Annotated in this window: 47 protein-coding genes and 1 pseudogene (1 of these 48 running past the window's edge); 16 read left to right on the plus strand and 32 right to left on the minus strand. The window is 57.8% G+C overall.

Annotated elements, in window-relative coordinates:
- The 3 genes from ssuD to JWR17_RS19705 all read left to right on the plus strand — a co-directional run.
- Positions 1-1,134, plus strand: a 1,134-nt coding sequence (gene ssuD, locus JWR17_RS19695) for an FMNH2-dependent alkanesulfonate monooxygenase (protein WP_299833960.1), incomplete at its 5' end; no start/stop codon positions are given.
- A 211-nt stretch (positions 1,135-1,345) separates the two neighbouring features.
- A complete protein-coding gene (locus JWR17_RS19700) occupies positions 1,346-2,533 on the plus strand; it encodes an acyl-CoA dehydrogenase family protein (RefSeq protein WP_299833961.1) in 1,188 nt (395 codons plus the stop codon).
- 8 nt (positions 2,534-2,541) lie between these two features.
- Entirely contained in the window at positions 2,542-3,642 is a 1,101-nt protein-coding gene (locus tag JWR17_RS19705; RefSeq protein ID WP_299833962.1) for a sigma-54 dependent transcriptional regulator, read from the plus strand.
- An 84-nt stretch (positions 3,643-3,726) separates the two neighbouring features.
- Here the strand turns inward: JWR17_RS19705 and JWR17_RS19710 are convergent, their stop codons facing one another.
- The 12 genes from JWR17_RS19710 to JWR17_RS19765 form a co-directional block, all read right to left on the minus strand.
- Complete coding sequence (locus JWR17_RS19710) at positions 3,727-5,553, minus strand: ABC transporter ATP-binding protein (protein ID WP_299833963.1); 1,827 nt, start codon at positions 5,551-5,553, stop codon at positions 3,727-3,729.
- Between the two features lie 173 nt (positions 5,554-5,726).
- Positions 5,727-7,118 (minus strand): MFS transporter, encoded by a 1,392-nt coding sequence (locus tag JWR17_RS19715; protein WP_299833964.1) that lies wholly within the window; start codon positions 7,116-7,118, stop codon positions 5,727-5,729.
- A gap of 305 nt (positions 7,119-7,423) precedes the next feature.
- Positions 7,424-9,079 (minus strand): ABC transporter ATP-binding protein, encoded by a 1,656-nt coding sequence (locus JWR17_RS19720; RefSeq protein WP_299833965.1) that lies wholly within the window; start codon positions 9,077-9,079, stop codon positions 7,424-7,426.
- Positions 9,076-9,948, minus strand: coding sequence for an ABC transporter permease (locus JWR17_RS19725; protein ID WP_299833966.1), 873 nt, complete (start codon positions 9,946-9,948; stop codon positions 9,076-9,078). Before JWR17_RS19725 ends, JWR17_RS19720 begins: the two co-directional genes overlap by 4 nt.
- A gap of 32 nt (positions 9,949-9,980) precedes the next feature.
- Positions 9,981-11,030 (minus strand): NADP(H)-dependent aldo-keto reductase, encoded by a 1,050-nt coding sequence (locus JWR17_RS19730; protein ID WP_299833967.1) that lies wholly within the window; start codon positions 11,028-11,030, stop codon positions 9,981-9,983.
- Between the two features lie 45 nt (positions 11,031-11,075).
- Positions 11,076-12,425, minus strand: coding sequence for an LLM class flavin-dependent oxidoreductase (locus tag JWR17_RS19735; protein WP_299833968.1), 1,350 nt, complete (start codon positions 12,423-12,425; stop codon positions 11,076-11,078).
- On the minus strand, positions 12,422-13,750 hold the full coding sequence (locus JWR17_RS19740) for an acyl-CoA dehydrogenase family protein (RefSeq protein ID WP_299833969.1): 1,329 nt from the start codon (positions 13,748-13,750) through the stop codon (positions 12,422-12,424). The genes JWR17_RS19735 and JWR17_RS19740 overlap by 4 nt, the downstream gene beginning before the upstream one ends.
- A gap of 25 nt (positions 13,751-13,775) precedes the next feature.
- The gene (locus tag JWR17_RS19745) at positions 13,776-14,708 is read right to left on the minus strand and encodes an ABC transporter permease (protein ID WP_299833971.1); all 933 of its coding nucleotides are present in this window, start codon (positions 14,706-14,708) and stop codon (positions 13,776-13,778) included.
- Positions 14,705-16,390 carry an ABC transporter substrate-binding protein gene (locus JWR17_RS19750; RefSeq protein WP_299833972.1) on the minus strand — a complete coding sequence of 562 codons (1,686 nt, stop codon included), beginning with the start codon at positions 16,388-16,390 and terminating at the stop codon, positions 14,705-14,707. The genes JWR17_RS19745 and JWR17_RS19750 overlap by 4 nt, the downstream gene beginning before the upstream one ends.
- On the minus strand, positions 16,387-18,075 hold the full coding sequence (locus tag JWR17_RS19755) for an ABC transporter substrate-binding protein (RefSeq protein WP_299833974.1): 1,689 nt from the start codon (positions 18,073-18,075) through the stop codon (positions 16,387-16,389). The genes JWR17_RS19750 and JWR17_RS19755 overlap by 4 nt, the downstream gene beginning before the upstream one ends.
- Before the next feature lie 76 nt (positions 18,076-18,151).
- Positions 18,152-20,368 (minus strand): TonB-dependent receptor, encoded by a 2,217-nt coding sequence (locus tag JWR17_RS19760; RefSeq protein WP_299833975.1) that lies wholly within the window; start codon positions 20,366-20,368, stop codon positions 18,152-18,154.
- Positions 20,369-20,587: 219 nt separating this feature from the next.
- On the minus strand, positions 20,588-21,517 hold the full coding sequence (locus JWR17_RS19765; protein ID WP_299833976.1) for an AEC family transporter: 930 nt from the start codon (positions 21,515-21,517) through the stop codon (positions 20,588-20,590).
- Positions 21,518-21,618: 101 nt separating this feature from the next.
- On the opposite strand from JWR17_RS19765, the gene JWR17_RS19770 reads away from it, so the two are divergent.
- A complete protein-coding gene (locus JWR17_RS19770; RefSeq protein WP_299833977.1) occupies positions 21,619-22,494 on the plus strand; it encodes a LysR family transcriptional regulator in 876 nt (291 codons plus the stop codon).
- A 162-nt stretch (positions 22,495-22,656) separates the two neighbouring features.
- The gene (locus JWR17_RS19775; protein ID WP_299833979.1) at positions 22,657-24,141 is read left to right on the plus strand and encodes a helicase HerA-like domain-containing protein; all 1,485 of its coding nucleotides are present in this window, start codon (positions 22,657-22,659) and stop codon (positions 24,139-24,141) included.
- A 399-nt stretch (positions 24,142-24,540) separates the two neighbouring features.
- Here JWR17_RS19775 and JWR17_RS19780 read toward each other — a convergent pair whose 3' ends face one another.
- The 5 genes from JWR17_RS19780 to JWR17_RS19800 all read right to left on the minus strand — a co-directional run bounded on the left by JWR17_RS19780 (position 24,541) and on the right by JWR17_RS19800 (position 31,763).
- Positions 24,541-25,173, minus strand: coding sequence for a VacJ family lipoprotein (locus JWR17_RS19780; RefSeq protein ID WP_299834070.1), 633 nt, complete (start codon positions 25,171-25,173; stop codon positions 24,541-24,543).
- A gap of 89 nt (positions 25,174-25,262) precedes the next feature.
- Positions 25,263-27,890 (minus strand): MMPL family transporter, encoded by a 2,628-nt coding sequence (locus tag JWR17_RS19785; protein ID WP_299833981.1) that lies wholly within the window; start codon positions 27,888-27,890, stop codon positions 25,263-25,265.
- Positions 27,884-28,630, minus strand: coding sequence for a purine and other phosphorylase-like protein, family 1 (locus JWR17_RS19790; protein ID WP_299833984.1), 747 nt, complete (start codon positions 28,628-28,630; stop codon positions 27,884-27,886). The genes JWR17_RS19785 and JWR17_RS19790 overlap by 7 nt, the downstream gene beginning before the upstream one ends.
- Before the next feature lie 2 nt (positions 28,631-28,632).
- Positions 28,633-30,597 (minus strand): squalene--hopene cyclase, encoded by a 1,965-nt coding sequence (gene shc, locus JWR17_RS19795; RefSeq protein WP_299833986.1) that lies wholly within the window; start codon positions 30,595-30,597, stop codon positions 28,633-28,635.
- Positions 30,594-31,763, minus strand: a complete 1,170-nt coding sequence (locus JWR17_RS19800) for a phytoene/squalene synthase family protein (protein WP_299833988.1) — start codon at positions 31,761-31,763, stop codon at positions 30,594-30,596. The genes shc and JWR17_RS19800 overlap by 4 nt, the downstream gene beginning before the upstream one ends.
- A gap of 342 nt (positions 31,764-32,105) precedes the next feature.
- Here JWR17_RS19800 and hpnA point away from each other — a divergent pair, with 342 nt between their 5' ends.
- Positions 32,106-33,080: a hopanoid-associated sugar epimerase gene (gene hpnA, locus JWR17_RS19805; RefSeq protein ID WP_299833990.1), complete on the plus strand. Its 975-nt coding sequence runs from the start codon at positions 32,106-32,108 to the stop codon at positions 33,078-33,080.
- A gap of 68 nt (positions 33,081-33,148) precedes the next feature.
- Here the strand turns inward: hpnA and JWR17_RS19810 are convergent, their stop codons facing one another.
- From JWR17_RS19810 to hpnI, 4 genes are all read right to left on the minus strand, one after another.
- On the minus strand, positions 33,149-34,135 hold the full coding sequence (locus JWR17_RS19810; RefSeq protein ID WP_299833992.1) for a flippase-like domain-containing protein: 987 nt from the start codon (positions 34,133-34,135) through the stop codon (positions 33,149-33,151).
- The gene (gene hpnK, locus JWR17_RS19815) at positions 34,132-34,959 is read right to left on the minus strand and encodes a hopanoid biosynthesis-associated protein HpnK (protein WP_299833994.1); all 828 of its coding nucleotides are present in this window, start codon (positions 34,957-34,959) and stop codon (positions 34,132-34,134) included. The genes JWR17_RS19810 and hpnK overlap by 4 nt, the downstream gene beginning before the upstream one ends.
- Before the next feature lie 4 nt (positions 34,960-34,963).
- Complete coding sequence (gene hpnJ, locus JWR17_RS19820; RefSeq protein WP_299833996.1) at positions 34,964-36,391, minus strand: hopanoid biosynthesis associated radical SAM protein HpnJ; 1,428 nt, start codon at positions 36,389-36,391, stop codon at positions 34,964-34,966.
- 68 nt (positions 36,392-36,459) lie between these two features.
- Positions 36,460-37,641, minus strand: a complete 1,182-nt coding sequence (gene hpnI / locus JWR17_RS19825; protein WP_299833998.1) for a bacteriohopanetetrol glucosamine biosynthesis glycosyltransferase HpnI — start codon at positions 37,639-37,641, stop codon at positions 36,460-36,462.
- 153 nt (positions 37,642-37,794) lie between these two features.
- On the opposite strand from hpnI, the gene idi reads away from it, so the two are divergent.
- From idi to dxs, 4 genes are all read left to right on the plus strand, one after another.
- Positions 37,795-38,388 (plus strand): isopentenyl-diphosphate Delta-isomerase, encoded by a 594-nt coding sequence (gene idi, locus JWR17_RS19830; protein WP_299834000.1) that lies wholly within the window; start codon positions 37,795-37,797, stop codon positions 38,386-38,388.
- Between the two features lie 147 nt (positions 38,389-38,535).
- On the plus strand, positions 38,536-39,663 hold the full coding sequence (hpnH, locus tag JWR17_RS19835; protein WP_299834003.1) for an adenosyl-hopene transferase HpnH: 1,128 nt from the start codon (positions 38,536-38,538) through the stop codon (positions 39,661-39,663).
- Positions 39,660-40,547 carry a farnesyl diphosphate synthase gene (locus tag JWR17_RS19840; RefSeq protein ID WP_299834005.1) on the plus strand — a complete coding sequence of 296 codons (888 nt, stop codon included), beginning with the start codon at positions 39,660-39,662 and terminating at the stop codon, positions 40,545-40,547. The genes hpnH and JWR17_RS19840 overlap by 4 nt, the downstream gene beginning before the upstream one ends.
- A 48-nt stretch (positions 40,548-40,595) precedes the next feature.
- Entirely contained in the window at positions 40,596-42,488 is a 1,893-nt protein-coding gene (gene dxs, locus JWR17_RS19845; RefSeq protein ID WP_299834006.1) for a 1-deoxy-D-xylulose-5-phosphate synthase, read from the plus strand.
- Positions 42,489-42,521: 33 nt separating this feature from the next.
- Here dxs and JWR17_RS19850 read toward each other — a convergent pair whose 3' ends face one another.
- The 5 genes and pseudogenes from JWR17_RS19850 to JWR17_RS19870 form a co-directional block, all read right to left on the minus strand.
- Positions 42,522-42,818, minus strand: a complete 297-nt coding sequence (locus JWR17_RS19850; RefSeq protein WP_299834009.1) for a LysR family transcriptional regulator — start codon at positions 42,816-42,818, stop codon at positions 42,522-42,524.
- A gap of 186 nt (positions 42,819-43,004) precedes the next feature.
- Positions 43,005-43,085, minus strand: a pseudogene (locus tag JWR17_RS19855) (hypothetical protein); the annotation flags it as partial.
- A 143-nt stretch (positions 43,086-43,228) separates the two neighbouring features.
- On the minus strand, positions 43,229-44,455 hold the full coding sequence (locus JWR17_RS19860; protein ID WP_299834010.1) for an MFS transporter: 1,227 nt from the start codon (positions 44,453-44,455) through the stop codon (positions 43,229-43,231).
- A gap of 183 nt (positions 44,456-44,638) precedes the next feature.
- Positions 44,639-45,565, minus strand: coding sequence for a Gfo/Idh/MocA family oxidoreductase (locus JWR17_RS19865; RefSeq protein WP_299834013.1), 927 nt, complete (start codon positions 45,563-45,565; stop codon positions 44,639-44,641).
- Between the two features lie 180 nt (positions 45,566-45,745).
- Positions 45,746-46,738 (minus strand): NAD(P)-dependent alcohol dehydrogenase, encoded by a 993-nt coding sequence (locus JWR17_RS19870; RefSeq protein WP_299834072.1) that lies wholly within the window; start codon positions 46,736-46,738, stop codon positions 45,746-45,748.
- Between the two features lie 177 nt (positions 46,739-46,915).
- Between JWR17_RS19870 and JWR17_RS19875 the strand changes: the two genes are divergently transcribed.
- A complete protein-coding gene (locus JWR17_RS19875) occupies positions 46,916-47,464 on the plus strand; it encodes a TetR/AcrR family transcriptional regulator (RefSeq protein WP_299834015.1) in 549 nt (182 codons plus the stop codon).
- A gap of 297 nt (positions 47,465-47,761) precedes the next feature.
- Here the strand turns inward: JWR17_RS19875 and JWR17_RS19880 are convergent, their stop codons facing one another.
- The 5 genes from JWR17_RS19880 to JWR17_RS19900 are packed head-to-tail and all read right to left on the minus strand — an operon-like array spanning position 47,762 to position 52,220.
- Positions 47,762-48,502 carry an amino acid ABC transporter ATP-binding protein gene (locus JWR17_RS19880; protein WP_299834017.1) on the minus strand — a complete coding sequence of 247 codons (741 nt, stop codon included), beginning with the start codon at positions 48,500-48,502 and terminating at the stop codon, positions 47,762-47,764.
- The gene (argH, locus tag JWR17_RS19885) at positions 48,499-50,001 is read right to left on the minus strand and encodes an argininosuccinate lyase (RefSeq protein ID WP_299834019.1); all 1,503 of its coding nucleotides are present in this window, start codon (positions 49,999-50,001) and stop codon (positions 48,499-48,501) included. Before argH ends, JWR17_RS19880 begins: the two co-directional genes overlap by 4 nt.
- 11 nt (positions 50,002-50,012) lie before the next feature.
- Positions 50,013-50,690 (minus strand): amino acid ABC transporter permease, encoded by a 678-nt coding sequence (locus JWR17_RS19890; protein ID WP_299834021.1) that lies wholly within the window; start codon positions 50,688-50,690, stop codon positions 50,013-50,015.
- 7 nt (positions 50,691-50,697) lie between these two features.
- Positions 50,698-51,360: an amino acid ABC transporter permease gene (locus tag JWR17_RS19895; RefSeq protein ID WP_299834023.1), complete on the minus strand. Its 663-nt coding sequence runs from the start codon at positions 51,358-51,360 to the stop codon at positions 50,698-50,700.
- A gap of 14 nt (positions 51,361-51,374) precedes the next feature.
- The gene (locus JWR17_RS19900) at positions 51,375-52,220 is read right to left on the minus strand and encodes a transporter substrate-binding domain-containing protein (protein ID WP_299834024.1); all 846 of its coding nucleotides are present in this window, start codon (positions 52,218-52,220) and stop codon (positions 51,375-51,377) included.
- Positions 52,221-52,436: 216 nt separating this feature from the next.
- Here JWR17_RS19900 and JWR17_RS19905 point away from each other — a divergent pair, with 216 nt between their 5' ends.
- Positions 52,437-53,339 (plus strand): LysR substrate-binding domain-containing protein, encoded by a 903-nt coding sequence (locus tag JWR17_RS19905; protein WP_299834026.1) that lies wholly within the window; start codon positions 52,437-52,439, stop codon positions 53,337-53,339.
- Between the two features lie 191 nt (positions 53,340-53,530).
- Here JWR17_RS19905 and JWR17_RS19910 read toward each other — a convergent pair whose 3' ends face one another.
- Positions 53,531-54,436 carry a LysR substrate-binding domain-containing protein gene (locus JWR17_RS19910; protein ID WP_299834028.1) on the minus strand — a complete coding sequence of 302 codons (906 nt, stop codon included), beginning with the start codon at positions 54,434-54,436 and terminating at the stop codon, positions 53,531-53,533.
- Positions 54,437-54,618: 182 nt separating this feature from the next.
- On the opposite strand from JWR17_RS19910, the gene JWR17_RS19915 reads away from it, so the two are divergent.
- The 4 genes in view from JWR17_RS19915 to JWR17_RS19930 are tightly spaced (at most 53 nt apart) and all read left to right on the plus strand, a layout consistent with a single transcriptional unit that may run on beyond the window.
- On the plus strand, positions 54,619-55,329 hold the full coding sequence (locus JWR17_RS19915; protein WP_299834029.1) for an ABC transporter permease subunit: 711 nt from the start codon (positions 54,619-54,621) through the stop codon (positions 55,327-55,329).
- Positions 55,329-56,018 (plus strand): ABC transporter permease, encoded by a 690-nt coding sequence (locus JWR17_RS19920; RefSeq protein ID WP_299834032.1) that lies wholly within the window; start codon positions 55,329-55,331, stop codon positions 56,016-56,018. Before JWR17_RS19915 ends, JWR17_RS19920 begins: the two co-directional genes overlap by 1 nt.
- A 38-nt stretch (positions 56,019-56,056) precedes the next feature.
- Complete coding sequence (locus tag JWR17_RS19925; protein ID WP_299834035.1) at positions 56,057-56,902, plus strand: transporter substrate-binding domain-containing protein; 846 nt, start codon at positions 56,057-56,059, stop codon at positions 56,900-56,902.
- Positions 56,903-56,955: 53 nt separating this feature from the next.
- Positions 56,956-57,671, plus strand: the 5' portion of a protein-coding gene (locus JWR17_RS19930; RefSeq protein WP_299834037.1) for an FAD-dependent oxidoreductase. The gene runs 418 nt beyond the window's last position; 716 of the gene's 1,134 nt are visible here — the first part of the coding sequence; the start codon lies at positions 56,956-56,958; its stop codon lies beyond the right edge, outside the window.

Raw genomic sequence — 57,671 nt, forward strand, 5'->3', positions numbered from 1 at the left:
TGGTTCCTCCCCACTCACGGCGATGGCCATTACCTGGGCACCACCAAGGGCGCCCGCCCGGTTACCCTGAACTATTTGAAACAAGTAGCCCAAGCGGCGGACAGCCTCGGCTATCACGGGGTGCTGATTCCTACCGGTCGTTCGTGCGAAGACTCGTGGGTCATCGCCTCGGCGCTGGTGCCGTTGACTGAACGCCTGCGTTATCTGGTGGCGATTCGTCCGGGAATCATCTCGCCAACCGTGTCCGCACGAATGGCTGCGACCCTGGACCGACTGTCCGGCGGCCGACTGTTGATTAACGTGGTCACCGGCGGTGACCCTGATGAAAACCGTGGCGACGGCAGTTTCCTTGATCACAGCGAACGCTACGAAGTCACCGACGAGTTCCTGCAGATCTGGCGCCGGGTGCTGCAAGGCGAATCCGTGGATTTCGAAGGCAAGCACTTACGGGTACAGAACGCCAAGGCGCTGTACCCACCCCTTCAGAAGCCCTACCCGCCGCTGTATTTCGGCGGGTCTTCGGAAGCGGCCCATGAGCTGGCCGCCGATCAGGTCGATGTCTACCTGACCTGGGGCGAGCCTCCAGCGGCCGTGGCGGAAAAAATTGCTGACGTCCGTGAACGGGCCGCACGCAAAGGGCGCACCGTGCGTTTCGGCATTCGTCTGCATGTGATCGTGCGCGACACCAGCGAAGAAGCCTGGAAAGCCGCCGATACGTTGATCGAACACATCAGCGACGAAACCATTGCCTCGGCACAGAAATCCTTTTCACGCTTTGATTCCGAAGGCCAACGGCGTATGGCCGCCTTGCACGATGGCCGTCGCGACAACCTGGAAATCGCCCCGAACCTATGGGCCGGTGTCGGCCTGGTACGCGGCGGTGCCGGGACGGCGTTGGTCGGCAATCCGCAAGAAGTCGCGGCGCGAATCAAGGAATACGCGGACCTGGGCATCGAAAGTTTTATCTTCTCCGGCTATCCGCACCTTGAAGAGGCGTATCGCTTTGCTGAGTTGGTGTTCCCGCTGCTGCCGGAGCCCTACGCCAGCCTGGCCGGGCACGGCATCACCAACCTGACCGGACCGTTTGGCGAGATGATCGCCAATGACTTGTTGCCCACCAAGGCTAAAGCCTGAGGTTGCTGGTCATGCTCCCCCTCTGTAGAAGCCACCTTGTTGGCGGAGCGCCCGCGTTTGAACCTGATACGACGCCGACCTGTAGGAGCCAGCGTGTTGGCGAGCGGTTTGACGCTGTGTACCAGGCACGATGCCTCGCCAACAACTTGGCTCCTACAGCAAACGCGGCCACCTGCCGGACCGCGCCGTTTAAAAATGGAGGTAAAGACGAGTGACTGCCAAGTTGCAAAACGCCCAAGCGGTGCCAATGGATATCGCCCGCGAACTGGCGAACGAGTTTTCCTGCACTGCCGTGGAACGGGATGACCGTGGCGGTACCCCCAAGGCCGAGCGAGACGCCTTGCGTGCAAGCGGCCTGCTCGCATTGAGTATCCCCAGTCAGTTCGGCGGGCTGAACGCCACATGGAGCGAAACGTTTGAAGTGGTCCGAGAGTTTGCTCGGGTCGACAGCTCCATCGCTCACGTGTTTGGTTTCCATCACCTGATGCTCGCTACCATAAGGCTGTTCGCCACGCCCGCTCAGTGGCAGCCGTGGTTTGAACTGACCGCGCGCAAGAACTGGTTTTGGGGCAATGCCTTGAACCCGCTGGACACTCGCACGGTGGTTAAGGGCCACAACGGCTGGCGTGAATTCTCCGGCAAGAAGAGTTTTTGTTCGGGCGCCACCGACTCGGAAATGCTTATCGCGTCGGCAGTCGATGATGCGGCTGGAGGCAAATTACTGATTGCTGCAATCCCCAGCGGACGAACCGGAATCACTCTGCATGGCGACTGGAACAACATAGGTCAACGCCAAACTGACAGTGGCAGCGCGACGTTCGAGCGAGTGCGGGTCGAGGAGACCGACTTACTCCTTGATCCAGGCCCACTGAGCACGCCGTTCGCCTGTTTGCGTCCGCTGATAGCGCAGCTGCACTTCGCCAATATCTTTCTGGGCATTGCCGAGGGCGCGTTTGAAGAAGCGCGTAAATACACGCTTGAAGAAGCCCGACCATGGTTCAAGTCAAACGCTGCACACATCGGTGAGGACCCATACGTGCTCATCCATTACGGTGAGTTCTGGATAAGCCTGGAAAGCTCCCGATTGCTGGTCGAACGTGCCGGCGAAATGTTGGACCGAGCATGGGCTAAAGGCCCGGCATTGAGCAGCGAAGAACGCGGCCAGGTCGCGGTGGCCATTGCCACGGCCAAAGTGGTTGCAAGTCGCAATGGCCTTGAGCTGTGTAGCAAGGTCTTCGAGGTCACCGGGGCGCGTTCCACCCACGCCTCGGTTGCCCTCGACAGGCATTGGCGCAATCTGCGCACTCAAAGCCTGCATGACCCACTGGATTACAAGCTCCATGAATTGGGCGACTGGGCACTCAACGGTGCCCTGCCCATCCCGACCTTTTACTCATAGTGAATGCCATGCAACTGCTTACCTTACCGCCGTCTCCCGCCCTTGCCACCTCGATTCGCGCCACCGCGCAGGTGTTCGAGGACCCTAAATCCAAAGCGCTGCTCGAGCATATACAGCAGGTAGCGCCCAGCGAAGCCAGTGTGCTAATCATTGGCGAAACCGGTACTGGCAAAGAACTGGTGGCGCGTCACATCCATAACCTCAGTGCGCGCAGTGCCCGCCCCTTCGTCGCGGTCAACTGCGGCGCTTTTTCCGAGTCTTTGGTGGAGGCCGAGCTATTTGGTCATGAGAAAGGTGCGTTCACCGGCGCCCTTAGCGCCAAGGCTGGCTGGTTCGAAGAGGCCAACGGCGGCACCTTGTTTCTCGATGAAATCGGCGATCTGCCGATGCCGATTCAGGTCAAGCTGCTGCGTGTCCTGCAAGAGCGAGAAGTGGTGCGACTGGGCTCACGCAAGAGCATTCCCATCGATGTGCGAGTACTCGCGGCGACCAACGTGCAGTTAGAGAAAGCGATTAATGCCGGGCATTTTCGCGAGGATCTGTTCTATCGGTTGGATGTCGTCAGCCTGGAGCTTACGCCGCTACGCGAACGTCCCGGCGATATCCTGCCGCTGACTCGGCATTTTATCAGTACCTATAGCCAGCGACTGGGCTACGGCGAGGTCAGTCTCAGCAGTGAGGCCGAGCATAAGCTTCGTCATTACGGTTGGCCGGGTAATATTCGCGAGCTGGAAAATGTCATCCACCACACCCTGCTGATTTGCCGCGACGGTGTCATTCAAAGGGAAGACTTGCGCATGTCTAACATGCGCATCGAACGCCAGGACGAACTCTCGGCCGTGGATCAATCCGCCGATGCGTTGCTTGAGCGCGCCTTTCAGAAACTGTTTGAAGAATCGGCTGGCGCGCTGCATGAAAAGGTCGAGCATACCCTGCTGCGTGCGGCCTATCGTTTCTGCCATTACAACCAAGTGCACACCGCTAATCTATTAGGGCTGAGCCGTAACGTGACCAGAACGCAGTTGATCAATATAGGCGAACTCACCGTCAATAAACGCCGCCCGGCCGAACCCAAGCCAAGTGATCGGATTTGGCATCTGTCGATTTAGTGCGAACCATACCCCTCTGTAGAAGCCAACGTGTTGGCTTCTACAGATTCAGGTATAGCGTTCATTGATCCTGGGGATAAACCTTTACACCTGCGCCGATTCCACCACCTCAGCAGATTGCCTGTTCCATAACCGGTAATACTGTCCGCGCAGGCGCAGTAATTGGTCATGGCTGCCGTCTTCGATCACTCGTCCATTGTCGAACACCAGAATCCGATCCAGATGCGCCACCGTGGACAGCCGGTGCGCGACCACCAGCACGGTCTTGCTGGCCATGATCTCGTCGAGTTTGTCCTGAATGAAACGCTCAGTGATCGAATCGAGGCTCGATGTTGCCTCGTCCATCACCAAAATCGGTGCGTTCTTGAGCAGCACCCGAGCAATAGCGATACGTTGCCGTTGTCCCCCAGACAACTTGACCCCGCGCTCACCCACCAGCGATTCGTAGCCGTGTTCCATGCTGTCGATGAACTCGCTGGCGCCTGCCCGGTGAATGGCTTCTGCCACTTCTTCAAGCGTCGCATCGAGACGACCGTAATGGATATTCTCGCGAATGCTGCGGTGGAACAGACCTGGCTCTTGAGGAATCAAACCAATCTGCTGATGTAACGAATGCTGGGTTACTTCACGGACATCCACGCCATCAACCAGAACTTGGCCGCTTTGTACGTCATACAGGCGCAGCAGCAGATTAAGCAGTGTCGATTTTCCCGACCCCGACGTCCCCACCAATCCTACGGTTTGTCCTGCCGGAATAACGATATTCAGCCGTTCAAAAATCCCAGGGGCCGAGCCATAGCTGAAGCCCACGTCACGAAACTCTATATCACCGCGCTTGACCTTCAGTGTGACCGCCTTAGGTCGGTCGATCACCTCATGCGGACGAATCAGGGTCCGCACGCCGTTGGAAATATTACCGGTGGCTTCGAAAAACTCCAGAAAGCGCCGTGACAGATTGCCAACGTCACTGATGATCAATAGCGAAAGGCTGGTCGACATCACGAACGCGGCGATATCGATCCGATGGCTGCGCCACAGATACAGCGCCACTAACAACAGGCCGAGCTTTAGCACCACACCACAGCCCGTCTGGAACCAGCGAATTTTTTCCATATAGCCAAGGGAGCGGTAAGCCGCTTGCACTTCTTTGTCGAGGTAGCCACCGAGGTAGCTGTGCTCGAACGCATGCCGGGCAAACAGACGAATATTCGCCAGATTCGACACCGCGTCCACGACCTTGCCCGAACTGGTGCTGCGCGCCGCGGAGTACTCTTGGGCAAGCGGATGGCTGCGGCGTGCCAGCAGGTAGCAGACCACGATAAACAGCACCGACCAGCCAAACATAAACAGGGCCAGTAATGGCGAGGCGGTCCACAACAGCACCGTTGCCAGACTCAAGGTCACCAGCAGCGGAATCAGGTCGAACAACAGAATACTCAGCGTTTGGTTCACTCCCATCGCAACCTCAGAGACCCGGTGCGCCAGGGCTCCTGCGAATTCATTACTGATAAAACGATGGGAATGCTTCTGCAGATAAGCAAACAGAACGTGGGTAACCGTGCGCCGTTGCAACGGCAATACATGAATATGGCAACCCGCAGCGGCGCGGGTGAACAGGACCTCGAATACCAGTAGCGCCGCGAACAGCGACAGCGGCACTTTCAATACTTCGAAAGCGTGTTCCGCATCAAGGCCATTGCTAACGGTGCGCGTGATCTGCCCCAGCCCCCATGGAATCAGGATGGTACAAATAACCGCCGCGATTTGCAGCAGCAGGATCGCCACGTACCAACCCTTGAAGTTGCCGACGAAGTAACGCACAAACGCGGCAGACGTCTGCGGCAAATGATGAACATTCCAGCTGCCCTGCCGACGGTCCCGAGGGGCGAAAGGTGAAAAAAATAGACTCATTACCGGTTGAATTCCTGACTGGCGCCTGTGGCCGGACAGCTTTCAGGCAAGAAGGCCGCAAAGGGCCGGTTTTGTTTCGATGCAACGACACACACCCCCGGAACCAACTTATTTCAGGCACAACGTGTCAAGCCTCTTGTCAACAAGTTGGCTCATACAGGTGCAGTGGGAAATCAATCGCGCCCAACATAAACCGCTGAACCCGCAGCAGGTATCAGTTGCCTGAACACTACGGCCGACAATGCACAAATTAGCCCGCCGACGATCATCACCGTTGCCACATCGGTTTCGCCGATTGCCGTGTGTCCACGCAACGCCATAATCAGGCTCAGCAAGGCGGCGGACAGACCCACTGACAAACTCATGGTCAATTGAATGGTCATGGCCGACAAGCTGCTCGCGCGGCTGGACAACTCAGCGGGGACATCGGCATAGGTCAGCGCGCCGAGCGTACTGAATTGCAATGAGCGGATGATGCCGCTGCCGAACAACACTAGCGCAATGACCCAATACGGCGTGGCGATATCAAAGGTTGCGCAAGCAATAATCGTCAAGCCGGTGAGCAGCGCGTTGCCGGTCAGGGTGCGACGGAAGCCGAAGCGACTGACAATGCGCACCGCCAACAGCTTCATCAAGAACGCCCCAGCCCCGCCCGCGAAGCTCAGCAATCCGGCCTGCAACGGATTGAGGCCAAAACACAGCTGAAATAACAGCACTAACAGAAACGGTAGCGAAGCGCTGCCGATGCGCAACAGGTTACCGCCCCAGAAGCTGATGCCAAAGGTTGGAATTCGCAGCAAGGACAAATCAATCAGGGGCTGCGGGCAACGTTTGGCATGTTTGACGTAAAGCAAGGCGCAAAGAAAGCCAACCGCGATTAACAACAACGCCCAGCGTCGCTCTAGCAACCCATGGCCGAACGCCTCAAAGCCGAACACCAGGCCGCCCAGGGCTATGGCGCTTAGCAACAGGCCGCGCACGTCCAGCGGGCGCCCGAGTTTCCCCGGATAGTCCGGAACATAACGCAGCACCAACACCACCCCGAGGATACCGATGGGTACGTTGATCAAAAAAATCCAGTGCCACGACAACAACGTGACCAATAGACCACCCAGCGGCGGCCCCAACACGGGACCGATCAAGGCCGGAATCGTCAGGTACGACATGGCACGCAACAGGTTTTCCCGTACCGACCAACGCAACAGGATCACCTGCCCCACCGGAACCATCATTGCGCCCGCCGCACCTTGTGCCATGCGAGCCAACGACAACTGCAGCAACGATGTCGAAGCCGCGCACGCCACCGACGCCAGGGTGAACAGCACAATGGCACTGACAAACACCCGTCGCGGCCCATAACGATCCGCCGCCCAGCCACTGACTGGAACAAACAGCGCCACTGCCAACAGGTACAACGAAACCACCAGGTTCATCCGTACGCTGGGTTCGCCAAAATCGAGTGCCATTTGCGGCAGCGCCGTGAGCACCGCCGTCGCATCGATCAGCTCCATGAACAACGCACAGCCGATAATCATCGGCACGGTTTTTCCACTACCTGAGGTCATTGGCTGACCTGTAAATGCAAGTTAAAAGGTTATGGGGTGTCAGGTTCAACGCCTTAAAGTTCAAAGGATCTTCGCCAACACGTTGGCTCCTACACAGGCCGTGTGAAAACGTAGCGAGCGAAGGCAAGACAAGGCAAAAACAGGCGAGAAAGCGGAGTCTACGGGTTGTAAATGAGCATTTTGAGCCTGTTTTTAACGCAGTAATGCCAAGCGCAGTAGCTTTCACACAGCCTGTACGGGTTCGGGTTTCGGTGCTACCGCTTTGCGAATAAATTCGCGCCCAAGGAATCGCGATATGGATTGGATCAACCTGCAATTGTGTGCTCAACAATCTGTGCCCCTCGACTTTCGAACTGGGGAATGGCATTTAACAAGGCGCGGGTGTAGGGATGTCGGGGTTGGTCGAAGACTTGGCGCACTGGCCCTGATTCGACGATTTCGCCGTCTTTCATGACCAGCACGTGGTCGCTGACGCTATTGATTACGCCCAGGTCATGAGAAATAAACACGCACGCCAACCCGAGTCGCTGCTTTAAATCAGCCAGCAGTTGCAGAATCTGCGCTTGAACGGAGACATCCAAAGCCGACACGGGCTCGTCGCAGACCAACACCTGAGGTTGCGGTGCCAGTGCCCTCGCAATGGCGACACGCTGCCGTTGTCCGCCGGACAATTCGATCGGCCGGCGGGTCAGTACTCTGGCGTCCAAACGTACCAATTTCAACAGTTCAATCGCACGTTCGCGGCGCGTGGACCGGTCTGAATGACCTGCCGCATCCAATGCTTCGTACAACACGCGCTCTACGGTGTAACGCGGGTCGAAGGAGCTCAGGGGATCCTGAAACACCACCTGAATACGCTGCCGTTCCTCGCGTTTCTCGCGGCTGTTGAAGCTCGACCACGGGCGGCCACGCAGCAGAACCTCACCGCCGTCGGGTGTTTCAAGGCCCAGTAGTATACGCGTCAGGGTTGTTTTTCCCGAACCCGACTCACCGACGATGCCCAACGTCTGCCCGCCACGCAAGTCGAAAGACGCGCTGGCTACTGCCGTGCGCACCTTGCCGTCCGGGCCTTTGAACGCCTTGTGCAGCTGTTGTGCCTGAACTACTAGCGGTCTCTGCGGGTTTTTCAGCTCAACCGTTTCACTGCGCCGGACATGCACCGAGCGTGCGGCAGCCAACAGCGACTGGGTGTATGGATGCTGCGGATTATGCAGGACTGTTTCCGCAGTCCCCTGCTCGACGATAACGCCGTTGTGCATCACCGCTATTCGGTCGGCCAGCCGTGCGACAACGGCCAGGTCATGGCTCACCACCAGCATTGCAGTGTCGCTACGGCGCAGAGACTCCAGTAGCCGCAGGACCTGATCTTGTACCGTGGCATCCAGCGCCGTGGTCGGTTCGTCGGCGATCAGCAGGTCTGGCGCACAGGCTATCGCCGAGGCAATCAGCGCCCGCTGACGCAAACCGCCAGACAGCTGATGCGGGTATTGCCGGGCACGAAGTTCAGGCTCCGGAACCCCTACTGATCGCAGCAGCTCCAGCACCTTGAGTTTGCGCTGTTGCCGGTTGAGGTTTTCATGCAGAAGTAAGGGCTCCTCGATTTCATCACCTACCCGGCGTAACGGATCGAGGGAGCCTAACGCGTCCTGCATGACGAAACCGATCCTCGCACCGCGAATCCTCCGCCAGGCGCGTTCATCGAAGGTACGCAAATCCAGCCCTTCAAAATGCAAACGCTGGGCCTGAATACTAGCGCCTTGCCCCGTCAGGCCAGCCAAGGTTCGCGACGTCACGCTCTTACCGGAACCAGACTCCCCCACCAACGCTAAGCACTCGCCGCGATGAAGTTTGAAGGATATACCGCCGATCACCGGGTGCGCCTGACCGGCAAACTGCACGTGCAGATTCTCAACCTCGATGAGGGGCGGCTTAACCTCAGGGCTGATATCCAATACGCTCATCCGCGCTTGCCTTCGCTGCGACGCAACAGTTCACGGCCCAACGCAGTGATCGAGACCACGGTCAAGGTCACCGCCAGTCCTGGCCACGCCACCAACCACCAACCGTTGGCCAGGTAATTGCGGCCAGACGAGAGCATCTCGCCCCATTCCGGTGACGGCGGCGGCGCTCCAAAGCCGAGAAAGCTCAATGCAGCACCGGCTGTAATGTTGCCGCCGATGCCGATGGTGGCAAGAATCAAAATCGGTTTAATCGCATTGGGCAGCACGTGGCGAATGATGACCAGCCCACGGTGGATGCCTAACGTGGTTGCCGCCTCAATGTACGGTGCCGAGCGGACAACGAGGGTTTGGGCGCGCACCATTCGTGCGAACCGAGGAACTCCAGCGACACCCACCGCGACCACTGAATTGAGCAGCCCCTGTCCCCAAAACGTGATGATGACCAGCGCCAACAACAAATCCGGAAAAGCCAGCAACACATCCACCAAACGCATGATTGTCGCATCAACGGCCCGAGGTCCGAGGCCCGCCAACAAGCCCAGGGCCACGCCAAAGACCAAGGCAATGGTCGTCGCTGCCACGCCCATCAGCAGCGAAGGTCGAACACCATGCACCAAACGCGTATACACGTCGCGTCCGTTTTCATCGGTGCCCAGCCAATGGCCACCGCCCGGCGAATGAAAGGCCAAGCGCGCACTGGCTTCCAGAGGGTCGCCGGGTGCCAATACGTGAGGGATCAATGCGGCAATGATCAGCAGCATCAAAAATACTCCGGCCAGCAGCAATCCCGGACGCAATCGCCATAGACGTGGGGCAACGCCCACTGCCAAGGGCACGTTGCTCAACAAAGTCTTATTCACCACGGTCATGCGTTACCTCCTTCTGGCCAAAGTACGAAACGCTACGGCGCCGGGTTAGGGATGCGGGCGTGAATCGCGTTGATCCGGGCGATCAGCTCGGCGCCCAGTTTCAGCTCCAGGCTGTCGATGTTTTCTTTGAGCTGATCGAGTCGAGTGGCGCCAGACAGCGCGCTGCTGACGAAAGGACGGCTGGTAACGAACGCCAGCGCCAGCTGCACCGGTGACAGGTCATGTTCCTGTGCCAGCTCTATATAAGCGGTAACAGCCCGGGTGGCCTCTTCGCCGTCGTAACGGGAAAAACGTCGATACACCGAGGCCAGCCGCGACCCTTCAGGCAATGCACCGTTCAGGTATTTGCCGCTGAGTACGCCGAAGGCAATCGGCGAGTAGGCCAACAGTCCCACTTGTTCGCGGTGGCTGAATTCGGCCAGACCCACTTCGAACTGGCGATTGAGCAAGCTGTAGGGGTTCTGGATGCTGACAATGCGCGGCAGGCCGAGCTTTTCCGATTGCTTGATAAATTCAGCGGTGCCCCAAGCGGTTTCGTTGGAGATGCCGATATGGCGAATTTTTCCCGCACTCACCAGCTCGCCGAGCACCGAGAGGGTTTCTTCGATAGCGGTACTCTGCTCGCCTTCGACCCACGGGTATTCGGCGCGACCGAAGAAGTTGGTGCTGCGGTCCGGCCAATGCAGTTGGTACAGGTCGAGGTAATCGGTTTGCAGGCGGTCGAGGCTGCCTTCCAGGGCAGCGATGATGTTCTTGCGGTCATGCCGCGTCTCACCGTTACGAATGTGCGTCTGTTGCGCGGATCGCGGCGGACCGACCACTTTACTGGTGAGCACAATGTCCTGACGGCGCTTGGTTTTGGCCAGCCAACTGCCAATGAAACGCTCGGTGCTGCCCCAGGTATCGGCATGGGTCGGGGTCGGGTACATCTCGGCGCTGTCCACCAGATTAACCCCGCGTGACAGCGCATAATCCAGTTGCTGATGGGCGTCGGCTTCACTGTTTTGATGGCCCCAGGTCATAGTTCCGAGGCCGATCAGGCTGACGTCAATATCGGTTTTGCCTAGCTTGCGGTACTGCATGGTGATGTTCCTTGAGCGTTAAAACGTGAACGTTGAAAGACTTGATCAGGCGCTTTCGCGTTGAATACTGTTTGCGTAACGGCTGGTGACAGCTGGCAAGCCCAAGTGCCCGCGCAAGGTGCTGCCGCTGTACTCGTGGCGGAACACCCCGCGTTTGCGCAGCAAGGGCACCACTTCGTCAACAAACGTCTCAACCCCGGAAGGAAACATGTCCGGCATGATGTTGAAGCCGTCGGCGGCACCGGCACGGAACCACTGTTCCATGCTGTCGGCGACTTGCTCCGGTGTGCCGACGATCAATCGGTGGCCGACAAGAATGCGTTGTGACAATTGCCGCACGCTGAGATTTCCTCGGCGCGCCAGATTTAGCTGTGCCTCAAGGAAGCCGTGAGATCCGGCCTCGAAACTCTCCACCGGGCCAATTCGGTGCCACGGCAACGGGCCGTCCAGGTCGAGTTCCCGGGCCGGGATGCCGATACGCCGTGCGATCTGGTCGATCAGCCCGTCATCGCCATTGAAGGCGTTGAGCTGGTTGAACCGGGCTTGAGCTTCGGCCTCGGTGCTGCCGATCACCGTGGAAATACCGGGCATGATTTTCAGGTGCTGCGGGTTGCGACCCCATTGTCGGGCGCGGTTTTTCATCTCCTGATAGAACTCTAAACCGTCCTCAAGAGTGGTCTGGGTGGTAAAAATCGCATCGGCATAGCGCGAACCCAGGGACTTACCGCCCTCGGAAGAGCCCGCTTGCACCAGCACCGGATGGCCCTGAGCACTGCGCGGCACATTCAGCGGGCCTTTAACCGCGAAGTGCTCACCGACGTGATCGACCACATGCACCTTGGAAGGGTCGGCGAAACGTCCACTCATGGGGTCACCGATGATCGCGTCATCCTCCCAGCTGTCCCACAGTTTGAGCACCACGTCGACAAACTCGTCGGCACGGGCATAGCGATCCACATGCAGTTGCGCGCCCGGCAGGCCGAAGTTTTGCGCCGCCGCATCGCCAGCGTTGGTCACTACGTTCCAGGCGGCACGGCCACCGCTGAGGTAATCCACCGAAGCCAGGCGCCGGGCCAGGTTATACGGGTCGTTGTAGGTGCTCGACGCGGTTGCGATTACACCGATGTGTTGGGTCGCCAGTGCCACGGCCGTCAGCAATATCGTCGGTTCCAGACGCCCGGCGGGTGAGCTGGAAACGTCCCCGGCCAACGCAGGACCGTCAGCGAGAAAAATCGCGTCCAAGGTTCCGCGCTCGGAAATCCGCGCGATATTGCGGTAGTACTCCACATCGAGGTAAGCGTTCGCCGGCACCTCCCCTACGCGCCACGCCGCTGAATGCGCGCCGAAGCCGAGGATATTCATGCCGATACTCATCTGTTTTTGCGACGTACTCATGACGTTTGCTCCTCGGTGGCGGGGGCTGAAAATGCGAGTTCTGTGGATACGGCAATGGCTTGGGCGGCTTTGTCAGCCGTGTCTTTGGCCACTCGCTGGGCCCAGGCATCACCGGGCGTAACGTCGTTCAGGTAGAAATCACCCAACGCCCGCTCGCGGGATATGGCTGGGTTATGCGACGACACTGTGCGTGCGTTGCGCCAATGACGGTCCAAGTGCCTTGGGGTGCTGGTGGCGGAAGCACCGCCAACCTCAAACATCAAATTGGTCGCTTGCAGCACCAAGTCGACCGCCACCTGCTGGCCTTGATAAGCGTTGATCTCGGCATCCGCATACAGAGCGGCGTTTGCGGTGCCCGCCTGATGCGCCTGCCAGACCCGTTCAACGTTGGCCGAGACGCGATCAACCACTGCCTCAGCGGCGAACGCCAGGCTCGACAGGCGACCGATCACCCGCTGAACCAAGGGATCGTGGCGCGGGCTGGACTCCCCCGGTACGCCAAAGGCACGGGTACGCGCTTTAACGAAGTCCACCGCATCGCGCAATACGGCCCGGGAGATACCCGCCAACGTGGCAAGATGCACCAGTTGATAAAACGCAGTGATATAGCTCTGCTCGTGCCTTTCAGCGGACTTGAAACGACGGATTATCTGCTGCTCGGCGATCTGCACATTGTCGAAACGGGTGGTGCCGCTGCCGGTGAGGCGTTGACCGAATCCGTCCCAATCGTCGAGGCGTGTGACCCCCGGCGCGGAGGTGGCGATCACCACGCTGACGTGGTCGTCACCGTCGGTTGTCGACGCGGCAATCCAGTCGGCGTACAAGGTGCCGGTGCAATAATATTTTTCACCATTGACGCGCCAGTGCTCGGCGGTTTTTATCAAGGTCACGCTGTTACGGGTTTCAGCGGTGCGTTCGGCCATCGCCGCGCCGAACAACTCTCCTGCGACGACTTTTGGAAACCAGCGTTGGCGCTGATCAGGCTGGCTGTCGTTAAGTCGGCCTTCAACGAAACCGAAGTGCGCCCGAAAAATCTGCGGCAAGTTCGAATCGGCCTCGCCCAACAACGTCAGCAAGCGAAACAGCTGTGGCAACGTGGCACCGATACCGCCGAAGGACTGAGGCACCCGCAATGCACCGAAGCCGGCATCGCGCAGCAGTCCTACCGCCTCATAAGGCAGCTCGCGATGCTCTTCGCGTTGCAGCGCGCCGCTGGCGATGCGCTCGAATACCGGTTGAAAGCGCGTGAGCAATACGTCGTCGGTCGGCGCGCAATTGTCGTTGCGCTGGGCCTGCTCGGAGAAGGAGGCATTGAGTGGGTTCATGGTAATTTCCTTAAGTAACGAGGCTTCATGACTCGACCACTCGAGGGTCGAGAAAACTGTTGAGAAGGTCGACGACCAGATTGACCACGACGTAAATCAGGGCCACCAGCAACGTGATACCCAGCACCAACGGGATATCTTTATTGGTGCTGGCCTCGATCATCAGCCGGCCGAGGCCTTGGCGGGCGAACAGGGTTTCGGTGATCACTGCACCGCCCAGCAGGCTGGCAAAAATGAAACCGGACAGGGTTACCAGCGGAATCAATGCATGGGGCAGCGCATGGCGCAGGCGTACGCCGACGTCGGACATACCCCGTGCGCGGGCCATGCTGATAAAGGGTTGTTCCAGCACATCCTCCAGCACCTGACGCAGCACTTGGGTAAGCACTGCCATGACCGGCAGCGCTAGGGTCAATGTCGGCAGGACCATGGTTTTCCAACCCTGGGAGCCGGCAGGCGGCAGCAGGTGAAACTGAAACGAGAAAATCAGCAGCAAGACGATACCGAGGACAAAGGTCGGAACCGAGGTCAGCATCAGCTCCGAGCCCGAGGAAAACGAACGGATCCAGCGCGCCCGATGGGCTGTCGTCAATGCAAGAATCAATGCCGAAATGACTGCCAACACCGCCGCACATGCAGCCAGTTGCAGGGTTGCACCGACTTGTTGAGAAATCGCCCGCACCACGGGGATACGCAACCGGTATGAACTGCCGAGGTCGCCTTCGGCCACGCGCCCGATATAGCGTCCGTATTGCACGATCAAGGGTTGGTCGAGACCGTATTCAGCGCGTACTTGCTCCAGCACTTGCGGGGTCGGCAGCGCGTCCGGGCCACCGAGAATGGCCAGGGCGGTGTCGCCTGCGGTGACATTCAACGCCACGAACGACAGGGTCGCTGCGCCCCATAACACCAGGACGCCCGCCAGTACCCGCCAGACAATGCGCTTGAAGATTTTCATTTTGATTCCTTGCTGTCGAGCCAGACTGAAGTAAAGAACGGCGTGTTGTGCGAGGTATCGAAAATCACGCCTTTGACCGAACGCCGGTACGCCACCAGCGTATGGTTTTCGTACACCGGAACCGCTGGCACCAAGTCAGTCAGGCGCTGTTGAGCCTGGCTGTAGAGCAGCCGCAAACGTTCCGGGTCCTGGGTTCGGCGGGCTTCGCTGAGCCATTGATCGAGCTGAGGATCTTGCAGGCGCGAGGTGTTCTGACCGGTGTAGCGGTCGGAGTTGATTTGCAGGCTGTGGTAGAGGATGTACAACCCATCCGGGGTGTTGGTGTGCCAATAACCTGAGCCCATGGCCTGATAGCGATTGGCGTTGCGCCGTTCAACCCATTGCGTGGCCGGCACCTGAACGATTTTCAGCTCAAAGCCGACCTTTTTCAGGTCAGATTGCACCGCTACCACATCGACGCCGGTAGACAGTGCGCTTTCCATGGTCAGCACTTCAGCACTCAGCCGTTGGCCGGCCCGGGTGCGATAACCTTGAGCGTCACGTTCGGTCCAACCTGCTTCGTCCAGCAATTGGTTAGCCTGTTTAACGTCATAGCGCAGCGCACCGGCGAACGCCGGATCGTAATACGGCGTGGTCGCTGACAAGAAGTCAGTCTTGGTGCGGTATTCACCGAAGCCGACAATTTGCGCGATGCCTTCCCGGTCGATGGCCAGGGCTACGCCTTTGCGCACCCGCACGTCATCGAACGGCGCCTGGCTAACATTGAAAGTCAGTACCCGCGTCGGATTGCCCAGATTGACCCGGCTCTTCAGCACCAGGTCAGGGTCGTTGCGGATAGCGGCTGCGGTCTGCGGCGGCGCATCGATGGTGAAGTCATATTGCCCAGCCGCCAAAGACGAATAACGAATCATCGCTTCCGGCACAAAGCTCAATTCGACACCTTGTAAATATGCCGGTCCTTGGTGCTGAATAAGCGCCGGCGCCCAGTGATAATCATCGCGACGGGTAAAGCTGACGCCCTGTTGGCGCACGTAACGGGTGACCACGAAGGGTCCGCTGCCGACAGGATGTTCGGCCAGGGCGGCAGGATTTTCGAGGATCGCCTGCGGTGACATCATGCCCAGCCAGGACTGCGCCAACACATTCAGAAATGGGGTATAGGGTTCACTCAGATGAGCTTCAAAGGTGTACTCATCGATCACCTTGCCATCCACATAGGGCGCGATATAAGCAGTGGTCATCGCCGCCTTGGTTGCCGGGTCGCGAATACGCTTGAGGTTGACCTGCACCGCTTGCGCGTTGAATCTGGTGCCATCACTGAAGGTAACGTCGTCGCGCAGGTGAAACGTGTAGGTCTTGCCGTCAGTTGAGATGTCCCAGGATTTCGCCAGCCACGGTGTCGCGTTCCCCTTCTCGTCTTGATAAACCAGATTGTCGAACAGCATGCGTCCCAGCCACTTGGGGTTGGTGCCGGTGATCAAGTGAACATCCAGGCTGCCCATGTCGACGGCCGCCGTAACATGCAGCACACCGCCAGATTCGCCGACGCCTTGCTCCCGGTAATCGCTGGCCGGGTAGTTGACCGGCTGGCTGTTGTCGCCGCTGGCTGTTTGCGATCCAGGGTCTGCTGCCGGGGAGCAACCCACCAGTGCAGCCAATCCAAGCACCAACAGCGACCTCATGAACCTTTCCCCAGCCACACCGTGGTAAATATTGGCGTGTTATGTGAAGTGTCATAAACGATCCCTTTGACCTGCTGGCGGTGCGCGGTCAACGAGTAGTTCTCATACAACGGCACTGCTGGCACCAGCTCGGTCAGACGCTGCTGAACCTTGCTGTAAAGGCCCTGCAATTTGGTTGGGTCAGTGGCGTGGCGGGCTTGGGCCAGCCAATCATCCAGTTGCGCATCCCGCAGGCGGGCAGTGTTCTGGCCGATGCGTTGCGGCGAGATGATCTCGCCACTGTGATACAGAATATAAAGACCGTCCGGGGTATTGGTGTGCCATACACCGGAGCCTACCGCTTGATACAGGTTGGCGGCGCGACGCTCGAGGAGTTGCAACATCGGCAACTGGACAATACGCAGCTCAAAGCCAAGCTTTTTCACATCAGATTGAATGGCCACCGAATCGGCAACCGGGCTGATACCTTCGGCCAGTAACACTTCGGCGCCCAGGCGTTGACCGTCTCGTAGCCGATAACCAGCGGCGTCGCGCTGAGTCCAGCCTGCTTCGTCGAGCAGTCGATTAGCGGTGGCTGGATCGTAGGCCAGAGTCTTGGTAAAAGCCGGATCGTAATAGCGGGTGTTGGCGGCGAGAAAGTCGCTCTTGGGTGTGTATTCGCCGAAACCGCTCATTTGCACGATGCCGTCTCGATCGACTCCCAAGGCAAACGCCCTGCGCACCCGTACGTCGTCGAACGGCGGTTTGGAGGTATTGAACGTGATGCCACTGTTGGGGTTGCCTTGACGGATTCGGCTGTCCATTACCAGACTTGGATCGTTGCGAATGGTCGCTGCGTTCTGCGCTGGGGCATCAGTAGTCAGGTCATATTGCCCGGTAGCCAGCGAGCTATAGCGAATCATCGCTTCAGGCACGAAATCGATCTGGATTTTTTCCAGATAAGCCGGCCCCTTGTGACCAATGAAATCCGCAGCCCAATGGTAGTCACTACGCCGGACCAGGCTGATGCCCTGCTGACGTGTGTAATCCTTGACCACAAACGGCCCGGATCCTACGGGCGCCTCACCCAGTTTGCTTGGGTTTTCCGTGATCGCCCTGGGCGACATCATCGCCAGCCAAGACTGCGCCAGTACATTAAGGAAAGGCGTGTACGGCTCTCTTAAATGGGCTTCGAAAGTGAAGTCGTCAACCACTTTGCCATCTACATAAGGCGCGATATACGCGGCCGCCAATGGCGAATGCGTGGCTGGGGCGCGCATGTGCTCCAGGTTCACCAGAACCGCGTGCGCGTCGAAACGCGCGCCGTCGCTGAAGGTGACGTCATCGCGTAAATGGAAGGTATAGGTCAGGCCGTCAGCGGAAATAGCCCAGGACTTTGCCAGCCAGGGCGTGATATTGCCCTTGTCGTCCAGGTACACCAGATTGTCGTACAGCAGACGCCCCAGCCATTGCGCATTGGTATGTGAGATCGCGTGCAGATCCAGCGAGCCGGTGTCCGATTTCACCGAAACCCGCAGCGTGCCGCCGGCCACGCCCGGCACCTGTTCGCGATAACCTTGGGCACCGTCGGCCACCGCCGCCGTTTTAACGGATGCAGCAGAAGGATCGCTGGCCGGTGAACAGCCATACAGTGTCAGTCCCAGAGTGAGCGCAGCCACTGCGCGGAAATACCATCGGTTAATCACGGAATTGTCCCATCAAGGAAGTCGGGACGCAGCGCCTCGCCGTTGACGGCAAGGTAGCGACGCTTCTAGGGGGTTATCAGTTGAAGCGGTAACTCACGCCGCCGTAGATACCAAAGCCATCGCTCGGGTAGGAGCGCGCCTGGTCCACGCCTTTGTCGTCGTAGGCTGGACTGACCACGGTGGTGTAGTGCTGATCGGTGAGGTTACGAAAGTCCAAATAGGTCGCCCAGGTCTTCTTCGGCGAATTCCAGCCCAACGTGGCACCGAACACGTGGTAGGGCTTGGTGTAAAACGAGTCGGCATAGTCCACCGACATCTTTGACGCGATCTGGGTATTCACCGATGCGTAGACACCGTTGGAGAAGTCGTACTGCAACTCACCCTGATAGTAATGTTTTGGAATGCCCGGCAGTTCGTTGGTGCTGAACGCGTCGTCATTGACGAAGTGGAAATCGCTGTAGGTGTAGGCCTGACGCAAGGTCAACTTGTTGGTATCACTGCCCCGCCAAAGGATCGACTCAAGCCCGGCCTCAACCCCCTGGTGAATGGTTGAAGAGCCGTTGGATTCAGCAGTCAACGCAGCGGTGGTGCTGGTTGCTGGCACGACTTCTACCGACAGGAGTTCATGGTTAACTTTGGAGTAGTAATAACTCAGGCTCCATTGGTTGTTATCGAAGTTGCCGCGGGTGCCCAATTCGAAGGTGGTTGCCGTCTGGTTTTGCAGCCCCACGCCTATGCTGGCGAGTCCAGTGGCTGGACCGGTTGTAAAGCTCGGCGGTGTGCTGAGGATCTGCCAATCGCTTGGCGGCTCAACCGAACGACTGATATTTCCGTAGACTTGAAAGTTTGGCGTGAAGTCGTAACGCAGACCAATGCGGGGCGCATAGTCCCAATCGTTGTTTTTATAACGGTTGTTGGTGACGGGGTATTCGACCTCGGTCTCGCGTTTGGTGTAAATCGCCGACAGGCCAGAGGTCAGCCAAAGGTTATTTACCAACTCGGTGTCGTTGCTGAAGTGCAGCACGTTATCCATGCCTTCGTAACGTGCATCTCGAATCAGCGTTCCCACCGGCAACCCGGCAGTTGGCCCTACCGGAATCCGTACATAGGTGCGCTGGAAGCCGTCACCCGGTAAATGCTTGGTTGACAACAAGCCAACGCGGGTGGTGCTGGCGTGCCCGAACAGTTCGTCATCGCGGATGTATTGCACAGAGGTAGAAACGTCTTTGTAGCCCCACTTCGCCTGGTTCACCCCACCTTCAATGTCGATGGGATAGTCGTGATAAACCGCGCCCAGCTCCAGCCGCGAATTGTCGTCGAGGTGAATCGTGGTCTTGTTGGCGACCCACGTCGAACCGGGTTGCTCACGGGAAGCGTCCTGAGCGAAGTTGGTGGCGTTAGGCTGGCGAGAGTGATTGGCGATTTGGTCGCGAGTCAGCAGGCCACCGGTATCGTTATCGGTTTCGCGATAGCGCAGATAAAAGCGCGTTTCAATGTTGGCGTTGAACTTATAGCCAAAATTACCCGCGAAGCCTTTGCTCGTACCGTGGGTATGGTCTTGATAACCGTCCGACTGGGAGTCGGTCAGGCTGAAGTAATAATCGAAATCGCCGAGCACCTGGCCCGACGCTATTTGCCGTTTCTGATAACCGTAACTGCCCGCTTCGTAACGCACTTCCAATGGTGCAGCATCGTAACCTGTCTTGGTCACGTAGTTTATTGCACCACCCAAAGTCAGCGAGCCATAGTCGAAACCGTTAGCGCCGCGCAGGATGTCGGTGCGCGCCAGCCCTAGCGGTTCAAACAGTTCGTAAGGAGTGCCGCCGGGGCCGCTGACCGGCAGGCCATCGAACATCATGAACACGCCGGAGCGAAAGTAGTTAACGCCTTTGTTGATGCCCGAGCCACGAATGGAAATCTTGATGCCGTCTGCACCGCCAACTGACTGGGCGTAAACACCTGGCTGGTAAGCGAGTACATCCTGGTTAGTGGCGACTCGACGTTTTTCCACGGTAGCGGAGTCCACCTGAGCGGTACCACCGGGCACTTCATTGAGTGCCTGTCTGGCCTGCTCCTTTTCCGTCAGCTGTTTGGCTTGAACCACTACCGCTGCCAGACGCCGGGTATCAGCGGGGACCTCGGTCCCGCTGGCATAGCTGGCTGAATCAGCCCAGGCGTCGTGGGCCGTGCCCAGCAATAACAAACTCAAACTCAATACGCTCAGCGTACCGTTATAGATTTGCGGCTTGACGTGAATATAATTCCGCCCTGTTACACGCACAGACACCTTCACAGCGCTACTCCTACACATCAAACATCGGCTGAGGCTTATTCTTTAGAATCCCCGATGTGTGCAATTGCATGCGCCGTGCCAAACCTATAAAGCCAATAAAATCAATAGGTTGTGTTTATTGACCTACACCTTTCGATGTGACTGCCGGGACGAAGTGTCCAGTTGATGTCCCAAGAGCAACAGTCTAAAGACTGCTGTAGAGCTGGCTGGCTAGAATCTTCAAGGCGAAAAAAAACGAAGAATGAGCGATATGGACACCAGCGATCCCAATGTCGATAGCAGAATCGTCCGCGATATCACCCCTGCTTCACGACCATAATACTCCGCCAACATAAAAGGCCCTGTGCCGGTCGGCAGTGCACTTAATAACAATGCTGCATGGGCCCATAAAGGCGGAAGGTGAAATACCCGAAACGCGAGATAGGCCGTGATTAAGGGTTGTACGATCAGCTTTATCAACACCAGCGGCCAGGCACCGGTGACACGCCCGTCTTGTTTTTGCGCGAGAAACAGGCCCAACGAAATCAGGGCACAGGGGGTTGTCGCGCTCGCGAGCATGTCCAGAAAGTGCAGGACTGGCACCGCAAGCCCCAAGCCAGTTGCGGCCCAAAGCCCTCCCGCGATGGGCGAAACCACCAGCGGGTTTTTCGCCAATGCACGTAATACCGTCGCCATTGCCCTACCGATATGTTTTTCCTGCTGCAGTCCGATCTCAATGCATATCACCGACACCGAAAACAACCCGCAAACGACGATCAGCGAGGAAATCAGCGCTGGCTGAAGGCCCGGTGGCCCGAGTACCAGCAGACACAGGGGAATACCGATGTAACCGGTATTGGCATAGGAAGCACTTAACCCATCGATGCTCGCTTCGGCCAAGGAATGTTTTTTGACGAGGCGCCATATAAGCGTCGCGAAAAAGACTGAAAAAGCCCCGCCACTAAAAGCAAGTACAAACCCCGGCTGCCATATTTCCCCCCAGGTAGCGGTGGCCGTAGTTTTAAACAACAAGGCTGGCAAGCACAGCCATACTACCAGGCGATTAATTTCCGACGCCGCGGTCGGCCCGAGGCAGTTCGCTTTGCGGCAGAGGTATCCCACCAGAATTAATGCAAAGATCGGCAAGACGACAGCAATGATCGAATTCATACAGGGAGACGCCAGGATCGGGCAAAAGCGCCGAGCTTAAAGTTGACAACCCATGTTGTCTAATGCGTACTGAGTCATCAACCCATACGTCCGGCGTATCAATGATTGAACTCCGTCAAATTCGCCATTTCCTGGCCCTGTGTGAACACCTCCATTTCGGCAAGGCAGCCGAGTATTTGCACCTGACGCAACCGTCCCTGAGTCGCTCAATTGCGGCGCTGGAAGCGGAACTCGGGTCATCATTGTTCGCCCGCCATTCTCGTTCAGTCGTATTAACGACGGCAGGCAGGGAATTTCAACACCGTTCAAAAGAAGTGATAACCGGGCTCGACGCTGCAATTCGCCATACCCAGGCAACCGCACAGGGCCTACGGGGCGTACTGCGCGTCAGTTTCACGTCATTGGCGGCCTGGACCCTCTTGCCATCGCTCATAAAACGTTACATGGCCGAGTATCCGTTGGTCGATATGGTCTTGAACGAAATCTTGCCTAAAGATCTAACCGCAGCTGTGCAACATGGCGACGCTGATATAGCGTTGACCTTCCGTATAGACGCCACCGAAACCTTGAACTATCGCGCCCTGCTTCAGGAGCCACTGTGCGCAGTTATTCCAAGCGATCATCCACTGGCCGCGACAAATCCCATCGACTTAGGAGCGTTTCGACATGACTCCTTCATCACCTTCCCCAGAATCACGGCACCGATATTGTATGACGCAGTAATGGACTGTTGCCGGGCCGCAGGGTTACAGCCCGTGGTTAGGATTCAGACACAACTGCAACAAACCATCGTCAATTTAGTGGCCGAAGGTTTAGGCGTTTCAGTGGTCCCGGCCTCCATGCGTAAACTTCAACTGCCCGGTGCGGTATTTAAAGACATCGTCAATTCCCCGCAGATTGAATATGGAATGGTCTGGAAAAGCGGTAACGATAATCCTTGTCTGGCTACGTTCTTGCGACACGTCGAAGGCAACTAGAATTGCCGACTGCCGCGTCTAACAGGTGCTTTCCGTTGACTCGACTAATCTGAAAAGCCAAGGCTGATTACATTCAGCACTCTTTTGTCCCGCGCTTCGGGCATATAGGCGCTCATTGCCGGGACCTTTCATGAATTAACAGCATTTATGGACGGAGATGACATGCCGGATTCTCAACAGATTCTGTTTGGCTCGAGCCCGGATGCGCAGCCGGTGGGGCAAGCACTGCGGCTGGCGAATCGTCATGGCTTGATCGCCGGGGCGACGGGCACTGGCAAAACCGTGACCTTGCAGCGTCTGGCTGAAGCTTTCAGCGATGCGGGCGTGGCTGTATTCGCCGCCGATATCAAGGGTGACTTGTGCGGGCTTGGCGCGGCTGGCAACCCACAAGGAAAAATCGCTGAACGAATCGCCGGCATGCCGTGGCTCAATCATCACCCCCAAGGGTATCCGGTCACGCTGTGGGATGTGCATGGCCAGTCCGGTCATCCGTTGCGAACCACGTTGTCGGAAATGGGTCCGCTGTTGCTGGGCAGTCTTCTGGAATTGACCGACAGCCAGCAATCAACGCTGTATGCCGCCTTTAAAGTGGCAGACCGTGAGGGCTTGTTGTTGCTAGACATCAAGGACCTCAAGGCCCTGCTCAATCACCTTCGCGAACAGCCGCAGCTACTGGGCGAAGACAGCGCGTTGATGACCACTGGATCCAGCCAGGCGCTGCTTCGTCGGCTCGCGGTGCTGGAACAACAAGGCGCTGAAGCGTTGTTTGGTGAACCTGCCCTTCAGCTGGAAGACATTCTGCAACCTGCCAGTGATGGCCGAGGCCGTATCCACTTGCTGGACGCCAGCCGTCTGGTGCACGAGGCACCCAAGGTATACGCCACTTTCCTATTGTGGTTGCTGGCCGAACTGTTTGAGCAATTGCCTGAGCGAGGCGATGCCGACAAACCGCTGTTGGCATTATTTTTCGATGAAGCGCATTTGTTATTTGCCAATACGCCAAAGGCCTTGCAAGAACGTCTTGAACAGGTCGTTCGGTTGATTCGTTCCAAGGGCGTGGGCGTGTATTTCGTCACCCAATCGCCCAGCGATTTACCTGACACCATCCTCGCGCAACTGGGATTGCGCATCCAGCACGGCCTGCGCGCGTTCACCAGCAAGGAACAGCGATCCCTGCGCGCCGTGGCGGACGGTTTTCGCCCTAACCCCGAGTTCGACACCCTTGCGGTGCTGACTGAACTGGGCATTGGTGAAGCGCTGGTCGGCACGCTGCAAGAAAAAGGCACGCCGGAAAGGGTCCGGCGCGTATTGATCGCACCGCCGCAATCGCGAATCGGTCCGTTAAGTGAAGCCGAGCGCGCGGGTTTGATTGCTCAGTCGCCTTTGGCTGGACGTTATGACAAAGCAGTGGACCGCGAGTCCGCGTACGAAATGCTGTTGGCGCGCAAGGTGATCACCAAAGACGAAACCGTCGCGGCGGCAAAACAACCGAGCGGCGGACTTGCCGAGATGGCCAGCGGTTTCTTCGACGGTCTGGCCGGGCAAGCCATGAAAAGCGCTATGCGAACAGCGGCCAACCAAATCGGCCGAGAGTTGGTGCGCGGTTTGATGGGGTCATTGTTGGGTGGGGGTAAGAAGAGGAAGTAACTGGGCTCTTATCAAACGATACATAACTTATTGATTTTAAAAAATAATCTGTAGGAGCTGCCGAAGGCTGCGATTCGACCGGGAACCGGTCGCCCTCGTGAACCGCTGAAGGGGTGCCGGTCGCTGCGACCCCGGCCTATCGCAGCCTTCGGCAGGTCCTACAGCTTGAACTGCGCCCCAGCGCGGCGTCTGGACGACGGACGACCTCCTACAGATGAGTGACTCTCCTGTCCAGGCGTGGTCCCGGCTGAAGGAATGAGCCTGGTGCTGGCGGCGGCGCTATTTTCCATAACACTCAACCCCACGTTGTTCGTGGTCATTGGCCAATAAACATAGTGCGTCAGGTCTGACGCCTTCCCTAGATTCGGCGTGGGTCAGATAACGGGAACAATCCGTCCGTTAAAAATCATCCTGCACTTTGCCGTTTTTAACTTTGAATTCCCGTGTCTGCAAGTAAGCGTTACGGATAAACGTATATTTATCCCCGGTGATCAGTTTCTCGCTGGACAGCAAGCTGGCGCGTGTATCCACGACATCGAGGGCAAAAGCGCTGTTACGCACCGGGACGTCGTTTATATACGGGTACGGTGAAACGTAGGCGTCGGGGTATTTGGCAATACCGTCGCGTATTGTGCTGGGGCCGAAGAACGGCAGCATCAAATACGGGCCGGTGGGAAAGCCCCAGTGACCGAGGGTCAAACCGAAATCCTCGTCATTGCGCTGCAAACCCATTTTGGTCCCTACGTCGAAGAATCCGGCCACACCCAGCGTGGTGTTCATCAACAAACGAGCGGTATCGACCCCTGCGGCATGTGCTTTGCCTTGCAGCACATCATTGGCCAGGTTGCCGACGTCGCCGACATTTCTAAAGAAATTATGAATGCCGTCCTCTAAAAACTGTGGCGTGATGAACTCATAACCTTGCGCCAATGGTTTCAGGGCGTAGGTATCCAGGGTGTCGTTAAAGCGATAAATAACACGATTTACCCCCTCCCACGGGTCTTCATCAGCCGCTTGAGCCGCCAGCGGCATCAACGCGGCGCTGCTGATAAAACCCAACTGAGCCAGACAACGGACGACATTTCTACGGGTGATGGACATCGCTGAAACTCCTGGAGAGATCATGCTGGGACCGGTTTGGAAAGCCTATACAACAAGGCGGGAAGGAAGACAAAAGTCGAGAGCAAAACGGCAAACAGACTGAGCAGCAGCATCATCCCCATACTCGCCGTACCCGGATGGCGGGCGATGGCCAGGCTGCCGAACGCAGTGCCGGTGGTCAACGCTGAAAACAGGATGGCGCGGGCGGTGGCTGACCCGATGAACTGACGCATGCCGGTTCGCCAATTCATGACGAAGTAGACGTTGAACGATACGCCGACGCCGAGCAACAGCGGCAACGCGATGATATTAGCAAAGTTGATCGAGACCCCAAGCGCCCGCGCCAACAGGGCAGTCAGCAAGGCTGACATCAGCAGCGTGGCCATCACCAAAAGGACATCACGGACCCTTCGCAAGACCATTATCAGCACCGCAGCGATGGCCAGGGTGGCGTAAACCGCCGCGTGGGCAAACGCCTGCAGGATCGTGTCGGCCGACATCACGGTATCGAGCGCCGGGCCCACGGCCTGTGGCGCTACCGCCTGAACCGCTTGAACAAATGCACGCAGTCCCGCACTACTTTGCACCTGATCGCTTGGCGTTATTTGAACCCGCACACGGCCGTCGGCAGTGAACCAGTCTCGGGCAAGGCCGTCCGGCAGGCTTTTGCGAGTGATGGGCTGAGCCGACAGTGAATCGTTTAGCCGCTTTAACGTGTCCGGCAAAAACCGCGACAACGACAGGTCGGCCGCCATCAGGGCACCGTCCGGCGCCTGGGCCAGTTGACCCAGGGACGTACCGATATCCAGTAACGGGGAGTTGGGCTTTAACATGTTGGAGATACTGGAAATTGCAGCGCTGGTTTCGCTGGCGACCCTGCGTAACTCCGCGACGGTCGCGGGTGGCTTGAGTTCATGGGGGGCCAGCACTGAATACATCAGGTCCAGTGCCTGCTTGAGTTGCTCCAGTTTGTCGGGCTGATCGTCCGGAATAAAATCGGCACCGGAAACCACCTGCGCCACTTCTGGCAGCCCGGCAATTCGTGCCGCGAGCGCCCTGGCGTCAGGCAGATCGGCAGCAAGTACGTTCAGGGTGAAGGGGTGGGTGTTCGGGTCTCCCATCAGGGAGGTCAGGGTCTGCATCGCTTCCGTGTCCTGGCGTTTGGTATGCAGCGGATTCGCGTCGAAAGGCAGGGTCAATGCGCTCCAGAGTCCCGCAAACGCCAACAGCACAAACACGCAAAATACCCCCAGGGCGTTGCGTGACAGCCAACCGTCGACCCAAGCCCCTCCCGGCAATGCCACTTCGCCACGAGGCCGGCTATGTGCCAGTACACTTAGCAGCGCGGGCAGTACCGTCAACGTACACACCAGGGCTAGCAGCATCCCGATACCCGCAATCATCCCAAGCTCGGCCATACCGCTAAATGAGGTGGGAGCGAATGCCAAAAAACCGCACGCAGTCGCCAGGGCGGCTAGGCCGATCTGCCCGCCCACCTCATTACCGGTCCGCTGCAGCACGTCGGCGACTTTATGCTCCTGGCGCTGCAGGCTGCTGAAACGCACGGCAAACTGGATACCAAAATCGACTGCCAGGCCGATGAACAACACCGCGAACGCCACCGACACCAGGTTCAGACGGCCAACAGCAAACGCGGCAAAGCCCAGGGTGTAAATCAAACCCAACACCAGGGTCAGCATTACCGACAGCATCAATCGCCACGAGCGTAGCGCGAGAAATAGTAGAAAGACCACGAGCACAGCGCTACCTGCTGCGATGGGCAGCGCCCGATCTGTCAGTGATTGAAACTCCTCGTCTGACAGCGGTACCGAACCGGTGTAATTGATTTTGACCCGGCCAGCCCGCACATCAGGCAGATTTGCGGCGATTTTCAGCATCGCTTCGGTTGCGGCCTGCCCGGGTTCAAGGGCGCCGTGATCAAGGATTGGATGAATCAGCAGCAGCGCCTGACCGCCGTCGTGACCTGGGACGTTCGGCGTGAGCAGCGCCTGCCAGGACAGTGGCGGAGCGTTGTTAGCCAGTGCACCGCTCAACGTCGCCTCGATGTTGCCAAGCGCCGGGTCATAGTCGGACAGGTCCATGCCGAAGCTCACTGCCTGCACCATCATCCCCAGCGCGGTGAATAAGCCTCTGGCCGCGGGGTCACGGGCCAACGGCTCAAGTAGCTGCCCGGCCTTCAACATGCTGTCGATGGTGTTAGACAGCTCATCGGCGGACAGTAACAACAAGCCTTCGTGGTCAAAAAAGCGACTGATGCCAGGCGTAGTCACTGAGCGAAAGTGCTCTGGGTCGGCTACCAGCGCATGGGTCAGCGCTAGCGCCGTTTCCCGGGTTTCTTCTTCAGTCGGCCCCCGCACCACCACCGTCAAGGTGTCGCTGAACTGTGGGAATAGCGCGGCAAAGGCAAGGCTTTGCTGACGCCATGGCAGGTGCTCGGAAAACAGATGGTCCGAGTCAGTGTCAATGCTGAGGTCACGCACAGCCTCCCCTAGACTGAGCGCGGCCAGTAGCACCGCCAACAGCAGCGTAATAAAGGGATGACGAGCGCTGGAGTTCACCAGCCAACGGATGCTTGGATGCGCAACCGACGGTGAAGGCAACTGAATGTCGAGGTTGAATTTCACCATGCCGCTGTGCGCTGCAATGCAATGTCTGATTTAAATTCGGTTACAAACGGCGCCGCAGCAGCCAGTGCTGCCACGGCCTTATTCATCTGTGAGGCCAGCCCAGGCAACCGCGCCAGTATGTGGGGTCGGCGGATTAGCATCCAAACCAATTGCGTCAGTTGGGGGCGACCCCATGAATCAACTGAGCCTAGTAGCCCTTCAGGAACGGCATCGTCGTATTCGTCGACAACGGCGCGCAAGGCCAGAAATGGCAAACCGAATTGTGCCGCGACTGCGGCTACCGCAGCGCTTTCCATATCCACCGCCACTGCTTGGTAATGATGTCGGGCGACCGCCTTTTCGGCTGCGGTGAATAACGGTCTGGATACGCTGAGCAGAGTACCTTCAGGTTCCATGGGCAGCTGGGCGCTGACCAATCGGCGCTGGAGTTGATGACGCCATGGGACGTCAGCCGAGTAAACCCCACCGAGTTCGTCGAGAATGCGCTGCGGGCAGAACAACGTCCCGCTGGGTAAACCGCTGTCCAACGCCCCGCTAACGCCAAACGTCATTAGCGCCCTGGCCCCGGCTTTCACTAACGCCAACGCAGCTGTGCCCGCAGCTTCCGCGCCCATGCCGCTGAGCCACACACAACACCCGTCGTTCACATACACCACGCATTCGGGCTGTACCGAGCGCAGGGTCAACGCCGCAGCCTCTGCTTGCAACGCCACGACGATACCCATCGTTGTCAGGCCCATGGTCACGACCTTGACGAGCGCAACAGGTACCGAAAACGAGCCAGCGCGTACAGTGGAAAGTACGCCGCGTAACCATGGTATTTGAGGTAATAAACCCGAGGAAACCCAGGCGCATTGTGCGACGGATGTGACCAAAGCCCATCCGTTTGCTGGTGGTTAATCAAAAAATCCACACCGCGACGTACTGAGTCGGACTCGACCTCGCCCATGATCAGTTGGGCCAACACCGCCCACGCGGTGGTATGCGGCGTGCTGACCCCGCCGTTGGTGCCTGCCAACGCCGGGTCAAGGTAGCTGTCGTTCGTCTCGCCCCAGCCGCCGTCGTCGTGCTGTTTTGCGCGCAGCCAGTCCAGTGACTTGCGCAGGTAAGGCTGTTGGACATCTTCCCCTGCCAGCACCAATCCCGACAGCGCGCTCCAGGTTCCATAGATGTAATTGCTGCCCCACCGCCCCCACCAACTGCCATCGGTCTCTTGGCTGGTCCGCAGATAATCGACGCACCGCTGCTGGGCGGCATGGTCTTTGTCCCGCCCCAATATCCCCAGGCAGGCGGCCACTCTTCCCGAAACGTCTGCCGTCGGTGGATCAAGCAACGCCCCGTGATCGGCAAAGGGGATGGCGTTCAAATAGTAAGAGGTGTTGTCAGCATCAAAGGCCGCAAAGCCTCCGTTTTTTGATTGCAACGCGAGCATCCAATCGGCAGCGCGATCCGTGTTGAGACGGTGGAGCCCCGGCTGTTCGCGACGTCGATCCACGGCATGCAATAGCGCCGCAACCAGCGCCGTGTCGTCGATGTCAGGGTAATAGGCATTGGCATATTGAAAGGCCCAGCCACCCGGCGCGGCCCAAGGCGCCCGCGCTGCCCAGTCGCCGGCGCTGTGCAATTCCTGACGCTGCACCAGCCATTCGCAGGCACGGGTAATCGCAACGTCGGTCTGTCCATCGTCGCCACTGTGGATTAAGGCCATGGCACCCCAGCCGGTATCCCACACCGGGGAGACGCAGGGCTGGCAATAGGCCGACCCGTCGTCGCGGTGGATTACCAGCTTTTGAATTGAACGCAGGCACGTCTGCCGCGCCGGATGATTCGCTGGATAGCCCAACAACGTCATGGCCTCGTAGCTGTTGACCATCGGCGGAAAAATGGCGCCGACACCGTCCTCTCCGTTCATGCGCGGCAGGATCCAGGCTTCGGCCTTGCGAATTGCGCGGCGACGAAGCGATCTGGGCATCCACCGGTCAAGCCCACGGCACAGTGTGTCGACGCCTAGGAACAGCCTGTTTAAAACGCCGCCCTTCAGGAAATAATCCCGCTCCAGTTCTGGCGGGGTGACAAACAATTCGCGGATATCGACGCCTTTTGGATTGACCGCTTTAGCCTTGAGCGAACAAAGAATAGTCAAGGGCACCAGCGTGGTTCGAGCCCAGTAGGATATTTTTTCGATATGGATGGGTGCCCAACGCGGCAAAAGCATGATCTCGACTGGCATATACGGGACGGCCCGCCAAGGTACTTGCTGGAACATCGCCAGCAAGATCCGGGTAAAAACATTACTTTTGGCTGCCCCTCCCAACCCCAGCACCGCCTCACGCGCCTGGCACATATGCGGCGCATTTATATCTTCGCCGGCGATCTTGAGGGCGTAATACGCCTTCACCGTGCCCGAGATATCCATGGCGCCATCCACGTATTGCGACCAGCCACCATGGCCGTCTACCACCTGAACGGCGCGCAAGTAGCGCAGCATTTTGGCCTGTAATGCTTCGTCGATCTCATCGGTGAAGTGCATCATCAGGATGTATTCGGCAGTGATCGTGCAGTCGGATTCCAGTTCGAAACACCAATGGCCATCGGCACGTTGTCGCGCCAGGAGTGCATCCCGTGCACGTTGGATGGCGTGATCCAACTGTGCGTTCGAGTTGCCCTCGGCCACGCCAGGGGCAACGGATGACGAGCGCTCCATCATGGCTGCACATCGTCGGTGCCGGTGGCGCCGCGCCCTGTTGAGTCGGTGCAATAGGGCACTGCACTTTTAGGCCACATCAGCGATGACTGAGGTGAGGCGATCCATTCTGCGGACAACGGCGTCAGTGGCAGACTGTGCGCAGCTTTTTCAAACAACCAACGCAGAGCCGTGTTGGACTTTTCACTCAACCGGGTGAACGAGATAGTAAACGCCACGGCCCTATGGGAAATCTTGACTTGATCCCCTGCGCGAAAATCCAGGTGCTGCTGCAACTTACGCAGCGTCATGACTGCCAGGCCAATGTTCCACAAGCAAAACCGCCGAAACCCCGAGTGCCTGACAGGGATCATCAGCGTGTAATCCAGCGCCAGCCGCAGGTGCGCATGGGCAACACCGATCAGCTCCGACATTGCCCCCGCGTAGTTGTCGCCCTGCAGGCCTGCCTGTAACCCCGACAGGTCGACGTCATAGCGGGCGAACACATCCTGCGGCAGCCAGCAAACGCCGTGGCTGTAATCTTCCCACTGGTCTTTGAGCACGTTGGTCATCTGCAACCCTTGGCCGAAAGAAACCGCCAGCGGCATCAGCGCCGCGCGCTGGCTGGCCAATTTCGGATCAAAGTCGATGAGTAACTCAGTCAACATTTCACCCACCACCCCCGCCACGCAGTAGCAATAGCAATCCATGTCACGAAGCGTTTGCAGCCCCTGCCGACCGACCCTGCGCTGAAAATCGAACATGCCCTGGGACATGATCTTCAGGCAGTTGTTGATCGCTGTCCGTTGGGTGGTTTTCAAGCTGTGGGTGACCTGCAACACCCGCGGCAGTTGCCGTACCAAGTCGCGCTCGGCCGGGGACGTGGCGCTGGAAAACAGCGGTGCCAGCTCAACCGAGAAACGTTGCGGGTCACTTCGGCCCATGACGGCATCAATGAATGCATTCTCGTAGTGGCGCTTTTGCTCGATAGAAAAAGCCGGTTCGTCCTCGATGGTGTCGGCGACTCGGCACAACAAATAGGCATTGGTTACCGCCCGGCGCAATGGCGGCGGCAACTGGGGAATGGTGAGCGCAAAGGTTCTGGACACTTTGGGCAGTATGAGGTTTTGGTAAGCGTCCGAGTCGCTCAAGGGAACGTTTATTGTAGGTTTCGATTCCAACATTGACATGCAGTAGCCTTCCTCTTTCAAGAGCCAGGTGCGGTCAGAGGAGAACGCTTTGGCGACTCGCTCAGCTCGCGTTTCATCGAAAGATCCCTATCGCCGAGCGCGGACTGCATGCGGTAATACACGGCGGCCAGTGGGCGAAAAACCGACTACCTTCATCCTTCTGGTAGCGCATATACCCGGTCTGGATTGCTTGTTGAAATGAATAATAGTTGAGAAAATCTGGCTCAGATTAACTCATCGCGTTTAGAAGCATCTGTACGCCTGCACAGTGGACGATTCAGCACTCGCTGATATGGACCCGTCCCTACCGGTAAATAGTTCAAGAATATTGACGGTGAAAACGTGAAAATATTGGTAACGGGAGCCACCGGCTTCGTTGGCTCGGCGGTGGTGCGACGCTTGCTGCGCGACGACCATTACGTGCGGGTCCTGGTGCGGGCGAACTCCGACCGGCGCAATCTGCAAGATCTCGCGGTGCAGATCGTCGAAGGCGACCTCACTCAGGCGTCATCGTTGCAGCATGCGTGTGACGGTTGTGACGCGCTGTTCCACGTCGCGGCGGATTATCGACTGTGGGCGCCAATACCCGAGCAACTTTATCAGACCAATGTCGACGGAACGCGAGCCCTGTTAGCCGCCGCCAGACAAGTCGGTGTGCCTCGTATTGTCTACACCAGCAGCGTCGCAACCTTGGGTCTTCCGGGTGATGGCCGTCCCGGTGACGAAGACACGCCTGTCGCATTGGGTGACATGGTCGGGCATTACAAGCGCTCCAAGTTTCTCGCCGAAGCACTGGTGAAAGAATTCGCCGACGAGGGTCTGCCGGTGGTGATCGTCAATCCATCAACCCCCATCGGCCCCCACGACATCAAACCCACCCCCACCGGCCGGATTGTCCGTGATGCGATCGCTGGCCGGCTGCCCGCCTACGTCGATACGGGCCTAAATGTAGTGCATGTGGACGACGTCGCCGAGGGGCATTGGTTGGCGTTTCAGCTGGGCGTGGTGGGCGAGCGCTATGTCCTTGGCGGGCAAAACCTCAGCTTGCGCGATGTGCTGTTCCAGATCGCCGAGATTGCCGGGCGCTCACCACCCCGCTGGCGATTGCCACACGCGGTGGTTATGCCCGTGGCCCATTTGGCCGAAGCCTGGGCACGCTTGACCGGAACTCGGCCAATTGCCACCGTTGAAGAAATCAGGATGTCAAAAAAGAAAATGTTTTTCAGCAGCGCCAAGGCAGAGCGTGACCTTGGCTATATGCCCCGCCCTGCTCGCTTAGCCCTGGAGGACGCGGTCAAATGGTTCAGCCAACGCTAAGCGTTACGCCTGCGTTGATACCTCTGTAGCCCATTTTGTCCAACTATTTGGGGGCAGTTCATTAGGTTTTAAACCAACCGCAACGTTCGCTGCCTCATCTCCACCCATTGCCAGGAGATCAGCGCGGGCACGCCAAACCCCACCTCGCGCAGGCGTTTTACCAGGGACAGCGCAAGGCTGGCGTCGGCGGGTAAGCCGATCAGGCCGCCGAACAGGATCATGCCGCCTTCCTGAACGCCCAGGCCCGCCGGTACGATGAAGATGATATTACGCAGCGCCTGTGTTACCGCCTCCAGGGCGATGGCCTGACCGATGCTCACCGAGTACCCGAGCATTTTTAGCCCAAACCAGGTTTCGAGGGTGCCCAGCAGAAACCCGCCAAGCTGCCAGGCACCTGCACCGAGCAGGCGTAACGGCTGCGCGCTCAGCGCCCGAATATCCTGGTCCAGGCGCGACCCATTGATTAGCTCGGTTAACCGTGTCTGCCCACCCATTATTTTTTCGGCGACCCGCTCTACGCGCGAAAACACCTGACCGTGGCGCAGCAACAACAACAGTCCAATCGGCAGCGGCAGGCTGGCCACCAAGGCGATCAGCACCGAGTCCAACGCGTTTACCTCATGGGTCAGCACGATCAGCAAACCGATGCCCAACGCAGTGAACACGTATTGATTGATCAGGGTCAGCAGCACTTCGATGATTACGCTGGCGGCTGCCGCAGCAGCGTCGATGCCGCGCTGTTTGACCAGGCGGATGCCAACAATTTCCCCGCCGATGTTAGCCACCGGCAGTAACCGGCTGCAGGCTTCGCGAACCGTCGCAATCCAAAACAGCACCCACACCCCAGCACGATGTTCAGGGTCGCGAGGGGCCAGCAACAAGCGCCAGCCCAAGACGTCGAGCAGTAACGGCAGCGCGTGCAGTGGCAACAGCCAAAGCAGCGCCCAACCGGCATGATTGAAAGTCTCAACAATTGCTGCGCGGTCTTGATGCATCACAATCAGGATGATCGCCGCCAGCCCCAGTAGACCGGCCAGATAAGTGAGGTATTTCATGGCCCGGCCGCCGGATCGCTGAAACCATTGCACAGCCGATAGCGGACTGCGATGACGCTGCGGACCTTGGGCGATAGCAAGGCTGCCAGTTCGTCGGTATGACGATAATTGGTCATGCTCTCGCTCCATCCGTCATGCACGGCTGGGTGCAAATACAGTTCCGACAGGCCATCAGGCAATTGCCGCAGCAAGCGCAACAACATGCCTTCATCCATGCCGCCGCTGTGGCGCACGCCAAACACATAGTCGTTATGGACAACCCCGGCGCGTTTCAACCGCCAACGCATCAGACTCAGCCAGGGCCGCAACCATGGGCCCATGTCTGGATCGTTAGGTAGCCGCACCGCGCGCAAACCAAACTCACGGCCGATGGAAAGTAACAGCGACAACACGGTCGGGTGCAAATGGAAATGTTTATGCGCGTTGACGTGATCCAGCTTCAGGCCAGTGGCCGCGAAGGCTTCGAACTGCGCACGAATTTCCGCGCCCAATTGTCGTCGCACCCGCGGTAGAAAAAAGAACCGGAAGCCGTTACGCACCATGGCGCCGTTGAATTCGCCCCGTGCGTCCAGCAGATCGGGGATCTGCGCTGCGGGCAGCATCGGCTTGCCGTCGGTCAAGACCAGGTGCAAGCCAACCGCCAGACGAGGAAAGCGTCGCGCACGTTCCACGGCATCGGCCGCTGCAGGGGCTGCAACCATTAAGCTGGCGGTACTCAAAACGCCCTCGCAATAGGCGCGCTCCACGGCCTCGTTAACCGCGACGTGCAGGCCGAAGTCGTCCGCGGTGACAATCAGCCGTGGCTGCAGTGGCCGGGTTTGCACCGCATCAGGCCTCGTGCTCGCGCAAGAATCGGAAGAATTCCACCCCTTCGCGCAGGCGGCGCTTGGTCATCTCCCAGCTACCGAGCATTTCCCTGACGATCTCCCAGATTTTAGAAGGGCGGAAGTAGAAACTTCGGTAGAACGTTTCGATACCGTGAAAAATATCTTCCCGGGACAGGTGCGGGTAGCTGATCAATGCCAATTGCACACCTTTGTCGTTCACCAGGTTGATGTCACGGTTAGGCTGTAGCCAGCCGTTTTCCACGGCCTGTTTGTACATCAAGGTGCCAGGGTACGGTGCTGCCAACGAAACCTGGATGGTGTGGGGATTGATTTCCTTGGCGAAGGCGATGGTCTTGGCGATGGTCTCCCGGGTCTCGCCAGGCAGGCCGAGGATAAAGGTTCCGTGTACCTGAATGCCCAATTTGCGACAGTTCTCGGTGAACGTCCGGGCGATGTCGGTGCGCAGGCCTTTTTTGATGTTGTGCAGGATCTGATCATCACCAGACTCGTAACCCACCAACAGCAAGCGCAAACCATTATCTTTCATGATTTGCAACGATTCGTAGGGTACGTTGGCCTTGGCGTTACAGCTCCAGGTCCAGCCGAGGGCGTGCAGTCCACGGGCAATGTCGTGCACCCGGTCCATCTGAGAACTGTCGGTAAAGGTGTCGTCGTCGAACATCAGCTCCTTGACCTCGGGCATGTTCTCCTTGATCCACTTCGCCTCGGCAATGACGTTGGCGGCCGAGCGTACGCGGTAACGGTGGCCACCGACGGTTTGCGGCCACAGGCAAAAAGTGCACTTGGAACGGCAACCACGGCCCGTATAGATCGACACGTAGGGATGCTTGAGATAGCCAATGAAATAACGGTCGATCTTCAGGTCCCGTTGATAAACCGGTGCCACAAAAGGCAACTCGTCCATGTTCTCGATTATTTCCCGAGGCGGATTATGTTGCACCTTGCCGTCAGCCAATTTGTAACTGATACCTTTGACGTCCCTGAACGGCCGGCCTTCCGCGATCTCCTTGCAGGTGAAGTCAAATTCCTCCCGCGCGACAAAGTCGATTGCCCAAGAGGCAGTCAGCGAATCCGTGGGGTCGACCGCCACTTTGGCACCTACCATGCCGACCAGAATGTCGGGGCGGCGCGCTTTCAACAGTTCAGCGAATTTGGCATCAGTGGGGAACGAAGGTGTGCTGGTATGGATGATGACCAGTGCGTATTCCGCGGCGATTTTCAACGAATCTTCCACTGACAACTCTTCGACCGGAGCGTCCAGCAGCCGCGAACCAGGCACCAGTGCGGCGGGCTGGGCCAACCATGTCGGGTACCAAAAACTTTTGATTTCACGCTTGGCCTGATAACGGGAGCCCGCCCCGCCGTCGAACCCATCGAAAGACGGTGCTTGCAGAAAGAGCGTTTTCATAGCGGTTCTAGCTCCAGCGACCTTGAGGCCTACATGTGCTAATAACTGACCAACGCACCACAATTGTCCTACGGGTGGTGTGTGGGCCCGTTTGTGTTTCCGGGCAACGTATTTGCGTGCAGAGACTGCCCACGCCATTTCACTTGCCATCCGGCGAGGGCCGCAGCCCATTCCGACAACAACAGCACATCGCGCAACGGCGTCAGTGCCAAGGTAAACCATCGTGCTTTGTTGCGTTGGCCTTCGCGAACGGTAAAAAACCGTAGAGCTCGCGCGCTGATCGCAACCGCCGCAATCGCGACGTTGAACATTGAAGGCGCCAGCATCAGCCCTAACAAGCACACTGGCCAGGTAAAACAGACGAAACTCATTAAAAAGCCTTTGGGTGCAATGGCCCGAATGGTCCGCAACCAGCGCAACTCATGTTCCCATAATTCAGTCAGACCGCGTTCGTTCACGTCAGTGCCAACCCATAAATCCGACAGCACGGTACGCAACCCGGCGTCTCGCGTCAGCGCTCCCAACCAGTAATCATCGGCCAGGGTATCGCGCAATAGTTCCAATCCGCCGACGGCCAGCAATGCGTCACGGCGCAGCGCGATAGTCGAGCCAAAGGCAAACCGGGTAGAACCAAACGCGTGGGCCAGACGCACTGAAGGCCCAAACCAGTCGTCGATAAACAGGCAGCCCATACGCGACCAAAATCCGCTACGCGGTACGCCGTAGTACAGGCAGGTGACGATGCCAACGCTTGGATCTGCGAGCGGCCAGGTCACCCGTGATAAATAGTCTTCGGTCACGCTGATATCGCTGTCGGCCAGCACTAGCCAAGAGTGCCGGGCCAGCGGCAGCATGTTCAGCAGGTTGCTGACCTTGAGATTGGTGCCATGCACGCGCGGGTCGATTACCAGATCAATGAGCAGGTCGGGAAATTCCGCACGGAGCTTTTCCACGACGGCAATGGCTGGATCCTCAGGGTCGCGCACGCCGAATATCACTTGGTAACTGGGGTACGCCTGCTGGCAGCAACCGCGCAGATTTTCGTATAGACCTGGTTCAGCACCGTGCAGCGGTTTGAGTAGCGTCACCGGCGATCCGGGTTCGCCGACGGAAGGTTGCGCGCCCCTGAGCGTACGAAAACCCTTGATCCAAACAGCGCCAAGGGAAACGACTGCGAAGCCTGCAGCACCCCCGGTCAATAAGGTGCCTAGCCAAAATACGCAGGTGCTGACCAACGAAAATTTCACCATGAAAGGTATCAACTTTATGAGTCTCAATGATTGAACATAGACCCATCAAGGCCGGCTCGCTGTCCGTTCCGCGTACAATGTTCATTGAACCAATTGCATCGCTTAGATTCTCCACTACAGTGCAGTCATGTGGGATCCGGGAGGAAGTTGATCTTGAATAATCATGAATCAGACGATCAAACAGAGCGCTATTCGAGCAGCGTTGTGTCTTTTAATGATGAACTGTTGGTGCTGGTAGACCTGAACGACAAGGAGATCGGTTTTCTCGACAAGGCGTCCGCGCATGTAGGTCAGGGTGTGCTTCACAGGGCATTTTCATTGCTGGTATTTAATGACCGGGGTGAACTGTTATTGCAACGACGTGCGGCGGGTAAACGTCTTTGGCCAGGCTATTGGTCTAACACGTGTTGCAGTCATCCGCGCCGTGGCGAGTCGCTTGATCAGGCCATTGAACGCCGGCTAAACGAAGAGTTAGGCATGAAGTCTTCTGCGCAGTTTTTGTTCAAATTCAAATACCAGGCTCAATTCGATGCCGAAGGCGCCGAGCATGAGTTGTGTTGGGTCTATGCCGGGCGCAGTGACGACACACCCATTCTTAACCTCAACGAGGTGTCAGCGTTACGCTATATATCGCCGCCCGACCTCGACATTGAAATTGCAGAACAACCCCACTTATTCACCCCGTGGTTCAAGACCGAATGGCAACGTTTGCGTCGGGAACACAGCGGGCTGTTCGAAACGCTTTAAGCGGTTAGAGACACTAACAATTGCTGATTCGCTCGCCTATGCGTAGGCGGCATGTGGTGGACCAGACGAAGTGGCCAGCTGTACGGCTCCCGACAACTTCTCGCACTGTGCCAACGGCACAGGGCAGGCAGATAAAACGGAGGCCCCTTGGGCATTCCTCTTATTCAACAGGTCAAGATTGCAGGGTACATCCTTCGCAAAAAGCTGAGCGGTCAACACCGCTATCCGCTGGCGATGATGTTGGAACCGCTGTTTCAGTGCAATCTGGCCTGCGCGGGTTGCGGCAAAATTGACCATCCCAAAGACATCTTGCGCAGCAGAATGAGCGTCGAAGATGCCTTGCGTGCTGTAGACGAATGCGGCGCACCGGTGGTGTCTATTCCCGGCGGCGAGCCGCTGATTCACAAAGAAATGCCGCAGATCGTGCAGGGCATCATCGCCCGCAAAAAATTCGTTTACCTGTGCACCAACGCGATCTTGCTGGCCAGGCACATTGACGACTACACGCCGTCGCCCTACTTCACCTGGTCCATCCACCTGGACGGTCTGCAGCAGCGGCACGATGAGTCGGTGTGCATGGACGGCGTGTTTGCCAAGGCCGTCGAGGCCATTAAACTGGCGCTGTCACGCAACTATCGCGTGACCATCAACTGCACCCTGTTCAATCAGGAGCCACCCGATGACATCGCAGACTTCTTCGATTACGCCCTCTCCCTGGGAATAGAAGGCATCACCGTCTCGCCCGGCTACAGCTACCAACACGCCCCGCGCCAGGATGTATTTCTAGGGCGAACCGAGAGCAAAACCTTGTTCCGTGAAGTATTCAAGCGCGGCAAGGAACGCAACAGCAAGTGGGTCTTCAATCAGTCATCGATGTTTCTGGATTTTCTGGCGGGAAATCAGCGCTACCAGTGCACGCCATGGTCCAACCCGACGTACAACATTTTTGGCTGGCAGAAGCCCTGCTATCTGTTAGTAGACGAAGGCTACGCGCCGAGCTACCAAGCACTAATGGACGATACCCCGTGGGAAAATTACGGTGTCGGTATCAACCCCAAGTGCGATAACTGCATGGCTCACTGCGGCTTCGAAGGCAGTGCGGTCAACGACACCTTTGCCCACCCGCTCAAAGCCCTGCGTGTGGCTTTATTCGGGCCACGGACGGACGGGGCGATGGTCGAAGATTTGCCGGTGCTTTATAGCCGTGTCGATGCACGGGCCGCACAGATCCCCGTGCTCATGCTTCCTGAACAAGAGCGTGGTGAGGGGACATGATTCTGACCTACCAAAAACAATGCCAGGCGCGGGTTAACGCGACCCTGGAGTCTGCCTTGCAAACGCCATCCGAGGCGCTGCATCGACTCTATCAAGCGATGCGCTACAGCGTACTCAACGGAGGCAAACGGGTGCGGCCCCTGTTGGTTTATGCAGCGTGCGAAACGTTGCAAGGCATGCCCGAACAAGCTGACGGGGCCGCCTGCGCAGTAGAGCTGATCCATGCTTATTCGCTGGTTCACGATGACCTGCCAGCAATGGACGACGACGACCTGCGTCGCGGCCAGCCGACCACCCACAAAGCATTTGACGAGGCCAGTGCGATTCTTGCCGGAGATGGTTTGCAAGCGTTGGCCTTCGAAGTGCTTGCCGACGCGCGCTTCACTCCACAACATGCTGAGCTGCGTCTGCAGATGGTGCGTATTTTGGCTCATGCCGCAGGGCCGGCCGGCATGGTCGGCGGTCAAGCCATTGACCTTGCAGCGGTGGGGCAGCCGCTCACGCAGCATGAATTGGAAACCATGGACCGCCACAAGACCGGTGCGTTGATCGAAGCCAGCGTACAACTGGGTGCTCTCGCCAGCGGCCACGCCGATGAAGTTTCGTTGCAGGCTTTGCGGGCTTACGCACGGGCAGTCGGTCTGGCCTTTCAGGTTCAGGACGATATTCTTGATATCGAAAGCGACACCGCCACCCTCGGCAAGCGCCAAGGTGCAGATGTCGCTCATGACAAACCGACCTATCCCGCCCTGCTCGGCCTTGATGCGGCCAAGGCCTACGCACGCACCCTGTGTGATCAGGCCATCGACGCTTTACATCCATTCAGCGATTGCGCCGAACCGTTGCGTGAGCTTGCCCTCTACACCATTGAGCGACGCCATTAAATATTTCACGGCGTCACCAATGGGCTTTGCCCGCACGAGGATCTTTCAATGTCCAAGACATTCCACGAGATTCCCCCTATGCGCCCCGCTACCCCGACATTGGATCGCGCTGCGAGCCCGGCCCAATTGCGCATGCTCCGTGAGTCCGAATTGGAGGAGCTGGTGGATGAATTACGTCAGGAACTGCTTTATTTCGTTGGCCAGACGGGGGGCCATTTCGGCGCCGGCCTGGGCGTAATCGAGCTGTCTGTCGCCCTGCACTATGTGTTCAACACGCCTGACGATCGCTTGGTGTGGGACGTAGGTCATCAGGCGTATCCGCACAAAATCCTTACCGGGCGCAGAGAGCGGATGCACACCATGCGCCAAAAAGATGGAATAGCTGCCTTCCCGCGTCGTGCTGAAAGCGAGTACGACACCTTTGGCGTCGGGCACTCCAGCACGTCCATCAGCGCCGCCTTGGGCATGGCTATCGCTGCACGACTCAAGGGCGATGTGCGCAAACTCATTGCGGTCATTGGTGATGGCGCGCTGACCGCCGGCATGGCGTTCGAAGCGCTTAACCATGGTGCGGACTTACAGGCCGATATGTTGGTTATCCTCAACGACAACGACATGTCCATCTCCAACAACGTCGGCGGCCTGTCCAATTATTTGGCAAAGGTGCTGTCCAGTCGTACCTACGCCGACCTGCGAGAGGACGGTAAAAGTATTCTTTCGCGCCTGCCGGGCGCGTGGGAAATAGCACGCCGCACCGAGCAAATCGCCAAGGACATTTTGGTCCCAGGTAGTGTTTTCGAAGAATTGGGCTGGAATTACATAGGTCCCATCGATGGCCATGACCTGCCAGCGCTGTTGGACAATTTACGCAAACTAAGCGAACTTCGAGGCCCGCAATTTCTGCATGTCATCACCCGCAAAGGCAAGGGCTACTCCCCTGCCGAGGCTGACCCCATCAGCTATCACGCGGTCACTAAGCGTGAATGCGTCCAGGGTCAGCAACCGCCAAAGAAGCCGTGTGGTCCGAAATATTCGGCTGTATTTGGTCAGTGGCTGTGCGACATGGCGGCCATCGATCCGCGTCTGACCGGCATTACCCCGGCCATGAAAGAAGGCTCGGACTTAATCGCCTTCAGCGCACGCTATCCGCAACGCTATTTCGACGTGGCCATTGCCGAGCAACATGCCGTTACCCTCGCCGCCGGGATGGCGTGTGCGGGTATGAAGCCGGTGGTGGCGATCTATTCGACTTTTCTTCAGCGGGCCTACGATCAGTTGATACATGATGTCGCGTTGCAGAACCTCGATGTGCTGTTTGCAATCGACCGCGCCGGGCTGGTTGGCGAAGACGGTCCGACCCATGCGGGTAGCTTTGACCTGTCTTATCTGAGCTGTATTCCTAATATGCTGATCATGGCACCCAGCGACGAAAACGAGCTACGGCGCATGCTTAGCACGGGGTACGCTTATCCGGGTCCGGCGGCGGTGCGTTATCCCCGTGGCAGCGGGCCCAACGCAACAATCGAGCCTGGCCTTGAGCCCTTCGATATCGGTAAAGGAGTGGTGCGCCGCAGCGGTAAGCATGTCGCATTGCTGGTGTTCGGTGCGCAACTGCCGGAGGCCCTGCAGGTCGCTGAAGCATTAGATGCCACGGTGGTCGACATGCGCTTCGTTAAACCATTGGACAGTGAGTTGATCCGTGAAATGGCCAACACTCACGAGCTGCTGGTGACGGTCGAGGAAAATAGCATTCAGGGCGGTGCAGGTAGCGCAGTGGCGCTTTTTCTCGCCAACGAAAATCGGGTAATGCCAATGCTGCACCTGGGTTTACCAGATCGCTATGTGGAACCAGCGAAACCAGCAGAGATGCTCGCCGAATGCGGACTCGACGCCGCAGGCATAGCAGCTGCGGTGCGTCGACGTCTTGCGTTGATTCGCTGAATCAGCGCTGGTACGAGCTGAACGTGAATTCAGTCAGGAAAATCCGTGGGGCATTTCACCGCTGATGACCGCGCCAATAATGCTCATGGCTGGCAACAGCGCAGTGGCGATCTCAATCGCTTTATTTGTGGGGCGCATCCCCCTTCCCTCGCGCAAAAAGAGTGGATCATCAAAACATTGACGCAACCGTACCAGCGACCCACTGACCGCAGGCTGCCGGACATTCAGATATTTAGCGGCTTTAGAGACGCTTTCTTCGCGAAACATGACCATGAAAACCACTAATAAATTGAGGTCGATACCTGCAAATTTGTGCTCGTCGATATTCATAACTGAACCCCGAAAGGCTAAAGAAAATTGAACATGATGGCCGGTATTTGCCGGCATATTTAAATCTGTGGAGATCGATAGGCTGCTACGCATATTACACGTGACAGCCCGCGACCGGATCAGTTATTTCGCAGCAACGGCCTCTGGCTGGGCATTCCAGCCACCACCCAATGCTTTGTAAATGGCGGCAGCCGCCGCCGAGGAACCGATCTGCGAACCACGGGCCGCGGTGTAACCGAGGAAACCGGTGAGGCTGACCCGGGGGAAGTGAGGGGATTCTGTCGGACGCGCGTAGATGGGACGAATTGAACAGCTCGAAGATCGTGGAGGCGGAACCGAGTTCATTCGGCAAGCAGGCAGCGCGGTCTGCCTGAGACCCCTTCGCCAACACATTGGCGGCTACGGATGCGTCAATCAAACGCCGTCAACGGCCGCCGCAGCGGACGCAATACCATCATTGCCACCGCGCAGGCTGCCATCAACGCAAAGGTGCCGATAAATACCATGCGCATACCGAAATGGCCGCCCAGGTATCCGCCGGTCAAGGGCCCGAGCACTTGGCCAACATATTGACTCGACGTGGAATAGCCCAACATCCGGCCTGCGATGCTCTCGGGCACCGAGTGCCGGATAATTGCGGCGATGCAGGGCAACAGCCCACCCAATGCAAGTCCCATGAGGAACCGCAACACCACCAGTTGCCACTCGTTAGTAACGAAAGCCTGGGGAATCAGCAGCACTGCGGCCACCGACAGGCACACAGTAACCACGCGCCAGTGCCCTACCCGATCCGCGAATTTCCCTAGCCGTGAAGCCGAAATAATGCTGCCCAGGGCCGCCGCTGACATGACAACGCCAGCCATCAGGGTCAGGCTTTCAGTATGCAGCTCCATCAAATAGACGGTGATGATCGGCTCGATGGACATGGTCGCGAACATGACCAGGCAGGCCACCACGAACATGATTTTTACGGGTCGCTTGTCTTCGATCAGATCCCAGGGGCGAATAGTCACTTCGCCCTCTTTAACCACCTTACGCGGCGCGCGAGGAGCTTCTTTCAGGAAAAATGTAGTGGCAAGAAAAGTCACGAAAATCACCGCGCCTGCCAGGAAAAAGGTGTTGCGGATACCAATCAGCGGCGGCAATAAACCGCCAACCAACGGTCCGACCAGGCTGCCGGCCATGATCCCTGAAGACAGCATGCCCAGCGCCCACCCCGAGCGTGCCTTAGGGGTTTGCGTGGCCACCAGAATGGTCGCGCCTGAGGCATACCCGCCGAGTAACCCGGCGAGTAATCGCAGCAACACCAATTGCCAGACGTTCTCCGCCAAGCCGATCAGTGACATGGCCACCGCCATCCCCAGGCTTGCCCGGATCAGCATCAGTTTACGACCGTAACGGTCACCCAAACGTCCCCACAACGGAGCGGTAAATGCCGCAGAAAGAAACGTAGCGCCGAACGCCGCGCCTGACCATTGCACCACAGCGGCGGGATCGCTCACGCCTAGATGCTCGACATACAAAGGTAGAAATGGCAGTAACAAAGTCATTGCGATGATGGTTGTAAACGAGCCGAACACGCACACCACAAGGTTGCGCTGCCAATGCTGTTCGGTGGGATTCAATTCCGCTGACATGCCAATCATCCAGAGAAGGGGGATCAGGACACGCTACAGCGTTAGTTTTAATAAATAAAATTCATGTTTTTTATGCAATGGATTCCAGATAGGAATATTGGGCCCCTTATCTAACAGCAAGCCCAAAATGACCCCACGATAGTTCGCTGGCAACGACGCTATTTGATCTGCCGAACGCTGCGATCAGTCGTAAAACGGCGCTACTAACTCACGGCTGCCGAGGAAAAAGCTATCAGCTACCAGACGCAACGGCTGTAGGTCCAGGTCGCTGGTTTTGTTTTTGATCAGGCTTTCAAAGTGCCGGTAAACCACTGTGTACTCGCCTTCCTCAGCCACCGGCTGGGCGACGCCGTCGATAGTGAGCAACGCGCCGCCGCTGTCCAGGCGCAAAGTACCCTCTTCGCAACGAACCTCGATACTCCACAGCTCATCCTGACCGTGATCGAAGTCGAACTCGGCGCGAATCGGCAGATGATTTGCATCGAAAAGGTTCAACGACGCAGCAATCGGCGACTGACAATTGCTCGGCACACGTAACGTTGCGGTCTCGACAAACAGCGGCAATGGCAGCAAATGGGTAACGATGGACAGCGCGTTGATACCCGGATCGAAAACACCCAGGCCACCCGGTTGCCAGATCCAGGCCTGGCCGGGATGCCATTTACGCACGTCTTCCTTCCAGTCAATCTGCACCGACAGCACCGTACGGCTCGCCAGCCATTGGCGGGCGGGTTCAACACCGGGGGCAAACCGTGAATGCCAGGCAAACAAACCACTCACGCCTTGCGCACTGGCCTGGTCGACCAATGCCATGGCCTCGCCGAGGGTGGCGCACGGCGGTTTTTCCACCAATACGTGTTTGCCCGCCGCCAGGGCCGCGCGTACTAATGCGTAACGCCCTTGAGGCGGCGTGCAAAAAGCGATGGCGTCCAGTTCGGGGCATTGCTGCAGCATCACGTCCAATGAACTGAAATTATCCACCCCAGGGCACGCTTGCCCAAGGCTGGCAACTGCTACCAGTTGAAACGCCGAATTGGCGAGAATCGCTGGTACGTGCTGATCCTGGGCTATTTTGCCGTACCCCACCAAACCGAGACGAATCGGCTGCATGTGTAACTCCTGATTTTTGTAGTTCTGATTAAGTCATTCAAATCGATGCAGCAACCTAGACGGAAATCGTTTGGTAAACAACTGGCTCAGGCATATGAATCTACAGACTGCTGGCGAACGGAACGGTGAAGACCTTGTACCAAAAGCGGTTTCCAAGGCCCACACCCCCTTGAACGTTAGTTAGACTCCCCGCGCCATGTCCACCACAAACCGGTAGTGCACATCGCCTTTCTCCAACCGGGCAAACGCCTCGTTGATGTCGCCCATGGCGATCACTTCCACGTCGGCAACTATCTTGTGTTCTGCGCAGAACGCCAGCATCTCGTGGGTGTCGGCCGTGCCTCCCGAGCCGGAACTGGCAATACTGCGTCTGCCCATGGCCAGCAACACGGGGTTGAAATCGAACTGATCGGGGATACCCAACGAACAGAGGGTCGCGTCGATTTTCAGCGCTAAAAGAAATGGGTCCATGGGGTAACGCTTGGAAACCGTGTCCAGGATGAAGTCGAAGCGAAATGCCTGGGCGGCCATTTGCTCTGGGTCGGTGGACAGCACCACTTCGTGGGCACCCAACTGCAACGCCAACTCGGCCTTTTTCGGCGAGGTGGTAAATGCAACCACATGGGCGCCCATGGCCCTGGCGAACTTCACCGCCAAATGCCCAAGCCCGCCGATCCCGATAATACCCACGGTCTTGCCCGGACCGACATTCCAGTGGCGCAACGGCGAATAAGTAGTAACGCCTGCACACAACAGTGGCGCGGCGGCGGCCGGGTCCAGCCCTTCAGGCAGGTGATACACGAAGTGCTCGTCGGCCACGTACTGATCTGAATAGCCACCGCGGGTACGCGTGCCGTCGACTCGATCTATGCCATCAAAGGTGGTAGTCGGAAACTCGCGGCAATAGATTTCCTGATTAGCCTTGCATTGCTCGCAGTGGCGGCACGAGTCGACGATGGTGCCGATCATTACCTTATCGCCAATTTTAAACCGCGAAACCTCGGCACCCACCTCGGTCACTTCACCGACAATTTCATGCCCTGGCACCAGCGGAAACTCCTGACCCCATTCGTTCATCGAATGGATATCGGAGTGGCAAACGCCACTGAATAAAATCTTTACCGCCACGTCTTTGGGCCGTGGCGCTCGGCGTTCAAACGACCAGGGCACCATGGGCCCGCCGCGTTGCAACGCCGCATACGCTTTGGTGGTTCTAATGCCGCTACCGCTTACAGGAACATTGCTCATTGCCTTCCCCTTCGTCATGACTTTACACTTCACTGAATATGTAAAGACATTAACACCTTTACACTTATCGTCAACTGTAAGTTTTTCGGGCAGCGGCACATTATGCAAACCAAGGAAGACCGGATCATCGAGGCGTCGTTTCAACTGTTTTTGCGCCACGGTTATCGAAAAGTCAGCATGAGTGACGTGGCTGAAGCGGCACACATGTCGCGCCCTTCCCTGTACGCTTCGTTTGCGAATAAAGAGGCGATATTTGCTGCATTGGTCCGTCGTCAGTGCGTACTTAACCTGGCTGAAACCAAGGCACGCCTGCATCAGGTCAGCGGGCTGCACGAGCGCCTGAGTTGCGTGTTCGACATCTGGCTGATCGAGCCGGTCGCCTCCGTTATTGATTCGGAAAACGCCACCGAACTGCTGGCCAACTGCGCAGCATTCGCACCCCAGGCCCTGGCCGAACTGTATGAGCAGATGGAGGCGCAGCTGTTCGCGGTACTGTCGGACGGCGTAAGCGATGACCAGGCATCGGTCGCTCGGGACACCGCAAAAATCCTGCGGCTGGCCAGCGACGGCATCAAAGCCTCGACGGAAAACCTGCCAGAATTGCGGCGCTTGGTGCAGGGCTTGATTGCGATGGCGGTTGCAGCGTTGTGATTGTGTTTTGGAAATATCCGCGGCGCCTGCTCGCCAACACGTTGGCTCTTATCGAACAACGGCTAACTTATTGACTTAAAAATAATCTGTAGGATTTGCCGAAGGCTGCGATTCGACCGGGAACCGGTCGCCCTTGGAAACCGCTGAAGGAGTGCCGGTCGCCCGCGACCTCGGCCTATCGCAGCCTTCACAGGTTTTGTGTTTGCTGTGCGACAGCGCGGCGTCGGAGACGTGGCGCAATCTCCTACAGGGGTTTGTGAGCCATTGCAGTTCCGTAGGCCCCAGGACCTTCCTGGTTTACCGCAAGACACTGGTCAGAAATTGCCGCGTACGTTGATGCTGGGGCGCCGAGAACAGTTCGGCTGGCGGAGCGACTTCGACAATGCGGCCGCCGTCGAAGAACACCACACGGTCCGCGACCTCTCGGGCGAAGCCCATTTCGTGAGTGACCACAATCATGGTCATGCCTTCGCTGGCGAGCTCCTTGATGACCTTGAGCACCTCGCCTACGGTTTCCGGGTCTAACGCTGAGGTAGGTTCATCGAACAACAACAAACGTGGGCGCATGGCCAGCGCGCGGACAATGGCAACGCGTTGCTGCTGACCGCCTGATAATTCAGCAGGATAGCCATTGGCTTTATGCTTCAAGCCAACCCGATCAAGCAGCGCCAGCGCATTGCTGTGAGCGTCCGCCTTGGACATGCGTTTGAGTTTGATCGGCGCCAGGGTCATGTTCGCCAATATGGTCATGTGTGGAAACAAGGTGTAGTCCTGAAACACCATGCCCACCTCTTCGCGCAACTTCCCCAGCGCTCTGCGATCACCGGCGCGGGTAGCGGCGCCGTTACCGATGACCACCGTCCCCGCCGAGGGTTCTTCGAGGCTGTTCAGGCAGCGAATAAAGGTCGATTTTCCGGAGCCGCTGGGGCCAATAATCACCAGCACCTCGCCTTCTTCAACGTCGAGGTCCACGTTTTTAACCACTTCGTTTTCGCCGAAGCGTTTGTGCAGTCCGCGCACGGTCAGGATTGTGCTCATAGGCCAGCCTGCGCACGTGTAGCGGCTTGCAGCCGATCATGGGCGGCGGCGAAACGATCTCGGCGCGCCTGATTCAGCCCCCGCTCGGCGGTCAACCGCGCAGCAGCTCGGGTCAAACTGGGCAGCAACGATGACAACGCCGGCCCCCCTGCGGACGAACGCGCCTGCACGTTGGCCGCCGGGTCGAGGCATTCACGCACGCTCTCGGCAGACAGCTTCAGGGCATGACCCAGTTGCTCGATCGCGCATACATCGACCATTGCCGAGTCGATCTGGTTGGCCCGTAATCCCGCGTCCATGGCCATCCGTACCACCGCACCGACAACATGGTGCGCCTCACGAAAGGACAGGTCGGCTTCACGTACGATCAGGTCCGCCAGACCGGTCGCGGTGGAGAAATCTTCACTGGCACGGCGTGCCGCCAGAGGGGCATTTGGTGTCGCGGTACGCAGCACCAAATCCAGTAGTTTCAAGCAGCGCAAGGACTCTTCGGCCGCTTCCCAAAAACCACGCGTGCCTTCCCGGTTTGCGTCGCCGGTGTGGGAAAAATTGCTGCCCTTGATAGTGATGCTCGCCCCCATCAACAGGCCAACGATGTGCCCGGTGCGGCCTTTGAGGTATTCGAGCACGGTGGGATTTTTCTTTTGCGGCATGATGCTGGACGTCGCTGCAACGCTGTCGGGAAAGTCGATCAGACTGAACTCAAGGGTACTCCAGACGAAATAATCCTGGGCGACCCGGCTCCAGAATACCGAGAGCAAACTCAGGTGCGACAGGCTTTCGAGAATGAAATCCCGGGAACCCACAGCGTCCAGCGCATTGTCCAAATAGCCGTCAAAACCCAGCAATTCTGCGGTACGCGCACGATCGATACCAAACGGCGTACCGGCAAAAGCTGCAGCGCCTAATGGGCTTTGATTCATTCCATCGAGGGTTTGCGTCAAACGTCGGCAATCGCGCTCCAGCGCTTGCTCCACGGCGGATAGATAGTACCCGTAAGTAATCGGCTGTGCTGGTTGCAAGTGGGTGTAACCGGGCATCACCACGTCGGCATAGGACAGGGCATTGCTTAACGCCGTTTGCCGGACCTGATGCAGCGCATCGATCAAGTTCAACAACACTTCTCGGCAACGCAGCCGGTCCAGCGTTGCGAGAATGTCGTTGCGGCTGCGGCCGGTGTGCAGGCGACCGCCAATGTCGGTGCCGATTTGCTCGATCAGATGCGCTTCGTAGTTAAAGTATGCATCCTCCCGCGAAGGGTCCAGGGTCACAACGCCTGGGCCTGCGGCTTCCATGTCCAGCACGCCCTTGGCAAGGGCCGCAGCATGTTCGCTGCGGATCAGGCCTTGCTCGGCCAGCATGACGATGTGGGCTTTATTGACGTTCCCCAAGTTCACAAATCCATCGGCGAAGCCTTCAAGGCGTGGGCGATAGATGTACTCGTTGACTTCCGCAGCGGTGGTTTCCTTCAAGCGGCGACTGACTTTGGATTCTTGCATGCTGAAACCCCTTAACGGTTTGGACGCATCGCCGGGCGACCCAGGCGACGTTCTAAATAACGGCTGAGCCAACTCAGCGACGAACAAATGACGAAGTACACCAGCAGGACCATGCTGTAGACGGTGAACGCCGGGCTGACCCCGCTCATGACGGTCGTGCGCTCAATGATGATTTGACCGACCTTGAGGAACTCTCCCACACCGACCAATGCCCCGAGGGACGTGGCTTGCACGAGCATGGTCAACAGGCCCGTGTACGCTGGAAGAATGGCGCGCATGGATTGCGGCGCGATCACGTACAGGTAGATTTGCCATGGCCGCAGGCCCAGGGCCCAGGCGCTTTTCCATTGATGGCGCGCAACTGACTCAAGCCCGCCGCGAACGATTTCGATGCCATTGGCACTGCCCCATAACGTCAGGCCCGTGGTCACCGCCGCGAACGGGCTAAGGTCCAGCCCCAACATCGGTGCACCGAAGAAAATAAAGAACACGTTAACGATCAACGGTATTGACCGAAACAGCTCCACATAGCCATGGATCGTCCAGAACAACAGCCGGTTACGCAGCGTTGCCAACACCCCGAATACCGCCGAAATCAGCGTAGTAAAGAGCAGGATGACCAACGCCAGGCGCAGGGTCATCCACAAGCCTTTTAAGACGAAACCCCAGTTTTCGATCAGGAAATTCATCCGTGCCTCACTGCTGGAAAGGTCGTTGCAAGTGCGCCGACAAGCGCCCGGTCAGCAGCGACAAAATCGCCACCAACGTCAGGTACATCACGCAAATCGCACTGAACATTTCAATGGCTCGGAAATCGGTGGCAATACGGTCCACCGCGACGAAGGTCAATTCGGCCAGGCCTATGGCTTGCAGGTAGGACGAGTTCTTCAACAATGAAATCGCCGTATTCAGCACGGACGGCAGGCTGGTCCGAAAAGCGATGGGCAGTGCCACCAGGCGAAAATATTGGCTCGGCTTGAGGCTTAATGCCTCGCTCGCTTCACGCAACCCATGTTCGACCGTAGCCAATCCGCCGCGAATATTTTCAACCTGGTATGCCCCGGCCCATAACGACATGCACAGCACTCCAGACCAGAACAGCGACAACTCCATCCCCACCGCGGGCAAGCCGTAGAAGATGAAAAACAACTGCACCAGGATCGGTGTGTTGCGAATCAGCTCTACGTAACCCACAACGAGTTGCGACAGCACCGGAACCTTTAACGCCCGCGCTGCGCCGCCAAGGACCCCGATCACCAGCGATGCCCCAATGGCCAGCAACGAAACCCGCAGCGTCATCAACATGCCATCGAACAACGCCGGCCATTGTGCCCATAGATAATTGAGGTCGAAATCCATGCCCAGGCGCCCGATCAGAGTGCTTCGACAGGTTTGGCCTGCTCGAAAACACTGAAGTAATAGCTGCGAATATTCTCGGGCACATATTGCTCAACCCAGCCGTGGAACAGCTTTTCTTCGTGCATGCGGGCGATGGCGGCGCTCAAGTAGTCGCGCCATTGCTCTTCATTTTTGCGCACACCAATAGCTGCGTCGGAAATTTGGAATGGCTCGCCCAACAAGCGCGAATCGGGATCGTTCGCGACCACGACCACCAGCGTTGCGGCATCGTGGGTGTAGGCATCGGCGCGGCCTTGGCGAAAGGTTTGCAGGGCATCGGCGGCGCTGTTCATGCGCAAGGTTTTAACGTCCGGCATATGGTCTTCAAACCACTTGGCTTGTACCGAGCCCTTCAAGGTGGCCAAGGTTTTGCCTTTCAGGTCGGCTATGGTTTTGATCTCGCTGTTTTTCGCCACGGCAACGTCACTGGCACCCCACCGATACGGTACGGTGAAGTCGATGACCCGCTGCCGTTCCGGGGTGACACCCAGGGTCGCGATGAGAAAATCCACCTTGCGCCCTAACAGTTGCGGCACACGATTTTCCGCAGTGACACAGGTAAACGTCACCTTGTCTTTGGAACCCAATGCCCACTCGGCCACCTTGCGCGACATCTCGACTTCAATGCCGGCAAATTCGCCGTTATTGTCTTGATAGCCATACGGTGGTTGATCGCATCGCACGCCGGCACGCAGCTGTCCGGCTTGTTTGATTTGGTCTGGGACAGCGGGAAGCTCGGTGGCATAAACCGGTGACAGGGCTGCCATGGATAGGCAGGAGATTACGACGGCACGGCTTAGGGAGTTGAACGATAACGACATAATGCCTCCTGGTAACCACACACGGACTCTGCCAACTGGCAAAGTCACGTAACGAATTCGAGGGCAGAACTGAAAAGAATGCAGCGGTAGCAAGTGATGCCGACGTCGCGCTTTCCTCTGTGGGAGTTGACGTGTCGGGATCAGTTATAAAGCCTCTGGCTCATGTCAACAAATGACAATACAGTAGACGCCCATACCAATTTGATATGCCTAGCCATGAACTTCAAGCAAGTCGAAGCGTTCCGAGCGGTAATGTTGAGCGGCTCGATGACCGCCGCGGCGGAGTCGCTGCATACCTCGCAACCCAACATCAGTCGGCTTATCGCACAGCTGGAACGCAGCAGCGGCTTCAAGTTATTCGAACGTGTCGCCGGGCGATTGTTGCCCACCGATGAAGGGGCAGCGTTGTTCGCTGACGTCGAGCGGGCCTTTATCGGTCTGCAGAGCCTGCAACACTCCGCGCACAACATTCGGCGCGCTGGCACCGGCAGGCTGCGCATCGCGGCAGTACCGTCGTTGTCGCTGACGGTCTTGCCCCGAGTGATCCAACGGTTTCGCCAGCAAAATCCTGATGTGGCGATTTCAATCCATACCAATGAGTCGCCCATGGTTGCGCATTGGACTGCCTCGCACTTCTGCGACCTCGGCCTGGCTTCCTACATCGGCGATCAAACCCCAGGCGTTCGGCCGGAACTGATGTGTGACGTTCCTGGGGTCTGTGTGTTTGCTAAAGGGCACAGGCTGGCGGCATTGACCGCGATTGGCCCCGAGGATTTGAAGGACGAAGAGTTTGTGTCTTTGATACATGACGACGGCACACGGGCGCGCATTGATCGTGTATTCGCCGAGCCCAGGGACCAACGCAAGTTGAATGTCGAAACGCCCTTCGCAGCGACTATCTGTTCGTTGGTGGCACTGGGGTTGGGGGTCAGCATCGTTAATCCAATGGTTGCACTTGAATACATGCACATGGGTATCGAGATACGTCCGTTTCGGCCGCAAATCAGCTTTCCGACCTACCTGTTATTGCCCTCCGATCGCCCGCAGACACTGCTGGCCCAGCGGTTTGGAGTGCTGATTAATCAGATGCTGGGCGAGGCCACCAAGGATTGGCAGTAGGAGATATGACAGTACGAGAGCCCGCCCCCGTATTCGACGCTGCGCTGTCGTGCAGCAAACACGAAACCTGGAGCTGCCGAAGGCTGTGATAGGTCGGGTCGAGGTAAACCGGTTCTCGGTCGAATCGCAGCCTTCGGCAGCTCCTACAGATTTTATTCGTAAGACAACGAGTTATGGGTCGTTGTTAGCGCCTATAGGCCTTCGGCCAGACGCTCAACCAGCCCAGCGTTATACGCCAGGAACTCGCTGGAAAACACGTCCATCAAGCCGCCGCCTCGCTGGGTTTTCGAGCGAATGACCAAAAAGCCAGTGTCGATATGGACGCTCAGTGGGCGAACTTCCAGGCCGCGTCCGACAAAGTCCCGGGCGGTGTTGGGATCGACCACGCAAACCCCCAGCCCTTGTGCGACCAGTGCGCATGCGGTGTACGACAGACCTGTCTCGATGCGGATGGTGCGTGGCACTTCAGCAAACGCCAGGTCTACACCCGCAGCAAACAATGACCCGGAAGCGAGACCGATAAACTGCTCATTGGCCAGGTCCTCCGGTCTTAAAATGTTATGGGCGGTCAGCGGATGCCCTTGCGGCAGCACAACAACAGACGCCAGCGGCACCGACTGGATGTCCAGGCCATGACGGTCCAGCGGCCCCTCGGCGTAGCCAATATCCGCTTGCCCGGCGGCAATCATCTCCGCCACCAAATGTGAAGGCACGCCCAGTAACGTGACCTGAAGCTGTGGTCGGGTCGCGAGAAAGTCCGCCAGGAACATCGGTAGAAGGGTATTGGCCACAGCGGGCATGGCCGCGATTCGTAATGACCCCGCCGTGTGCTGACGAATGCCGACCGCGAGGCGAGCAATACGCTCCAGACCGATGAAGGAACGGTCCACCTCAGCCACTAACGCCGTGGCCCCTGCGGTTGGCAGCAGTTGGTTGCCACGTCGCTCGAACAACGCGAACGAAACGGCCTCTTCGAAATCGCGAATCAACCGAGTGACCGCAGGCTGGGTAATGGCCATCAGGTCCGCAGCGCCGGTCATGCTGCCTGTGCGCATCACCGCATGGAACGCTTCGACTTGCCTCAGGTTAAGCCTCACTCATGCCTCCATAACATTTGGTCATTTCGAAACCTCGAAAAGTGATTATGGATCATGCAGCAACAATGAGAAATTGGCCCCAGAAAAATTATTAGGCGGCCGCTAAGCGGTTGCTCGCGGGTTGTCCGCTCTCTTCGTCTCTGCCGTATCCGCTGCTCACGTTGGTGAGTCGGGAGCGTGTTGTGTCCTTCTGGCAATTAATGGGTTTCGGCGTCAATGGCTGGGCCGTCGACCTGTTATGGGCGACCGTCATCACCTGCGCCATTGCGTTATGTGGTTTCTTGCTCGGCGCGGTGATCGGCTGTTTGGGCTGCTGGGCCAAGCTGTCGTCATTGCTGTTGCCGCGTCTGATGGCGGATGCCTACACCACGGTGCTGCGCGGCGTTCCCGATTTGTTGGTGATCTACCTAATGTATTTCGGCAGCAGTATGGTTCTGACCGACGTGGCGAAATGGTTTGGGATCAGCGGCTTTTTCGGATTACCGGCCTTCCTCGTTGGCACCGTCGCCATCGGCGTTGTCTCCGGCGCTTACCAGATTGAAGTCCTGCGTGGCGCGTTCGGTTGCGTTCCGGGCGGCACCATCGAAGCCGCACGGGCATTGGGGCTTTCGGGCTGGCGCTTGCTGCTGTTGATCGTGGTCCCGCAGACCTTGCTGCATGCGCTGCCGGGATTGGGCAACGTCTGGCTATTGGTGCTGAAAGAGTCGGCCCTGATCTCCGTGGTCGGTGTCGTCGAACTGATGCGCCAAGCGCAAATCGGCGCAGGCGCAACCCATCAACCGTTTTACTTCTACCTGGCTGCAGGTGCTTTGTACCTGTTTGTCACGCTGCTCAGCGGCCACGGTTTACGCCGCCTTGAACGACGGCTGGCGCGTCCCATGGGGAGAAGTTAATGGATTGGGTCTTTTTGCTCGACTGCTTTCAACGGCTACTGCGCGGCTTGCCGCTGACGTTGAAATTGGCTGGCTTTTCCTGCCTCGCTGGTTTTTTCCTCGCTTGGTTGGTGTGTGCCATGCGCTTGTCAGGACGGCGCGCACTGGACTACCCGGCTCGGGTGTTTGTCGAGGTATTCCGCGGCACGCCGTTGCTGGTGCAATTGTTCATTTTCTATTACGGCTTCGGCCAATTTGCCTGGCTGCGGGAAAGCTTCGCCTGGACATACCTGCGCGACGCGTACTGGTGCGCATTGTTAGCCCTGACGCTGAATACCGCCGCTTACGCCAGTGAGATTCTGCGCGGAGGCGTGCTCTCGGTGGCACGCGGACCCAAGGAAGCCGCCATCGCGTTGGGCATGACGCGCACGCAAATCTGGCGCTACGTGATCCTGCCGCTGGCGTGGCGCCAAATGCTACCCGCCTACGGCAACGAAATCATTTTGATGGTCAAGTCGACGTCCCTGGCGTCGATTGTGACCTTGATGGAAGTCACGGGCATCGCCGCCAAATTGATCTCTGAAAGCTACCGGCCGGTGGAAGTTTTCCTCTGCGCCGGAGCGATTTACCTGACCCTCAACTTCCTGATTACACGCTGCATTGCACTGCTTGAGTCGCGGATGAACCGGGCTGCAAGGGCTAGGCGTTAACGATGAAAAACCGTCCGATAACCTGCTGGGGAAATGCCATGTCGTGGAAAGTAATGCTGGGAAGTGTGCTGGCGGTGTGTTTGTCAGGCACAGGAGTTCAGGCGGCGGAACAGCCGGTATTGAAGATTGTCACCGAGGGCGCTTACGCCCCTTGGAACTTCATTCGTCCCGGCGGCCAAGTGGACGGCTTCGAGATTGATCTGGCCCATGACCTTTGTACGCGGATGCAGGTGCGTTGCGAAATCACTGCGCAGGACTGGGATGGCCTGATTCCGTCACTCAATGCGGGCAAATTCGATGCAATCATGGCCGGCATGAGCATCACCGAAAAGCGCCAGGAAGTGATTGCTTTCAGCCGGCCCTACGCGGCACCGCTGAATAGCTTTCTGGTGATGGACAAAGGCTCGCTGGCAGCGCTGCCAGGGGCTCAGGCGGTGATCAACCTGGACCAGAACGAAGCGGGCGCCAAAGCCTTGGTTGAACAGATGAAACCGCTGCTCAAAGGCAAAGTGTTGGGCGTCCAAGGCTCAACCACCGCCTCGGCGTTCGCCGCGAAATACCTGTCTGACATCGTTGAAGTGCGGGAATACAAAACCGTCGATGCGCACAACCTTGATCTATTGAGCGGCCGTATCGATGCCGTGTTGGCCAATGCCGTGGTATTGAAACAGGCCACCGGCCAAGCGGACATGCAAGGTACGAAATTGGCTGGCCCCATCTTCGCCGGTGGCGTGTTTGGGCCTGGTATCGCTGTCGGCCTTCGTAAAGGCGACAGCGAGTTGAAAGCACACTTCGACCAGGCGATTACCGCCGCCGTGGCCGACGGCACCTTGAAAAAATTATCCGAAAAATGGCTGAAACTGGATGTGACACCGAATCAGTGACAGCTCCCACAGATGGAATGAATATCCGTTATGGGCGCAAAGGAGCAGTTTCAATGAGTGTCGACTCGGTAGTGGTCGTAGGCGGAGGGCTGGTGGGATTGGCCGTCGCTTACGGGCTGGCGTGCAGCGGTGCCAAGGTGCGCCTGCTGGATGAAGGCGACCGTGCCTGGCGTGCAGCTCGGGGCAATTTTGGTTTGGTGTGGGTGCAGGGCAAAGGCTACGGCAACCCCGAGTATGCCCGCTGGACCCGAACCTCGTCGGTTTTGTGGCCGCAACTGGCGAAAGACTTGCTGCATGCCACCGATATCAACGTGCAGCTGCGCCAGCCCGGTGGCTTTTTGCTGTGCCTGAGCGACGCCGAATTGGCTGAAGAAAGTGAACGTCTGCGCTGGTTGCACGAAGCCCTGGACGGCGACTACCCCTACGAAGTGCTGGACCCGGTCAGTTTACGTCGACGGTTACCTGGCGTAGGCCCGGACATTGTCGGCGCCTGCTACTCGCCCGCCGATGGCCACGTCAATCCGCTGTTATTGCTGCGGGCCTTGAGCGTCGCGGCGCAAAAACGCGGCGTGATGATTGAAACCGGACGCCACGTCACGGGCATTACTCGATCCGGCGATGGCTATTGCTTAGAGGGCACCACCCAGCAATGGCTGGCGGATAAGGTAGTGCTGGCGGCCGGTTTAGGTAATCAAACGTTGGCTGCGCAAGTCGGACTTGATGTACCGGTAAAGCCCAACCGAGGGCAGATTCTGGTCACCGAACGGAT

The organism is Pseudomonas sp., from assembly GCF_028293835.1.
Classification (GTDB): Bacteria; Pseudomonadota; Gammaproteobacteria; order Pseudomonadales; family Pseudomonadaceae; genus Aquipseudomonas.

Coding starts and splice junctions, on each gene's coding strand:
- JWR17_RS19900 (WP_299834024.1), bottom strand. CDS start 52,220: ATGTCGTTATCGTTCAACTCCCTAAGCCGTGCCGTCGTAATCTCCTGC.
- hpnI (WP_299833998.1), bottom strand. CDS start 37,641: ATGGTGAAATTTTCGTTGGTCAGCACCTGCGTATTTTGGCTAGGCACC.
- JWR17_RS19710 (WP_299833963.1), bottom strand. CDS start 5,553: ATGAGTCTATTTTTTTCACCTTTCGCCCCTCGGGACCGTCGGCAGGGC.
- JWR17_RS19790 (WP_299833984.1), bottom strand. CDS start 28,630: ATGGGCCTGACAACGATGGGTATCGTCGTGGCGTTGCAAGCAGAGGCT.
- shc (WP_299833986.1), bottom strand. CDS start 30,597: ATGATGGAGCGCTCGTCATCCGTTGCCCCTGGCGTGGCCGAGGGCAAC.
- JWR17_RS19890 (WP_299834021.1), bottom strand. CDS start 50,690: ATGAATTTCCTGATCGAAAACTGGGGTTTCGTCTTAAAAGGCTTGTGG.
- JWR17_RS19740 (WP_299833969.1), bottom strand. CDS start 13,750: ATGAACCCACTCAATGCCTCCTTCTCCGAGCAGGCCCAGCGCAACGAC.
- JWR17_RS19775 (WP_299833979.1), top strand. CDS start 22,657: ATGCCGGATTCTCAACAGATTCTGTTTGGCTCGAGCCCGGATGCGCAG.
- JWR17_RS19905 (WP_299834026.1), top strand. CDS start 52,437: ATGAACTTCAAGCAAGTCGAAGCGTTCCGAGCGGTAATGTTGAGCGGC.
- JWR17_RS19730 (WP_299833967.1), bottom strand. CDS start 11,030: ATGCAGTACCGCAAGCTAGGCAAAACCGATATTGACGTCAGCCTGATC.
- JWR17_RS19920 (WP_299834032.1), top strand. CDS start 55,329: ATGGATTGGGTCTTTTTGCTCGACTGCTTTCAACGGCTACTGCGCGGC.
- JWR17_RS19875 (WP_299834015.1), top strand. CDS start 46,916: ATGCAAACCAAGGAAGACCGGATCATCGAGGCGTCGTTTCAACTGTTT.
- JWR17_RS19785 (WP_299833981.1), bottom strand. CDS start 27,890: ATGGTGAAATTCAACCTCGACATTCAGTTGCCTTCACCGTCGGTTGCG.
- JWR17_RS19720 (WP_299833965.1), bottom strand. CDS start 9,079: ATGAGCGTATTGGATATCAGCCCTGAGGTTAAGCCGCCCCTCATCGAG.
- JWR17_RS19925 (WP_299834035.1), top strand. CDS start 56,057: ATGTCGTGGAAAGTAATGCTGGGAAGTGTGCTGGCGGTGTGTTTGTCA.
- JWR17_RS19810 (WP_299833992.1), bottom strand. CDS start 34,135: ATGAAATACCTCACTTATCTGGCCGGTCTACTGGGGCTGGCGGCGATC.
- JWR17_RS19765 (WP_299833976.1), bottom strand. CDS start 21,517: ATGAATTCGATCATTGCTGTCGTCTTGCCGATCTTTGCATTAATTCTG.
- argH (WP_299834019.1), bottom strand. CDS start 50,001: ATGCAAGAATCCAAAGTCAGTCGCCGCTTGAAGGAAACCACCGCTGCG.
- JWR17_RS19850 (WP_299834009.1), bottom strand. CDS start 42,818: ATGAATATCGACGAGCACAAATTTGCAGGTATCGACCTCAATTTATTA.
- JWR17_RS19750 (WP_299833972.1), bottom strand. CDS start 16,390: ATGAGGTCGCTGTTGGTGCTTGGATTGGCTGCACTGGTGGGTTGCTCC.
- JWR17_RS19870 (WP_299834072.1), bottom strand. CDS start 46,738: ATGGTGCCCTGGTCGTTTGAACGCCGAGCGCCACGGCCCAAAGACGTG.
- dxs (WP_299834006.1), top strand. CDS start 40,596: ATGTCCAAGACATTCCACGAGATTCCCCCTATGCGCCCCGCTACCCCG.
- JWR17_RS19880 (WP_299834017.1), bottom strand. CDS start 48,502: ATGAGCACAATCCTGACCGTGCGCGGACTGCACAAACGCTTCGGCGAA.
- JWR17_RS19860 (WP_299834010.1), bottom strand. CDS start 44,455: ATGTCAGCGGAATTGAATCCCACCGAACAGCATTGGCAGCGCAACCTT.
- JWR17_RS19800 (WP_299833988.1), bottom strand. CDS start 31,763: ATGTCAATGTTGGAATCGAAACCTACAATAAACGTTCCCTTGAGCGAC.
- JWR17_RS19840 (WP_299834005.1), top strand. CDS start 39,660: ATGATTCTGACCTACCAAAAACAATGCCAGGCGCGGGTTAACGCGACC.
- JWR17_RS19770 (WP_299833977.1), top strand. CDS start 21,619: ATGATTGAACTCCGTCAAATTCGCCATTTCCTGGCCCTGTGTGAACAC.
- JWR17_RS19865 (WP_299834013.1), bottom strand. CDS start 45,565: ATGCAGCCGATTCGTCTCGGTTTGGTGGGGTACGGCAAAATAGCCCAG.
- JWR17_RS19725 (WP_299833966.1), bottom strand. CDS start 9,948: ATGACCGTGGTGAATAAGACTTTGTTGAGCAACGTGCCCTTGGCAGTG.
- JWR17_RS19735 (WP_299833968.1), bottom strand. CDS start 12,425: ATGAGTACGTCGCAAAAACAGATGAGTATCGGCATGAATATCCTCGGC.
- JWR17_RS19895 (WP_299834023.1), bottom strand. CDS start 51,360: ATGGATTTCGACCTCAATTATCTATGGGCACAATGGCCGGCGTTGTTC.
- JWR17_RS19780 (WP_299834070.1), bottom strand. CDS start 25,173: ATGCCGCTGGCGGCTCAAGCGGCTGATGAAGACCCGTGGGAGGGGGTA.
- JWR17_RS19715 (WP_299833964.1), bottom strand. CDS start 7,118: ATGACCTCAGGTAGTGGAAAAACCGTGCCGATGATTATCGGCTGTGCG.
- JWR17_RS19705 (WP_299833962.1), top strand. CDS start 2,542: ATGCAACTGCTTACCTTACCGCCGTCTCCCGCCCTTGCCACCTCGATT.
- JWR17_RS19745 (WP_299833971.1), bottom strand. CDS start 14,708: ATGAAAATCTTCAAGCGCATTGTCTGGCGGGTACTGGCGGGCGTCCTG.
- hpnJ (WP_299833996.1), bottom strand. CDS start 36,391: ATGAAAACGCTCTTTCTGCAAGCACCGTCTTTCGATGGGTTCGACGGC.